A 57,671-nucleotide genomic window follows, 5' to 3' on the forward strand; every position below is an offset into this window, starting at 1 on the left:
ACTGCTTCGGCGCGCTGGCGCGCGATAGGGGCCAGAGCCTCGTGCCCTTGCCGCCGGCCATGATGACGGGAATGATCCTGGTGCTCAACTCACGATCTCCAATTCATTCGTTGCAAAGCATTACGATGCTTGGTGACGCGACCCTGTAGCGCACGGGTTACCAACTCGAATAATAAGCTCCCCGGCGGAATTTTGCGCTGCACAAAACAAAAGCAATCTTGTGAGGAAAAGGCAAGTAGCTAAAAAGCAAAAGAACCAGACGTTCCAGAAGAAACTGTCAGAAAATGCGACGTCGCCACGAACAGGCCGGCCGCGTTACCACAAACATGAGGTAAATTCCAGCAAGGCCGACAGATACGCCTGATGGTGTAGCTCCTTCATCAGAAAGGCGTACGTCGTCCGATATAATGTTTTCTATCACCCCTCGCGAGGTTACCTTCTTCCGAAGCCCGGCTTTGCGAAGAGAGGCGGGCAAGGGGGTTGCACCAGATGTGCGGACATCGACCGCCATGGCAGCCAGCGATGTCGAGCAAGCGCAATGAGGGGCGTTCCTGCAATGGGGCCGGTGCTGAAGAGGTGCGTGAAACTGCTGTCCGCGCCGGCGGCTCTGGCGCAGACTACGATCGCCTCCGTAGCCTTCGGTATCGTTACCTACCTGTATGATGGAAATGGATGGACGGCGCTCGTCTATACGCTCAGCTGCTTCCTCCTTCTGCAGGTCGGCTATTTCGCAGGCATCGTCTACATGGTCTGGGCAGAGCACAAGGATAGATCGAAATAGCTCGAACCGGTTTGCCGCCTTGGGGTAAAAACATAACCAAGAGGCCACAAACCTTGATGATCAGAGGATCGATCTAGCATGTCTTTTCTTGCGAATGCGAGATCCTGGTTGTCGGCCCTGTCGGAGAGCGATGCGCAAAATATCGCCCGGCGAATTGATGCCGAAGGATTTTTCTGCTTGCCATCTTTCTTGACGGAAGAAGACCTTCGCGGGCTGCGCAGCTTCGTGGCATCAGCTATTGCTTCCGCCGGACATCAAACCGTTTCGCTCAATCGCGATCAACTGACCGGGACCGGACTGGATGTGCTGGCCGACCTGGCCCAGTTCCGGGCGCCCCCGTCTCTGCTCCATCGGATTTGGCGGGCCGGCGCCCGAGGTTCGCTTCCATCAGGTCTTGCGTTGCCTGACGGGCGAAAGCGTCTCGAAGCATTCCTTGTCATTCCATTACGATTCCACGCCATCACCGCGCTCGTTCCGGTGGAGATCCCGGCTCACGGCCAGCGGGGTGACTTCCTGATCATTCCGAGTACGCGCGGGATCAGGGGGAACTATTTTTTCAACCTCGTCGACAAGGTCATTCTGGACAACTGGGCCACGCAGCGGCTCCTGCGCACGCGTTTCGTTGAGGAGAAGCGGATAAAGCGCGTGCCGATGGTACCCGACAATCTCTACCTGTTCTGGGGGTACCGCAGTATTCACACCAACGAACCGGTCGACGCGGGCGCGGTGCGTGCAACCGCGCTGTTCCATTACGCCGATCCGCATGCCGGATCGGTTATGAAGCGCCGGCTCGGCCGCGGCCAGCGGCCTCCGGTTAGAAGCGCCTGTCTTTCAGGACGCCACCGCGGTGGCTTTAGATCCCTTCGGAAGGGCGGAAAGATAGACCTCCACGGTCTCGCGAGCTACGCGATCGATCGCAAGATGTTCTATGCGCACCTGGCTGCGTTCCCGCCACATGCGAATTTGCTCGGAACTCGCCAGAAGATCGCAGAGAGCTCCGGCCAATGCCTGCGGGTCCCGGGGCGGAACCAGAATTCCGGCAGCGCCGAATTCCAGCAGTTGAGGAATGCCGTCGATATCGGTCCCGATGATCGCGCATCCCGCTTCGCGTGCCTCGGAAAGGACGAGTGGCGCTGGGTCGGCATGCGACGGCAGAACGAAAATGTCCGCTCCCGCCATCAGGGGAAAGGGGTCGTCGACGGCACCGACGAAAGTAATGGCCTCAGCACATCCTGTATCGGAGGCCAGTTGCCGGTAGGCGGCCTCGAAGGGGCCGCCGCCTGCGATATACAGACGCGCCTCAGGGTGTCGAGAATGTGCGAGACGGAAGGCCTCCAGGAGATCGGGCAGACCCTTGCGGGGGTGAAGCCCGCCGACGAAAAGGATGCCGGGATGCGAAAGGTCCGCGGGCGAACGGTCGCGCCCTTCGAACCGTGCCGATCCGATCGTCCCGTTGAGGACAATCCGCAGTTTGCTCTCCGCCACGCCGCGACGCCGCATGGAAGCCCCGACTGCCTCGCTGACGGCAATGACGCGCGTGCCAAGGCCCATCAGGCTAGCGCTTTTCTCGAATTCGTTGTGCACCGTCGTGACCAGGGGAATGGCGCCTACCTTGCATAGCGGAAAGGAGAGGACCGCACTCGTCATCATGTGCGCATGCACGACGTCCGGCTTCCAGCCGCGCATTTGACCAAGCAGCGCCGGCAGAGATTTCAGCAGGGGCACCGGCTTTCTCTGTTGATCCAGAAAGAATGTCTTGATCCTGTTCCTGTGAAGAAGCGCGTCGAAATCGCCGCCGCCGCTTACGACGCAAACCTCATGGCCCATCTTTGCCTGGGCGCATGCCAGATCGACGGCTGCGTGAACATTGCCGTTCAGGCGTTGGGTGTGGTTGAGAATATGCATTATCCGCATTGAGCTTCCCTATTGGTTCTGGCTGGCGATGAGAACCCGCCCGTGCGGCTGCATTTCCGAGCCGCAAGGGCGGTGGGGGCTACTGGGGTGTCCGTTTGAAGTCGAGCGCGGCCTCCGCATCCAGCGTGGTGGCGCGGGCGGTGGGCAGATAGTTGAAGCCGCCATGGCGCCCGAAGGATTCGATGCCAAACGCGCGAAGCGTCTTGATGGCGTCGGCTGCGTGCTGCGCGGCGCCTTGCCGATAGATGGGGTAGGCGTTGGTGAGGACCTGGCTACCCTCAAGTTTCAGATCGCCACGAAACAACCGGTTGGCGCGCACATGTTCGCGGAAATCGGTCTCCGCATTCGCGATCGAGCCGCCAACATGATCGGCGATGACCTCTGCCGCAAAATACTCCCTGCCATTCGCGCGCCCATAGAAGTCGGAGTAGACGGTAAGCCGTTTCCACGCCCCATCATGAGAAAAATTGTAGATGATGGATTGCCGGAAACCGCGCTCCCCGGAAAAGCTGAAGTAGAGGCTGATCAGCGTGATCGTTTCAAGACGGTGCTGCTGCTCCAGCGCGCATAGGCTTTGCGTTTGCTCGAGCGGTATCGTTGAGATCAGTTTGGGAGTTGCAAGAACGCGATCGCTCAGATGGAGATGGAACTGGCCATGAACCTTTTCGATGGACTTCATCTGCGCGCCCAATTCGAAATGGACCCCGCGCTGCTCCAGGTGCTCCCGTGCCGGATCGTAGAGACGGGCGAAGCCGGCCTTTGGGCGGGCCAGTTGTCTGTTCCGCACGCCTGAAGCCTTCGAAGGGAGGAGCCGGCGTACGAGATTGCCCAACGAGGCATGCTCGCTGATCCACTGCATGCGCTTCTTCGCCAGTTCGATATCGATCTTTTCCGGAGCGATCCCGTAAAATCGCTTCATGTAAGACTCCAGCCCCGAGTGCCAGAGCAGGTATCCACCGATCCAGTAACGCGAGAATTCCTTGGCGTTCCGCATCCGGCGTTGGAAGAGGCGGGCATAGAGCACGGAGGCCATGATGCGGATCATTCCCAGCCCGCCGGCGCGGATGATGTCGTCGCGAACGGAAATCGGATAGTTTGTGATCACTCCCTGAGGGTTCAGTCGCCCCCACTCGGGCTCTATCGGCACATACAATGGAAGAAGCTCAGGAAAATGCGCCAGCAGCGGTGAGTCATCCTGAAAAATGAGGCTGCCGACGTCGAAGGTATAGTCATCCGAGGACCAGTGGATATGGTTGCCGCCGATCCGGTCATATTCGTCCACCACCAGAATATGGCGATATCCCTGGTCGATGAGGACCGAGGCCGCGACCAGACCGCTCACGCCAGCTCCAAGTATAATGACGTCATATTCCATAACGGGACTGGTTTGATGCGGGGTCCGACGGCCTGAGTCATTCATGAAGACCTCCATCGTTAGAGCTAGTAAATTCAGAGTAGCGCTCTGTTTTTAAAAGTCGACACTTTCCATTTATTCTAAAAATTAGTCAGAACAGACTAGATGTGCTTATATTTTGTTCAATTATTATGACATTGTCAAAAAAATTTAACTTGATGGCCTTCGCGCCGCTTTGTTATATTTATGGGTGGCGTTGCTTTTGTTTGAAACGAAATTGGACGGGCGGCGTTCTCTCCCGATGGTAAGTTTACATCGACATCAGGGCGGCGACAAAGTGACGGTGCGAGGGAGTGTCTGATGCTGCGACGAAGCCTCGATGATCTCAAGCGGCCTCTCCCTCATGTCCATCTGATAACCACGGATGTGTTCGATACCTTGCTGCTGCGGCATGGGCGGTCTCTACGATCCCGGATTGTGGCCGGCGAGGAGCAATTCGCGCGCTTCCTGCAAAATGCAGGCTCTTTCATCCACCCGTATGAGCTTGTTCGCGCTAGGCTGCTTGCGGAACGGTTTGCCTATCGCGCGCTGAATGCGGGATGCGGGGCTGGCGAGGTGCGCCTCGCGGACGTCATCAGCCGACAGCTTGCAATTCTTGGCCTCCCGCAAGCTTTGATCGACCGGCGGCTGGAAATCGAAATCGCCATAGAAAAGCATGCGCTTTTTGCAAACGGCGATCTAGCCATGATGTTGAGGTGCCAACGGGAAGCGGGAGTGAAGGTGGTCGCGGTCAGCGATACCGGCCTTCCGGGCGGGAAGGTCGCCGAGCTGATCGACTATTTTCATGGTCCGGGGCTTATCGACAGGGTCTACTCCAGCGCTGATCTGCAGGCGAGCAAAAGACAGGGCAAGCTGTTTCTGAAGGTTCTGGAGGCCGAAGGCGTCTCCGCAGACCGGGTCCTGCATATCGGCGACGACCCGTCGGCCGATAGCCTCGTTCCTAACCGCATGGGAATTCAAGCGGTCCACCTGCCGAAAGCGGCTTTCAAACATCTTCTGTCGCGTGCGGACGGAGCTCTGACGGAAACCATACGGCAGGCGAAGCGCAGAGTTGCCCGGCGGAATTCGATCCCGCCCATCGGTGATCCGGTATCATTCGGCAGAAGCGTATTTGGCCCGATCGTTGCGGAGTTTTGCCTTCTTCTCTGGCTTTATTTCCAGCAGGCAGCCAGCGATCGCAACTCCGCAATCGTTTTCTGCGCCCGCGGCGGCATCGGGATTAGGGAAGCGTTCGAGCGATTTCAGGCTTCGTTCGGACTGTCGCTACCGATAAAGCGCGAAAACATCTTGATCTCGCGACTAATTGCGGCCCGGGCGGCAATCGGAATGAGAAGCTCGGTCGTGCTCGATGAGCTGGCGCGCGAGTTCGGCGGGGCAAGTTTTGCAGCGGTGGGAAATGCACTCGGCGGCGGGCGGTATGACTTTCCGGCGATCTGGCGGCAGAAATTCGAAGCGGGCCGCTTTTTCGCGCTGCTTGACACCGATGCCGGACGCGACGTCGATCAGGACATCCGCAGCCAAAATGACCTTCTCAAGATCCATCTACAGCAGATTGCCGATGAAGCGAAGCGGATCATTCTCTGCGATACGGGCCTTTATGGCAGTACCCAGAGGCTGTTGTCGGCCGGACTACCTGACCGTGACCTCGAAACGGTGCAGTTTGCGCGCTGCAATTACAAGGGGCTGAGCGAAGACCATTTTTCCAAGGTCGCAGGCTTGGTCGTGGAAGACCGGTTCTACAACCCGTTCAAGGTGAGAACGGTGGTCTTGCGATATTGGCAAATCATCGAAAGCCTGTTCGAACCCACGGTTCCCTCGGTCAATTATCTGAGCATGGCGGAGGATGGAACGGTTGTCGGAAACTGCGGTGAGATAGGTTACGGCAAGCTCGACCCAGCCAAGGGCAATCCGCTGTTGGCGGGCGCGCTGCAATATATCGACGAGCTGAGAAGCGGCGCGAACATCCTCCGGGAGGCCGATTGCGCCTGGTTGAGGCTGAAGCAAGCGATCATCAACCCGACCGAAGAGGACATGGTCGTCCTCGGAGTGGGCCCTCGATCCGTGGATTTCGGGCGCCCCGATCTGGTGCCGATCGTAGGCCAGGCGCAGCAAGCCAGCATCGGCCATCAGCTGATTGCGGTGAAGTCCCACCTGTGGCGCGAGGGAGCAATTGCACGGGACTTTCCTCGCTTGAAGCCGGCTCTGTTGCGCGCCGTGGAGATGGCACATGTTCTGCGCAGCGTTTCAGCGCGGATCAATCTTTGACGAACGGGGAGCACCTGCCGCTTGAGGAGAAACAGCAGGTGCGGAACTATCGGGGATTTTCACGGTGGTTGATGCATATGTGCCCTTTAGCCGCCATGGCATTCCGGACTTAGGATAAACAGCCGCAGACGTGGCTGTAAAAGGGATCGGTGTCTCCATGCTTGCTTGGGCAGCTCTCAAAGGTGCCGGTTGGCTTGTTTTTTCTCGCTTCGTCGGCCGCCTGATCGATTTTTTCACCTTATTGATACTCGCACGTCTTCTCCTGCCTGAGGAATTCGGGCTCGTGGCGCTCGCCATGGCGCTCGTCGTGGTGGTCGACACCGTATTGGAGGTTCCGGTCACCCAGGCACTCGTGCGGCTTGCTTCCGTCGACAAGACGCACCTGGATACAGGCTTTACTCTGGGCGTCTTGCGAAGCGCGGCGATCGGCCTGGTCCTTCTTGCCGCCATCTGGCCCTATTCCCTGATCAACGGCAATCCTTTGCTGGCGCCAGTGATTGCGGTCATGGCTGTTGCCCCCGTCGTCAAGGGTTTCATAAGTCCCGCGATCGTTTGCTTTGCCCGCGACCTCGATTTCCGCCCCACGTTTCTTATGGAAATTACGAGCAAGCTCTGCGCCTTTGCCGCCGCGGTCGCTACGGTGTTTTTCGGTGGCGCCTATTGGGCGCTCGTCACAAATTTCGTCACGAGTGCCGTCATGGCCACTCTGATCTCCTATGTCATCGCGCCTTACCGACCGAAGCTCTCGCTGAAGCGCCTGCCGGACTTCGCCGGTTTTGTGGGTTGGTTCAGCTCGGCGCAGCTGATCTCGGCGCTGAACTGGCAATTTGATCGTTTCCTGATCGGCGCGACCGGCAACAACGCGATGCTCGGGCGTTATGTGGTTGCCAACGACATGGCGGTAGTTCCCACTCAAAGCATCATCGGCCCGGCACTGCAGCCGGTCATGGCCGCCTTTTCCCAGATCAGCGCCGATGAACAGCGGATGAAGTTCGCCTTCCTCAAGGCGGCGCGCTTTGCCATGCTGATCTCGGTCCCAACGTCTTTGGGGATTGCCCTGACCGCCGATCTCGTCACCGAAATCCTGCTTGGGCCGCAGTGGCGGGATGCAGCCTTCTATTTGAGCCTGCTTGCTCTTTCCGTCATCCCCATTCCTTATTTCCAGACGCTTTATTCTGCCGGTCTTGCGCTGGATCGCCCGGAGATCGTCTTCAAACTGAACGCAATCGATCTTGGCATGCGGGTCCCTCTGATCTCGATCGGCTTCAGCCAATTTTCCGTCAGCGGCGCCTGCTTCGCCCGCATTCTGTTGTCGTTCGTGATGTTTGCGTTCTACCTCAGGGAGGCGCAGCAGATATTGGGATTGGGGATATGGCAGCAGCTCCAAAAGCTCTGGAAGATAGTCTTTTCCGCCTGCGTCATGACCATCGTCGTTATCTGGCTGCGGGAGGAATTGGCGGCATATGGCCTTCACGTGATGTTGGAGCTCGCCGTGGTGGCGGCGATCGGGGCGGCAAGCTATTTCGGTACGCTGTTTGCGCTTGGAATCCGGCTCGAGGCGGGACGAGGGCGGCTGGAGTTGATCGATCGGCGATAGTCTCAGATCAGTGCCTGAAGGAGACCGCGCATAGAACGCGTTCCCGGGCCCAGACGATAGGCCAGACCCCGGCGAGCGCGTTCGTTCGGAAGCAGGCAGGTGATGATGAAGAACGCCGTCATCGCAGTCTTCGTCTTGACGGGGTGATCATCGCCCCAGAGCCGCGCCAGCAATTGGCCGAGCCTGCCTGGTCCGACCGGTTCGTTTTCCACGACCGAAAGATAGAAGCGACGCTCCAGATAGAAATAGGACTTCTCCGCACGAACGAGGTCCGAGGCCTGCCCGGACCTGGTCAGGATTTGCCGCAGATGCTCCATTCGATCGACGAACCGATGGAGGTCACGCCGCAGCGACTGAGGGTTAAGCTGGTCCCCGAAACCGGAATCGTTGCTATCATGCACACGGTAAAGGCCGAGCTCCTCGGAAAGACTCACCACGTCTCCAAAGAAGGGGGCGGCGAACAAAATGACGCCGTCGACGGCTTTGTCGTAGTCGACCTCCTCGAGCAGGGAGCACACGTCGCGCCTGAATACGTTGCCCGATGTGGGTGGGGTGGCATAGGCGCCGGTCTGCAGAACGCGCCTTGCGAGCTGCCTTCCCCGAAATGCCTGAAGCTCAGGCACAGGCCCGCTGATAATTTGCCCGTCGCAGTTTATCCTCTTCAGAGGAAACTGGAGTTTTGCAACGCCTCCATCGAGCCTCGCAACGATGATCTCGAGAGACCCCGGCAGAAGTTCGTCATCGGCATCGAGGAATAGCACGAAAGGTGCTTCGGTCTGCTTGAGGCCGTAAAGGCAGGCCGCCCTTTGCCCGCCGTTTTCGATGCGATATGCCCGTGCGCCCGTCTCCGCGATGGCCTCCCAGGAACCGTCGGTGGAGCCGTCATCGATGACGACAAGCTCGCAGACCTCGCATTGTTGCGACTGGACGCTGCGGATCGCCCTCCCGACATACCGGGCGTAGTTGTAGCAAGAAACGATGACGGCCAGCTTGGGTGTGCCGCTTGTTCTCTTCGCACCCTCCCCACTTGCAGGCGCCGCATCAGCGGAAGCCCTGTTGAGCAACGCGGAAGGGTCGTGCCGCGGCTTCATGACCTCGCCCGGTTGATGACGGTGCCGATAACCGTTGCCCCGGCCCGGCGCAGTTGCTGATGCGCGTCCTTGACATCCTCGATGGCAGTTCGAGCGGCCCTGGCAATGACCAGTATGGCATCCGCGTGAAAAGCGAGAGCGAGTGCGTCCATCGAGGTGTCGAGGGCGGGCAGATCGAGAATGACATCTCCTTTGAGCCGGGCAGCTTCGATGATGCGCGAAATACGTGGATGTCGAAAATCGGCAAAGATGTTTGTCTGCAGATCTTTCGACTGGATCGGAAGAACCTCTATCCCGCCGATGTTGCCGAAGGATATCTGGTCGAGTTGCAGGTTCGCGACGGCGACGTCGGCTAGGGAGGCCGAGGGTGGATTTGGGCTATCGCCCGGCATTTCCACGGCGGATCGGAAGAGCGTTACGTGACGACCGCTTCGGCTCACTAACTGGGCAAGGCTGAGGCATAGGGTAGACGTGCCGGAACTGGTCCGCGCGCCGACGAGCCCGATGACGATATTGCGCTCGCGTCGTTGTGAAGCGCATGAGATGTCGATCGAGGTTCTGAGGTCGCGAATGGCGGCCGCGTATTGCCGGTGCGACTTGCTATCCATATGCAGGACGGGGCTGGTTCTGTCCCGGCTTTCGGGCACGGTGGCCAGGCACGATATGCCCGTTTCCTGCGTCAGCGTCTTTGCGCTGCGCACCTTGCGATCGAAAGCAACGCTCAGGGCAATGGTCGACATGCCGAAAATAAGCCCCAGAAGCCCTCCGAGCGCCGTGATGAGCGACGTGCGCGGGCTTGAAGGGCTGAGCGGCGGCAGTGCGGCACCGATGATGCGTCCATCCGCATCCGGGGTTGCCACGGCCGGCAGTGTGCCGTTCTTCATTGCTTCCTGAGCGGCCGCGACCTGTGCTGCAAGGGCATCGAGCCGCCCTTGCAGCGTCTCGCTGCCGGCGCGTGCCATCTGTTCCTTAAAAGCGACCGATTGGAGAATGTAGCCGGACACCGTCGCATTGGCGATTTTCGCCGGGCGCTCCGGGTTGGATGACGAGTAGTCGATCTCGACGACGTAGGATTGCCCGACGCGCCGCGCGCTGAGTCGTTTAACGAAGTTCGAGAAAGCGACACGGCGAGCATTTTCCCCGGCGCTGTTGAGGCTCTTGTCGGCGGTGTCTCTTGAGGTTTTGTCGAGCGTTGTCAGGTCGTCGTCCATCAGGCTCCGAACGAAATCCTGGAGAGGGGCGATGATGCGTTCCAGGAGGCTCAACCCCTGGGGGCCGAGTTCCGGATCATCCTGAAGGTTCAGACTGTCGAACACTGCCGAGAGGAGGCGCTCCGATCGAACGATCTGCAGCTCGCTCTCGGCACTGTTCAGGTCGAGGCTTTGCTGCATGGTCGCATCGTAGCCGATATAGGCGAGTTGTCGCGGTTCAAGCAGAAGGGTCGCCGTCGCGGTATAGGTGCGCGGAAGGGATTGCGCATAGAAGAAGGCCAGGAGCATGCCGGCTGTGGTGCATGTGATGAGCCGGATCTTGTTCCGCCAGGCCAGTGAACAGGCAATCCGAAGCAGGGCGAGGGGACCATCGGCGGCACTCTCTGGAGGCATTGGGCCCAGATGCCAAAGCCGGGAAGCGCGTTCGAGTGGACCAGGGCTGTTGAACGTCATATGGCTTTACCCTTGGCTGCTGTCGAAAAATCCTGTTTCGCAGTGAGTAAAGCCGCCCGTTCGGGCTCGAGGTGCCCGCGCAACACGTCAGCGATACCAATGAAATTGCCTTTCAACCGGCCGCGCCGGTCGATGAATGGTTCCGGCCAAAGCAGCCGTCCGAGGTTGCTGGCTGTGTTGCGAAGGACCTGATCCGCCACTTGGCGGCGCGTCATCGTGCCTTTGCGCAGCATGTAGAGGGGATTGACGATCTGTGAGTATCCGAGGCGTTCACCGCTGACGCGGCCGACCTTCGCTCCCATATGCACGCCGATTGCCTCCTGGGATCTCACGAACAGTCCCCCTTGCTTTGCCAGGGCTGCGGCGAAGTCGCGGTCTTCGAGCCAGCCGTAGAGAACCAAGCGCTCATCGAAACGTGCCTCGCCGATGGCGGAAACGCGAAAAGCCATGTTGCAGCCATACGGGCTGTAGGGGTGATGCCACGTTGAATCGGTCGCCGGCGCCCCGTCGATCAGCCGAACGGCATCGTGGAACTGTATTCCAGGTCCTTTGATCCCGTCGGCGATCACACGTCCGGTAAAGCCGACCAGGCGCACCTCGTCGGCAAATGCCGCTGCAGCCGCGCAAAGCCAAGCCGGGTGGGGGACAAAATCATCATCGAAGAAGACCACAATATCGGTGGCGGGAGGCAGACTTGCGAGCGCCTTGTTGCGCTGAGCGGTCAGCCCGGGTTTGCCAGTAACCACTTTCACGCGTGAATCCGAAGCAAGGCTGCCCGCATCCGCGATGTCGACACAGGAGACGATGACGGTGTGTGGCTTGAGGGTCTGGGTGTCGAGCAGATGGCGTACCGTCGCCGTCACGACATCGGGGCGACCGCGTGTGGCAATGACGACGGCAGTCCGGAGCGTGGCCAATCTCTTTGGCATCTTCGACGAAAGCTGTCTGGCGGGTTGTTCAAGCAGTTCCAGATAGCCGGCCGCAGTATGGGACCAGGAGAAGTTCCGGACCTGTTCGAGACCTTGCTCGCGCAATTCGCCGCCGAGTGTTGGCGATTGCTTCAGTGCCTTGATGTGCGCGATCCATTGATCGATCTCGACCGGAGATGCCATCAGTGCCGCTGGTCCGCATACTTCGGGCATGCTGGCGCAATTCGACGCCACGACTGGACAGCCGAGAGCCATCGCTTCGATGATCGGCAATCCGAAGCCTTCGGTGAAGGACGGAAATGCGAGGCAGAGAGCATTCTGGAGTAAATGGGCGAGGTCGTCGTCCGAAACGCGGCCGGGCAGATGCACGTTTGATCGCTGCTCCAGCAGATCGGCATTGAATATCCCGGCACCGCCGCCGGCAATGACGACATCTATTCCCAATCCGTCTAGCGCTTTGGCCGCCCTGATCAACAGCTCGAGGTTCTTGTGCTGGGCGCGGGAGCCCAGCGCCAGGACATACTGCCGTCCCCTTGCGTGGATAGCGTCGACAACGTCCGGTGCAAGCGTCGCAAGAGCCGGATTCCAGTCGAGAACGTGCTCGTGCCCGTTCGGCAGGATCGTGATATCGTCCAATCGGATCGGGAGATAGCGGGCGAGCTGCCGGGCGGAAGCATGGGAGACGGTCGCGATACGCCTCGACCGGCGAGCCAGAATCGGCTGCAGATGGGCATAGTAGGTACGAAAGGCGCGGCTATAGCTTTGGGGTGCCGCAAAGATGTTGGCGTCATGGATGCAGACGATCTGATCCGCTTTCAGGGCGGGCGCCGTATTGCAAAGGTTGAGCAACGGCCCTCGCCATTTCGCCGGCAAGGTGATCTGTTCCCAGGCGTGGCCTTGCAGAGGACCGCGTTGGATCACGGGTATTCGGGCGAGGGTCGGATTGGATGCCTCGGCTGGTGCGATGATCGGCAATCCCGTGTCGTGGGTCAAAGCACGATCGATCGCTTTGACGACATTGGCGGCATAGCGTTGCACCCCGGTCGTGGACTGAGTCAGGAACCGGCCATTGATCGCCCAATTCTCGGTAACCCTCATGCGCCTCCTTTCCTGCCCGCTCACCGTTACAGGGCTCGGAAGGCCGCGCCCCGGAACCCATTCGTTTCGCGCTGACGCTCCCGGCGCCCGGCTAACGTAAGATCGATCGAACCGTCAGTAGCTGCCGTGTGCCCGCAGGACGGCAGGAATGGTCTTGAACATGATGACGATGTCTCGCCAGAGGCTTCGTTCGCGAACGTAACGAACATCGAGTTCGATACGTTGGTTGTAACTGACATCGTTGCGGCCGCTGATTTGCCAAAGGCCGGTCAATCCGGGGCGAACCTGAATGTAATCGACAAAATAGGGACCGTAGAGTTCTGCTTCGCTGGGAACGATGGGGCGCGGCCCAACGATGCTCATGTGCCCCAGAAGGACATTGAGGAGTTGGGGGATTTCGTCGATGCTGCTTTTGCGAAGCAGTGCGCCGAAGGGTGTAATCCGGGGGTCGTTCTTCAGCTTCCGGCTTGCCGACCATTCAGCTCTCTCGGATGGATTGGCCGCAAGATGACGGCGCAGGACGTCTTCGGCGTCTGCCACCATCGTCCGGAACTTCAGGCACGGAAACATCACCCCATTTTTGCCGATACGCCGGTGGGCCACGAAAATCGGGCGTCCTTGCACGGCAAACAGCAGTGCGACGACCATGACGATCAGCGGGGCCAAAACAAGCAGGCCAATCAGGGCAATACTCGTGTCAATTGTATATCTGAAATATCGCGAAAGGCCCCTGGAGGCTTCGCTGCTGAGTTGTGCGAAATGCCTTGACGCTTCGTCGCTTCTGATTCCGCCCCCTTCAATTGCATTGAGATTACGACGGACATGAATGTCACTCATCTGCGTGCTCCCGTACTTAAAGAAAAGTTGAATGGATAGGGGCAGATAATTCATCGCAGCATGCAAAAACACGTTAGCAATTGGTAAATCGTTTGACAATAGTCTTATTGCGGCGCAGTATAAAGGAGAGCTGTACAACACGCTTGAGTATTGCCGGAAAAGGGCGGGACTTGGGGTACCTAAGTCGCGGATAGAACTTTATGATCTCTTCTTTGCGAAAGAAGAGAGGCGAATTTATTGCTTGATTGTAAGTCATCTCTCTGGTTGTCGAGTGTGCTGCATGCGCGTCGCGATTGTGCATTACTGGCTGGTGGGAATGCGAGGGGGCGAAAAAGTCCTCGAGGCCCTCTGCAACATCTATCCGAATGCGGACATCTACACGCACGTCTACGACCCGACAGCGGTCTCCGCGACGATCAAGAGACACCGCGTCCATACGACCTTCATCGACACGCTGCCTTACGCAAAGCGGCTCTATAAAAAGTATCTTCCACTGATGCCGATGGCGCTGGAGCAGCTCGATCTGAGCGCTTACGACCTGGTCATCAGCAGCGAATCCGGGCCCGCCAAAGGCGTTATCCCAGCCTCCCCGACGCCACATATCTGCTATTGCCATTCGCCGATGCGCTACATCTGGAACATGTACAACAAGTACTATGAGGCTTCCGGGATGTTTACGCGGCTGATGATGCCGCCGCTGGCGCACTACATGCGTACATGGGACGTCGGAACCGCGAGCAGGGTCGATGATTTTGTGGCAAACTCGGCGACGGTCGCCCACAGGATCAAGAGCTACTATCGCCGCGAGTCCGAGGTCATCCACCCGCCCGTGGACACGCAGGCATTCCGGCCCGTGCCGACCGGCGAGCTCGAAGACTACTATCTCATGGTTGGCGAACTGGTCGGCTACAAACGTCCCGATCTCGCGATCGAAGCCTTCAATCGCATGAAGGCAAAGCTGGTCGTGATCGGCGGCGGCGAGATGCTCGAGCGCATTCGCAGGATCGCCGGGCCGACGGTGACGATCAAGGGACCGCAGCCTTTTGAGGTTCTGAAGCATCACTATGCGCGGTGCAGGGCGCTGGTCTTCCCCGGTGAGGAGGACTTCGGCATTGTGCCCGTCGAGGCGATGGCGAGCGGCCGGCCGGTGGTTGCTTACGGGCGCGGCGGTGCGACCGAGACGGTGATCGGCGGCAAGACAGGGGTTTTCTTCCCTATCCAATCCGTCGAGGCCGTGATCGACTCCGTAGAGCGTCTCGAACGGATGGACTTCAATCCCGCCGATGCCGTGGCTCGGGCGTCGGAATTCAGAACGGGAGTCTTCGTCGAGAAGTTCAGGTCCTTCGCAAACCGTGTGGTTTTGCGAGAATCCGACTGGGATGAGACCAGGAACATTCAGATCGCCTGATACATCGACAGAACACAGCCGGGGAGTTAAGTCCATGTTGCCGAAGCGTTCTGGATGTAGGAGCTGGCTTGGGAGGGCGGCTACTGGAAGTCTTTTGCGGCGCTGGCACGGTGTCGTTAGAGTGTTGGCGGCTGCCGTGTTTGCCTTGTCGATCCTGTCGGATCCCGCGCGCGCAGACGAATACGTTCTGGGTGCCCAGGACGTGCTCAAGATTCGTGTCTTCGAGTGGCGTCCGAGCGCCGGCGTGGCATTCGAATGGGTTCCCTTGACCGGTGAATTCACGGTCTCGCCCGCCGGCACTCTGTCGCTTCCCATTATCGGAACGGTCCCGGTTGCCGGCAAGACTCTGGACGAGGTGTCGGGAATTATCGGCGAACAGCTTCAAAGGCAGGTCGGGCTTCAGAAACGCCCGACAGCCTCCGTCGAGATTTCGACATACCGGCCCTTCTTCGTCACCGGACTGGTGTCCAACCCGGGCAAGTACAATTATGTCCCTGGGCTCACGGTGATACAGGCTCTCAGCATGGCCGGGGGGCTCGGGGAATCCGATCAAAGCCTGATGGGGCTCCAGCGTGATGCGCTCGTCAACCGCGGCGATCTTCGCGAGCTCGAGATGGAGCGCCTGGGCCTTATGGCGCGGCAGGCGCGGGTCGATGCATTTTTGAACGGAGAGCAGAAAGTCACGTTTCCCGCGGATTTGACGTCCCGGAGCCGGGAGCCGGTCGTGGTGCGGATGATGCAGGACGAGCAGGCGCTTTTCGCGACGCGTGTCCGCTCCATGCAGACCGAAGTCGAATCCCTCGCGCAATCCAAGGTGCTTGCCACGAACCAGCTCGAGACGCTTAAGCTCAAGGAAGCCTCGCTGACCAAACAGATCGATCTGGCCACCAAGGACCTGGATTCGGTAAACAAGCTGGTCGCACAGGGGCTTACCCTCTCCTCCCGGCAATTGGGAGCCAACCAGAACGTCGCTGACCTCGAAAGCCGAAATCTCGATGTCTCGATGGCGATCGTCAAGACGCAGCAAGACCTTGCGAAACTTGATCAGGACATGACCGACGTTCGCGAAAAATACAGGCTTGAGGCGTTGACCGAAGCAGCCGACCTGCGGGATCGGCTGGCTGCCAATGTCGAAAAGGCAAAAACCGCACGTGGTCTTCTGGCGCATCTGGAAATGCGTGCCCCGGCCGCGCTTTCGGCGCTGGCGGTGGAAGACGAACCGGCTTTCGCCACCGTCATCACCCGAAATGTCGGCGGCGCCATCACGATGATGGTGGTGAGTGACAATGATGCGGTCGCTCCAGGGGATGTCATCAGCGTCGAAAGGCTCGAGAAGATCGTTCCGGCGCAGGCCACCGGAGGAAGTTCAGGAACGCAGTAGATAACTCTTCAACCTGAGCAAAATCACCAAGATTTTAACGAAACCAGCTTGCGGTGAACCTTTCACGCATGTTAGCGTTATTATTTACAAGCCAATTTTGGTGGCAGATACGGTCAAAGGGCGCTGATGACGTGGGCTTTGGTCATTTCCTTCATCATAGGCGCCTTCTGCGCGATACGTCTGCCTATTCTAATATTCACCCTGATCGTCATCCTAGTCGTTTTTGTTTTTGCTCTCACGGGCATTGGTCTTGGATATAGCCTGCCGACCATCGCGTTCTGGTCATTTTTACTTGTGGCATCGCTTGAAGCGGGGTGCGCAGCAACCCACGCTTTTTTTTACGTCATGTTTGTACGCAGGCAAGCGATTGAAAAGAAGCGTACAGCCATCAAGATAGCTCGAAACATCAGCGACAAAGGGCCGGTATAAGTATCGGGCACCCCCGAGGTGCTCCTAACAAAGCGTCTCCCGTTCCCTGAAAGAGAGAAAGGGAGCAGGCCCGGACCAGTTGAGGCCAGGCCCGAGCAAAGCCGCAACCTGAAGGCAATATCAATTTTCATCTGCCGCCGGGAAAAACTACGTTCAGCGGGGGCGGGATTCCTGCTAGTATTATTGATATGACCTTCCCTTATTTTCGCAGGTGCAGCAATTTTGTACTGGACAAATGTTGCGGTAGCGTGAAAATCTTTAGCTAAATCCAACTGAGCGGGTGGCCCATCATGAAGGAAATCTATGAGGGTGATCTGTATGCCGAGCGCAACCCGACTTGGCATGAAGAAGACTCCCCCTGGAAGGCCAAGCATATCGCCAATATAATCCGCAAGAATGGCTTGTCGTTCGAGACGATTTGCGAGATCGGCTGTGGAACGGGAGAGATATTGCTGAACTTGGAGAAGGCTTTTCCGGAATCCCGCTTGTCCGGATACGAGATCTCCCCCCATGCCTACGATCGCGCAAGCAGGAAGCAGCCTACCTCGGTGAGCTTTCACCTGAAGGATCTTCTGGAGGAGGATGCGGTCAGCTTCGATATCATCGTCATTGCCGACGTTATCGAGCATGTCGAGGACTACATCAAATTTCTGAAGGCTTTGAAGGACCGGGGGAAGTATAAGATCTTCCACATTCCTCTTGATCTGTCGGTCCAGTCGGTGCTGCGTGCCTGGCCCATAATGGGGCTGCGGGCCAATGTCGGCCATCTCCATTATTTCTTCAAGGATACGGCGTTGGCGACACTGACGAGCTGCGGCTACGAGATCATCGATTATCAATACACGGCAAGTCGGCTCGAGCTGCCGAACCAGGCTTTCAGCAGCCGGCTGATGAAGATGCCCCGGCGCGCGCTCTATTCGGTCAATGCCGATTTCGCCGTCCGCCTTTTGGGAGGCTATTCGCTTCTGGTTCTGGCCGAGTAGCCGCGTTGCTCGCCGGCCATCCTGAGACATTTGGGTGCAATCCGGCCTGCCGGTAGGCCCCTGCAAAGCTTATGGAAAGCTCCCCGGAAGGTCCGCCCGAGTTGGCGAGTAAGGCAGACACGGTTTCTATCTAAAAAAGGGAAAGGTTGCCTGCAAATGACAACAGTCCCAGCCGGCGTAGGCAGGCGCCATCGGCTCAAGCTTCTCTATATTCAGCCGGGAACGACCACGTTCGCCGGGATTGAGCGAGTTGTCGATACCATATGCTGCGGTCTTTCCGAGCGGTATCCGGACGAGTTCGAGGTGGATGTGCTTTATGTCTCGGTCCACAAGAACAGACCTGCAGGTGATCGCAAGTATACCGTGATTGACAGCGTCGCGTCCGGTCGCATCGGCTTGATGAGGAACCTGCGGCGGATCATCGGCAGCAAGGACTACGATCTCGTCGTGGTGCCGCAGATCGAGCCGGCGGTCATCTGCATGGCATCCTGCATCGGCATGCGCCGCAAATTTGCGGTTCATCTGCATGGCAATCCGCGTTTCGAGCGCAGCCACTTGAAGGCGAAGCTGCTCTTCCTGTTGATGAAGGCGTTCTTTCTGCCGCGGGTATCATCCGTGTTCGGTACTTCCCCGCGTCAGCTCGAGGACTTCAAGGCATTGTTCAACAGCACGAGGCCGCAATATTGGGTTCCGAACCCGGTTCGAAAGTTCGAGAATGGCGCTTCACACGCTGGCAGCGAAGCCGGCCGCGTCACCTTCGTCAACGTCGGACGCTTCTCGTTTCAGAAGGGACAGGACATCCTGCTCGCTGCCTTTGAACGGCTTTGCAGACAGCGCCCGAATGTCAGGCTGAAGATTGTCGGCCACGGCGAGGAGGAGGCGGCTCTGCGCGCGGAGATCGCGCGTCTTGGCCTTCAGGGTCTGGTTGATCTGGAGCATCACCCGGATAGCCCTCAACCTGTGCTCCTCGCCAGCGACGTATACGTATCGAGTTCCCGCTGGGAGGGGTGGTCGCTTGCCATCTGCGAGGCGCTGCGGTTTGGCTTGCCGGTGGTGGCAACCGATTGCGAATTCGGGCCAAGCGACATTCTCGTCGATGACCGCCTTGGCCGCCTCGTGCCTGCGAACAGCGTCGAAGGCCTTTCCGAGGGGATGCTTTACTACTGCGATCATCTGGCGGCGGAACGGGCGCATGCGGATTTTCGCAGGGATTTTATCGACCGCTACAGCGAGGAACGTGTTGTCGAGGTTCACGCACAGGCCTTGCGAAGTGCCGTGAACGCGTAGTCTGCCAAAGAATATAGGAGGTGCATCATGAGCTTCCGAATGACCCGTCGTGATCTCGTTTTCGGCTCGGCCATGGCCTATCTCGGGACCGGGCTCACACCTTCGTCAACGGAGGCCACCGAGCCCGAGGATCCGACAGTCGGCCGTGCCCTCGTCTTCGAAGACCGGTTCGAGACGCTCGATTGGTCGATCTGGAACGCCGGACCCAAGCCGACTGCCTCCGACACGGGCTTTTACGGACGTTCGGCCTTTGCAAGGAGTGTCGGGGAGGAGGGGGTCAATCCATACTCCATCGTCGATGATTCGGATGCGACCGGCGGCAAGGCTCTCCAGATCAGTGCGACATTTGTCGGCCGCGCCATGGACGTTCCGAGCTATTACGGCAACGTACACCCGGAATTTCAATGGATTTCGGGAAACATCCAGACCGCCAGACGTGACGGAACAATCATCACCGGCTGGCGGCGGGGTTATCTCGAAGCGAGAATGTTGTTTCCCAAGCACCCTCTCACCTGGCCGGCGTTCTGGTTAATGAATGGGCGCAGCATCCTGCAGCCGCAAACAAGCATCGAGATCGACGTCGTGGAGCATAAGGGCTGGGAACTCACCACCTATGGCACCTATCTGCATGAATGGGGTCAGCCGGGTGAGCACCATGAGGGGACGGGAGTGCAGACGCCTCTCGATGTGACGCAGGCTTATCACCGCTATGGGGTGCTGATCACCGATACGGATTGCACGCCCTATTTCGAGCGACGTCCGGTCATAGACACCAAGACCGGGATGCCCGCCAAGTGGACGATCACGCGCTCGGCCGAAATGAATGAAAACAAGGACGTCTTCTGGCCGCTTCTGACGCTGGCCTTGCGGACCGACGTTCCGTTTCCGCAACCACTTCGCGGCGAAGACGCCTCCACCCACATGCGGGTCGACTATTTTCAGGTCTATGCCTGATCTGACCCCATGCCATTCAAGTCGCCGCAAGAGAGGCATGTTGAGGCAGTGACCCGCGTACGTCCTCCGTTTCGGGCTGGGCGGCCACCACACCTGCCAGGATGAAAAACATCAAGCCGAGATCGACGGTCGGACCTGCGACCAGCGCGCCGATCATTAGGCTACCGCATGCATTGCGTGCTGCAAGCCGCACGTCCGACGTCATGCTGCGGGGAATTCCTCGCCGTTTGAAGAACGTGGTGAAAGCAAATAGCAGAAAGAAGACGGTCCCCGGCACGCCGACATTGGAAAGGAGGGCGATCACGAAACTCGAGGTACGCGACGTACCCAGGCCTACACCCCACCCGTAAGAATCCAGGAAGTTCTGGTATCCGTGGAAGTTCCATGCTCCGCGCTCAGCTGCAGACGATGACGTGGTCTTACTCAGCAGGAGGAGATCGATATAGTCGTAGATCCTCCGGTAGAGTTCATCGTTGAGCACGATGATCAGCAAGCCCAGGAGGAGGAGAGGGGGGACAAACAGCACGACACCGGAACTGCTCCAGGTTCCAGAGCGGCCGCCGGAGCGCATGACGGCTGTTACATACAGGATGAGGAAACATATCGGGAGCGCGAGCAGCCCCGTAGATGAGGTCGAACGCACCATCAGGATAAGCGAGAGCAGGAAGAGAGCGCCAGTCCATCGGTGATATCGGCCGCACAACCACATCGTTCCGCAAAAGCCGATTGCTCCGAGAGTCATCCCGGCGAAGGCCGATGCTTCCGGCCATGATCCGACGATGCGCTTGACGCCCGCCACGACGTCATCGTGGTGGAATGTGTATTGGGCGTTTCGAATGAACAGGAAGATATCCTGGGCGCCGGTGCCATACGTCACCAGATCGAGGATCCCGAACAGCGCATTGGCGAAGCTGAACGAGATGATCCCTATCGTGATCGCCTTGAACCCCGCCTTCGTAGAGCCGATGGCAATCATCAGAAGAAAGGTGAGGAGGTCAGCGGCGAGATAGACCGCCTGCGTGAAATTGCTGGAGACCGGCCCCAGGGGAACCGTGCTGCCGGTGGAAGGATATTCCGAGGCGCCGAGCGGGATGATCTCCGACATTCTTGCAAGCAGGCGGGGTGCGAAGAAACCCGATGCTATACCGTAGACCACGAGGCAGGCCAGCCAGAAGGCCGGCTGGGGAAAGTTGAGCGCTCTGATGGCGACCGAAAAATTCGTTCGAAAAGAGAAGGTGGCGACGGCCAGAAAGGCGAGAAACAGGTGGGCAGGCTGGATGTTCGCCGAGCCTGCCAGTATGGCCCCCGCGGCACCGAAGACGGTGAGGGTGATAAACGCGACGACGGTGGCATTACGACTTGCAAACAGACAATAAAGTCCGAGAACAAGGGTGAAAATCCCGATCGGTTCCAGGCTCATGCGCCACCCATTCGGCCGATTTAGTGGATCAGCATTCTTTCGGCAGTAATACTCGCGTCTTTTCGGTCGTTGCTTGTTCCAGACGAACAACAGCAGTTTCTTGATCGGGAGAATAAATGCAAGCGGCTTTCCGCGGTATGCACGTGCTGACAACAGACAGGATGCGGCTTGAGGTCCGAGGGATGCTCTATTCCGGCTGGGCGGCTGCAGCGATCGGCTTTACCCTCGGCAACGATCTCTTGATCGTCACGGGCGCGCTGGTCGGCTCCTCGGGTGCGATCCTGTCCTACATCATGTGCAAGGCCATGAACCGCTCCTTCGTTTCAGTCATCCTCGGCGGTTTCGGCCGGCACGACAGGTTCGGCCATGGAACTCGAGGGTGAGCAGGTCGCAATCGACGCTGAAGGTGTCGCGGCAGCGCTGAACGATGCCGACAGCGTCATCATTGTCCCGTGTTACGGCATGGCGGTGGCACAGGCGCAACAGGCCGTTTCCGAGCTGACGCGCAAGCTGCGTGCGGACGGCAAGACAGTGCGTTCGCCATCCATCCAGTCGCCGGTCGTCTGCCTGGCCATATGAACGTGTTGCTCGCCGAGGCGAAAGTGTCATACGACATCGTGCTTGAGATGCATGAGATCAACAGCGACTTCCCGAATACGGATGTCGTGATCGTCATCGGCTCGAACGACATCGTCAATCCGGCTGCCCCAGGAAGCCCCCAACTCGCCGGTCGCCGGCATGCCGATGCTCATGGTCTGCAAGGCCAAGCAGGTGTTCGTGTCCAAGCGCGGCCAGGGCACCGGCTATTTCGGCATCGAGAACCCGTTGTTCTACAAGGACAACACCCGCATGTTCTATGGTGATGCGAAGAAATCGATCTCAGATTTGCTACCAAAGATTGGCTGACCTGGCCGGATGAGACTCCATTCTCGCCGAAGCTTGCTCCGGCCGGTGTCGCTTCATTGTAAAGAACCGAATTTGCGCACTAGTGCGCCGCCTCGACGAATTGAAGTTCCATAATAGAGGCTTACGCCGCAGCCAACGCTTCGCTTAAATCAAGTCATCGGATTTTCAATCGCTTAGCGAATCTAAGGCGCGGGTCGGTGGTTCATTCCGCTCAAGAGCAGGGAGTTGCCTTCACCATTTACGGCAGCGTGAGAACAGCATTGGAACGTGTAGCCGGTTTGGTCACTTCCCTGAGGAATTTCAGCATGACCTTGATCGGCGGGAACAGGCTTAGGGACGCCGGTAAGCAGGGTGAGCCTCAACGGCCAGGATATTTCCAGGGATTGCCTGGCGGAGGACAAGATCAAGACCCGACCGTCCGGTGCGGCGGCGTGGGAGGTCGGGTTTGCGGCGGCAGCCGATGGCGGCGCTCGCTTCCGCCTGAAGTATGACGGACGGAAATTGCCTTTCCTGCAGACCTTGCGCAATGCTCACGAAGGGATAAACGTGTTCTGCATCGAACCTGCGACCCACGACCGCCTGCCGCGAAAGGAGTTGCGCGAGATGGAAGCCCTGGCATCAACGCCGCGTGGCGGCTCGCACATGTTCCATCTCGAATGCTTTTCGACAGCGGCAAGTAGCTCTTGTAAGCACAGTTCGCCGGAATGAAAAAGTTCGGAGATATAATGAGCGGATGCTGTTCGGCAATCAGCCGAAACAATGGAAGTGAAGGGGCGGAGAAAACTGCGAAGATTTCATCGCGGGGCAAAGCCGGCAAGGTGATCGCCGTCAAAGGCGGCGAAACCTTCGTCGGAACCAACGATCCGGCCCTTGCAACCGATGGCGAAGGCCCGGAACGCAAAGTTACCGTCAACGACTTCTTCCTTGAATCTGAAACTGTCACAGTCTCACGCTTCGCAGAGTTCGTCGAGGCTACGGGATACATCACGGAAGCGGAGAAGTTCGGCTATAGCGCAGTATTTGCCGGCCTTCTGCAGGACGAAATGCGCGTGGCGGAAAATGTCGCGGGCACGCCTTGGTGGGCGCGCGTTCACGGCGCGATCTGGAATGCGCCAGAGGGTCCTGGGAGTTCCATCGAGGATCGTATGGACCATCCAGTGACCCAGGTTTCATGGAATGACGCCATGGCGTTCGCCGCCTGGGTCGGAGGCCGACTTCCGACGGAGGCTGAATGGGAGCATGCGGCCAGAGGCGGCAACCGTCGCCGGCGCTATCCCTGGGGCGACGAAGAGCCCACGGACGAGAAGGTTTTCTGCAATATCTGGCAAGGTCGTTTCCCTCGCGAGAACACGCTGGTGGATGGCTTTTTCGGTACTGCGCCAGCGCGCAGCTTCAAGCCTACCGATGATGGTTTTTATAATCTATGCGGCAATGTGTGGGAATGGGCGAGCGAGCCATTCCGCGTGAGATCGCTGTCGCGCCAGGCGAAGATGCGAAACGAGCAGGCGAGGAAAAATAGCGACAGGGTGCTCAAGGGTGGCTCGTTCCTTTGCCACAAGAGCTATTGCTATCGATATCGGATTGCTGCCCGCATGGGCCTGTCGCCAGATAGTGCCTCCAGCAATACCGGCTTTCGTATCGCCTATGATGCCCGTCCCGATGCGAGCCGCAATTCCGGTATGTGACCGAGGATAGGGCGGAGGCAGGCTTGCATCGCCATCACCAGGGAAGAATCTGACCGTTGTAATTGTAGAATGTACCGGTCTGGTGAGGACCGGCTTCGGCAATGACTTCCCGCATGCGGGAGACGCTTGCGGAAACCGTCAGACCGACATCGCCTGCAACCGCAACATTTCCGGGATGAATGCCGAGTACGCAGATCTGTCGCGGCGCGAGATCGATCGCGAAGCTCTTCATGATCATGTTCAAGCCCGCCTTGCTTGATCGATATGCGTAGGAAATGCCGGTATTGTTGAGGCCGATCGAACCCATGCGGCTGGAAACGAAGGCGATTACCTTTAGATCACTCCACGCCACATGCTCGATGAACGCTCTGGAGACGACGAAGGCGCCGATAAGGTTCACCTCGAGCATCCGCCGCCAGAGATCAAGATCGGTATCGCAAAGGGAAAAATGAGGGCCCGGGATGCCGGCATTGTTGAGTAGGATGTCTATCCTCTCGGAGCGTAGGTCGTTCGCCAATTCCAAAACGCTGTCCGTATCGGTGACGTCGAGTTTCATCACCTCGACGTTCGAGCCGAAGTCATGCTTGGCAAGAAGCTCTTCAGGGTCAAGGCAGGTGGCGATCACGCGATCGCCTCTTGCTGCATATTGAAGGGCGAACTCTTCGCCCAGGCCGCGGTCGCAGCCGGTAATCAGGACGGTTGCCATGGGTTTTCCAGTTCAAGAACATTTTGGGATGCGCGTCTGAGCGCCGCCAAACGACGTGAATTTCCGATTTGCTCGGGCTTCGCGAGAAAGCAGATTAGTATCGTTTCCGAGAGAACGTCAAGATGCAATTTAAAATTTGACATTTCAGCAATTTACATCTCATCATCAGTTATGAAAACGCTACCATCTGTAACGTGAAGGGTGCATGAGAAAAGCCATATCCCGCCGTCCGAAAATGGCCGATGTCGCGCGCATGGCGGGCGTATCGGTCACCACCGTTTCGCGCTCATATAACGAGCCGGATGCCGTTTCCGAGAAGATCAGGCTGCGGATCGCGGAAGCGGCGCGATCGCTCGCCTATGTCCCGAACGTGATGGCGGGCAGCCTTGCGGCGGCCCGCAGCAAGACGGTGGCGGTGGTCGTGCCGACTCTCAACAACTCGGTTTTCGCCTTGATGCTGGAAGAGCTGGGTGGCGTCCTTAACCGCCGCGGCTATCAGATCATGGTGTCATCCAGCGATTACGTCCTCGAACGCGAGGAAGAACTCGTCAAATCGTTGCTCTCCTGGTCGCCTGCCGGCATTGTGCTGGTTGGCCGGCACCACTCCCGCGGCACGCTGCGCCTGCTGGTCGAGGACGGCCTGCCGGTGGTGGAAGTCGGTGAATATCTGGAAGGCGCGATCGACAGTAATATCGGTTTCTCGCACCGCGATGTGGGGCGTCGCATTGGGCGCCATTTCGCGGATCTCGATATCGGCCGTCTCGGGCTTGCATTGGTGGCATTGCCGGGCGACCACAGGGCGGCGGATCGCGCCGTGGGCTTTCGCGAGGCCGTGCACGAGGCGGGGCTTCACCTGGAGGAATTCGCTCTGTCCGAGCGGGCATCGTCGAAGGGAGGTGCTACGGCGTTCGCGGACTTGATGGGGCGACCGGAACGTCCGCAGGCCATCTTCTTTTCCAATGACATGCTTTGTTTGGGAGCGCTCTTCGAAGCTGGCCGGCTTGGTATTCGTGTCCCCGATGACGTGAAGCTCTGTGGTTATGGAGATTTCGACTTTGCGGCTACCTCATCACCTTCGCTGAGCTCTGTCCGCCCTCCGGATCGGGAGATCGGCAGGCGGGCGGGCGAGCTTCTGCTGGAGAGGTTTCAGGGTGAAGGAGCCCCCGTATCAATCAATCTTGGCTTCGAACATATCGTGCGTGCCTCCGGTTAATTGGATGTGGCGATGTTTGAAGCCTTAGGCGCGAGGAAATAGATGGCAAAACCCCAAAAACGCCCCAACATCATCTTCGTCATAACGGATCAGCAGCGTTTCGACACGATCGCTGCCGGTGGGTTCCCCTATATGAAGACGCCAACCTTCGACCGCATGGTCAGAGAAGGCACGTATTTTCGCAAGACCTACGTGACCTCGCCCTCCTGCGCGCCGTCGCGCGCGAGTCTCTTCACAGGCGTTTATCCGCATACCAATGGGGTTTTTCGCAATGACGAGCCCTGGGCGTTCAGCTGGGTGCAGCAGCTCGCCGAATCCGGTTACCGCTGCGTCAACGTCGGTAAGATGCATACATCTCCTTTCGAGGATTCCTTCGGCTTTCACGAACGGCATGTGGTGGAAAACAAGGATCGCGCGACGGCTCGCCTGCCGTTTTTTCTCGACCAGTGGGACAAGGCGATCTGGACACGCGGTTTAGAAAAGCCGAGCCGCGTCACCTATCGCCGGCGGGAGGATTACCGATCCTCGCTCGGTGCGTTCGTCTGGCCGCTCCCCGAAGATCTCCATTCGGACAATTTTGTGCCCCAGCTCGCTCGGATGTGGGTTGATTCCTATTCCGGCCAGGAACCGTTCTTCTTGCAGATCGGCATTCCGGGGCCGCATCCGCCTTACGACCCGACGCAGGAATATCTCGATCTGTACGCCGATGCCGATCTGCCTGAGCCGATCTTGAGCGAGGAAGATATAGCAGCGCAGCCGTCTGCGCTCCAGAAGCTGCGTGAGCAGCATCTGGCGGTCGATCACGACGCCGTCGTGCATCTTGCGCATCCGACCAAAGAACAGCTGCGGCGCCAGCGGCAGCATTATTTTGCGAATGTCTCAATGATCGATGCCCAAATGGCGAAGCTGATAGAGGCAGTCGAGCGGCGCGGCGTGCTCGAGGACACGATCTTCATCTTCACGTCCGATCATGGCGACAGTCTCAACGACCATGGCCAGAGTCAGAAATGGTCGATGTACGAGCAGAGCGTTCGGGTGCCTGCCATCGTCTGGTCTCCCGGCCGCGTGGTAGAGGGCAGGATGGTCGACGATCTGGTATCGCTCTTCGATTTCGCACCGACCATTCTGGAGCTTGCCGGCCTGCCGGTCCCGGTTTGGATGGAAGCGCGATCGCTGCTGCCTTACCTTAGTGGCGAGGAGTGCGAGCCGCGAAAGTTCGTGTTTTCGGAGCATGCCGGCGACCGGATTTTAAGCGGTACCGAATTCATGACGATGATCCGCAGCCATCGCTACAAGCTCGTGCATTTCGTCGACAGCGACGAAGGGCAATTATTCGACATGGACTGCGATCCGAGAGAGATCGACAACCTCTGGGACGATCCGGCGCATCAGGCGACCAGGCAAGAACTCATCTCGGAAATTTTGAAATGGCGGATCAGAAGCTCGCTCAAAACGCAGAGCTGGACGCTGGCGAGTGTCAAACTGGGCGCAAATTCGGGGCGCACGCCAGTCAGCAACGCCCGGCAGGGCGGCGAATGAGTTTATGAAGAGAGCTGCCAGGACAGGCCAGTACTGTCTTGTTGGCAAATGAAGAACGAATTGAAGCTCGGGAAGGGTCGCTCAGATGGCCTCACCCACCGCTTCGCGCCGCCGCCGATCCAGTTCCTCGCTATATCGTCTCAAGGTGTGAGCCTCGCTCAACTGGCCTATGACCCGGCGCTCGATAAGATTGTTGACGACTGCCAGCGCATCACTGCGTGTTTTGTCAAAGATTGCGGCGGCCTGCTTGGCATTCATCCGCGGCTGGAGGAACTCGTTGCGATAGCGAATGAACTTCTCAAGCGTCGCCTCCTGAACGGTGACTTCCGCGCCATATACTTCCGCAACGAGGACGATGCCGACATAACGATCATCGTCATCGACGATGATTGCTCTTTGGGTCGAGCCGAGGGGAAAAGCCTCGCGGAACTGCTGGAGCGAGAGATTCGCATTTGCCTTTTTGACATCCGGCCGCATCAGCTTGTCGACCGTCAGATTGCTTATCCAGCCGATGTCGTGCGCGCTGCGTATGCTTTCGCCGCGCAAGTGGAAGCGCCACGTGGCGAAGGAGTAGCCGAATGTGGTCCTTACCACGACCGAGGAGCTGATGGTCGCCGCAAGCACCAGCGCGGTAATGGGGAAGTCTCCGGTGATTTCCAGGGCAAGGAATGTCATTGTCAATGGCCCGCCGATCAGCGCAACCGCAAGCGAACTCATGCCGACGACGGCATAGACAGTCGGCGTCAGTGAACCGCTCATGATGGAATCGACGGGGAAAGCGAAGATTTTGCCAAGTAATGCGCCCATGAAAAGGGAGGCGAAAAAGAGACCGCCACGAAAGCCTGAACCGATCGACACGGCCGATGCCGTTGCTTTCAGCAGGAAAATCATCGCGAGCGCTATGAGGCTGTTTTGCGTGTCGAGATTCAGATGCAGCGCGCCATGGCCGGCTGACAGAACCTGCGGGGTGATCATTGCCAGCAGACCGACGACGATACCGCCAAGTGCCGGGCGTAGTGCTGGAGGGATGGAGCTCTTGCGCGCCAACTGCTCGGTGAAGGCTACCCCCTTCATGATAGCGATCCCTATCATTGCGCACAGGGCACCGAGCAGGATCGCCGGCAGGAAGTCGCCCGGCGCGACAAGGCCGATCTCGCCGACCTCGATCAGGAATGTATCACCGGAAAGTGCCCTGGCGACGAAGGTGGCTAAAATGGCAGCGACCACGACCGGCGCAAGCGCAACGGTGCTGTATGTGCCGATGATCAGTTCGAACGCATAAAAGGCACCGGTCAGCGGCGCATTGAAGGCGGCCGCGATGGCGCCGGCGGCGCCGCAGCCGACAAGGATACGAAGATCTTCCCTTCGGAAATTCAGCTTGCCGCCGATCTTCGATGCAATGCCCGAGGATAGCTGGGTATAGCCGGCTTCCAGGCCAACCGATGCGCCAAAACCGTTGGACACGAGATTCTGGACGGCAACGATAATACTGTCGGTCAGGGATATACGGCCACCGTAGAGCGCATTCGCCTCGATCGGGTCGACGATCGGCCGGTTACGCCTTCTTTGGAGCAGCAGGAAAACGATACCCATGATAATGCCGCCCGCGATCGGTGCGGCGAAAACCAGAAGCTGGTTGTCGATTGAGGCGGCACTCAGCCACTCGCCATCGGATATGCCGAAGATCAGGTGATGCAGAGCTTTCGAGATCCAGCTCATGCCGCTTACCACGCAGCCCGAAGCGACTCCGACCAGTGCGGCGCAGGCGATCAGCCCGATCTCGCTACCTCGCGCGAGAGCCTTCTTCTTGAAGAGCTTAAAGCGTACTCGAATGGCATGGAGGAATGTGGAAATCGTGGCGGAATGCATTTGTGCAGCACAATTGGATTGATGGTACCTGCGAAGGTTCAGCGGGGATCGCCGCCCCATTAGCAGGGGCTTCGGGAAACGATTATTTGCACATCGTATTCCCCTTTGATTTCGTCGGCGATGTCGAAAGGGGTACCGATGTGAAATACGGTCGACGTCGCGGAAGTCTAGGCATTCTTCTTATGAGTGCTTTCGCGGGCGACGAGTTCCCACTCGACGATGGTCGTACATGGTTCTGCCCCGTTGATGCGTGCCAGGATCGCCTCGGCGGTCAGCTTGCCGATACGTTCCCGGTCCGGACGTACAGTCGTCAGCGGCGGGGTAACGCAACCGGCTGCTTCGTTGTCGCCAAACGCAATCACGCCAATGTCGTCCGGCACACGCTTGCCGAGCGTCTTCAACGCACGCAGGGCGCCAAATGCCACGACATCGCTGTTGCAGGCAATCGCGTCTATTTCCGGATGGCCTTCGATCAGTTCGAACGCTAGTCGTTCCCCGAGTGCGGGGCTTCCGCCCTGTTGTGCCGTGTGCTTTACAACTTCGGGCAGGCCGGCTGCCGCAGCGGCGATTTCCAATCCGCTCAAACGTTTCTGGGCGCGCCTGTCGTTCTCGCGAACGCTGCCGATAAAAGCAATCCGCCGATAGCCCGCGGCGATCAGGTGGTCCGCCTGCGCGGCGCCGACGCGCGTATGATCGAAGCCGACAGCAGTGTCGATCACCTCGCCATCCGTGTCCCACATTTCGATGATCGGGATAGCTGAGGCCTTGAGGAGTTCGACGACTTTTGGAGGATGATCGACACCGATAATGGCAATTGCAGCTGGACGCCAACTCAGGATGGATCGCACAAGCTTCAATTCCTGATCGGCATTGTACCGGGTGTTCGCCAACATGACCTGCAGGTCGCGCTCTAGAAGCGCGGATTGCAGCGTATCGATGATGCTGGCGAATTCTGAATAATAGAGTGAAGTCACGACGACGCCGACAATATCCGATCTCGTGCCGGAGAGCCCACCGGCGAGCCGGTTGGGCACGTAATTCAACTCCTCCATGGCCGCGTTGATGCGCTGACGCAGCTCGGGGCGAACGGTGTGGGGTGCGCGCAGAGCCCGCGAGACGGTATTGACCGAAACGCCTACCCGCTCCGCGATCGAGGCGAGGGTAGGGACTGACCGCGCCCCCTTGTCGGTAATTTCCGTATCCATTTTGGGCCTATATTTTGGCAAAGTGATCGTTGCGTTACCGTTAACTTTGTGCCATCGTTTCGGATGTGAGGCAAGCGAAAGAGGCTGCAATACCGGTCTTTCGCCTGATGAGCGAGTCCGGAAAACTCGCGCCGCGGAGGAGCAGGACATATGGCTGAAAGGCCAAATATTATTTTGATCATGACTGATCAGCAGCGTTACGATTCGATTGCAGCGCTTGGATTTCCATATGCGGTGACACCCAATATCGACGCGCTTGTCGAGAAGGGCGTGGCGCTGACCAATTGCCATATCACGGCGCCAAGCTGCGTTCCCTCACGTGCCAGCCTGTTCACCGGCTATTACCCACACACAACCGGCGTTCTAGCCAATGGCCAGAAATGGCAGCGGACGTGGGTCGAGCAGCTTCGCGAAGCTGGTTATCGCTGTGTCAATGTCGGCAAGATGCACACGATCCCATACAATTCGGATTCTGGTTTTCATGAACGCTATGTCGTGGAAAACAAGGACCGATACATGGAGGGCCGCTGGTATTTCGACGAGTGGGACAAGGCGCTTGCTGCCAACGGTCTTGTCAAGCAGCAGCGCGAAACCTACCGCGAGCGCGATGATTACGCCAAGCGCCTCGGTGCTTTTGATTGGGAGTTGCCAGAGGATCTGCACTCCGATGCCTTCGTCGGCAATATGGCCAAGTGGTGGGTCAACACCTATCCGCCCACCGAGCCGCTATTCCTACAGGTGGGCTTCCCCGGGCCGCATCCGCCATTCGATCCGCCGGCCCGCTATTCCGAGCCTTATTTGAGGCGCAACGATCTGCCGCTGCCGCAGCCGACGAAGGAGGAACTGCAGTCGCTTCATCAGGAGCTGAAAGACAAGCGCAAGCACGATGTCGAGGTCGATCATGACTCCGTCGTATGGAGCCTTGATCCGACCCCCGAGCAGTTACAGCGGCTGTGGGCCCATTATCTCGGCAATGTCACGCTGATCGACGAGAAGATCGGCGAGTTGCTCGAGGCGCTTAAGGCGCGCGGCTACCTGGAAGATGCGATCATCATCTTCACGTCCGACCATGGTGAATGCCTTGGCGAGCACGGCCTGATCCAGAAGTGGTCCATGTATGACATCGTCACACGTGTGCCGACCGTCATCTGGTCGACCGCGGGACGATTCGAGGGCGGACGTTCCATCGACGGTCTTTGCCAGCTTTTTGATCTCGGTCCGACCATTCTCGAATATGCCGGTATCACGCCGCCGGGTTCGTTTGAGGCAAAAAGCCTAAAGCCGGCTTTGGAAGGGGGAGAATGGACACCACGCAGCCATGTTTTTTGCGAGCAGATCGGCGACGTGGCGATGGCTGGCGGCGTGGAGTTCATGACAGGGGTCAGAAGCGCCAGATGGAAGCTCGTGCATTTCAAGGGCTCGCAGGATGGTCAGCTGTTCGATCTGGGGAACGATCCCCAGGAGGTGAAAAATCTCTGGAGCGATCCGGCCCATGCCGAACAAAAGCGAGAACTTCTGGACGTCATGCGGGACTGGCTGATTGAATCGAACTTCAAGACGCGTGATGTCATGGCGGATGCGCGGTGAGCCATCGGGATCGAGAAACGGACAAGCTTTCGCGGGAGGCATGACCTTGTCAGTCGCAACAACCGAAGAAAAACCCTCGCCGGCGCAACAGGCTTCTATGCTGTCGCGACCGGTGGGTATGCTGGCGATCAATATCGCGGCCGTGGTTGTCGGAATCATGCTCTGGACTGGCGTAACGGTTCAGGGCGTGGTCGGCCTTCCCACGCCGTTGGCGGTGGCAAGGCAGGCTCTTGTGCAGGCCCAAAACGGACTTTTGTGGTCCGATGCACTGGCCAGCCTGGGGCGGGTGTTTGCCGGCTTTGCGCTTGGAATTGCCGTGGCGATACCGGTCGGTTTCCTGATGGGTTGGTATCGCATCGCTCGGGCGATTATCGAACCTTATGTGCAGTTCTTCCGCACGATCCCGCCGCTCGCCATCATTCCCCTGGCGATCGTCACAATGGGTATTGATGAAACGCCGAAGGTTTTCGTCATCTTCCTGGCGTCCTTTCTGTCCAGCGTCGTTGCGACCTACCAGGGGGTTGTCAACGTGGACAAGACGTTAATCAACGCTGCCCGTGTGCTCGGTGCCAATGACTTCACCATCTTCCGCAGGGTCATCGTTCCCGCGTCATTGCCCTATATCATGGTCGGCGTGCGTATCGGCCTTGGTTCGTCCTGGGCAACGGTTGTGGCGGCCGAACTGATCGCCGCGCAATCCGGCCTCGGTTTTCGCATGCAGCAGGCGCAGCTCTATTACGACCTTCCGACGATATTCGTCAGTCTCATCGCAATTGGCGTTCTCGGTCTCATCATGGATCGGATCGTCATGGCGATCGATAGCGTGCTGACCGCCTGGCAGGAAAAACTATGAGCACGAAAATCTCGTTTCAGAACGTTACCAAGACGTTTAATATTGCCGGATCTGCGTCCTTCAACGCGCTCCAGGGGCTCAATCTCGATATCGAGGAAGGCGAGTTCATCACTGTGGTCGGTCCGTCCGGGTGCGGCAAGTCCACCGCTATGAATATCGCCGCTGGACTTACAGGGCCGACTTCTGGAGAGGTTCTGGTCGACAACGTGCCCGTGCGCGGCCCAGGGCCTGAACGCGGCGTGATCTTTCAACAGTATGCGCTTTTCCCTTGGCTGACGGTCCGCCAGAATGTCGAGTTCGGTCTGCAGATATCAGGGCACCCGAAAGCGGCGCGCCGGAAGATCGCCGACCATTTCATCGAGCTCGTAGGCTTAAGCGACTTTGCGGATTCGCTGCCGAAAACGCTGTCCGGCGGGATGAAGCAGCGTTGCGCGATTGCCCGAGCTTATGCCGTCAACCCGAAGATCCTGCTGATGGACGAGCCATTTGGAGCGCTCGATGCTTTGACACGCGTCCAGTTACAGGATCAGCTTCTTGCGACATGGAGCAAAGAGCGTCGCACGGTGATGTTCATTACCCATGATGTTGATGAAGCCGTCTATCTGGCCAGCCGGGTCGTGGTCATGGCTGCTCGCCCGGGCAGGCTTCATAAAATCGTCCCGGTCGATCTGCCTTATCCGCGCACTGAAGAGATGCGTCTTTCACCGGAATTCACGACTTTGCGCAACGAGGTCTGGCGGTCGGTCTATCATCCCGCCGCGGCCTGACCCTTTGCTCCCTAACAGCTGTCAAAAGGAGGAATTGAACATGCTGACGAGACGAAATCTGCTGAGGACGACAGCGGCCGTGGCGACTGCCAGCGCCTTTTCAATCGGCGGAAAGGCAGTTGCCCAATCCGCCGACATGACGATTGGTTACATCGCCGATTTCCCCAATGCGAGCGTGCTGGCAATCGCTGAAGACCAGAAGCTGTGGGAAGCCGAAGGCATCACGCCATCAGTGAAAGTCTTTACCAACGGTCCAATCCAAATCCAGGCGATGGGTGCCGGCAGTCTGAATTTCGGCACCATCGGTCCCGGCGCCCTTTGGTTGCCGGCCAGCGGCCGCGCCAAGGTGATAGGGGTCAATGATATCGGCTTTTCTGATCGGGTGATCGCGCAGGGGGAAATCACCTCCATTCAGGATCTGAAGGGTAAAAAAGTTGGGGTTCCGCAGGGCACGTCCGGTGACATGATCTTGCGCATGGCGCTCACCAGGGCGGGCATGACGATCAATGACATCCAGATGGTTCCAATGGATCCGCCGACGGTTGTCTCCGCCTTCACCTCCAAACAGATCGACGGAGCGGGTATCTGGTACCCGTTGATTGACACGATCAAGCCACGTGTCCCGGATATGAAGGAACTGGCCTCCAACCAGGACTTCTTCCCGCAAACCTCGTTTATCAACACCTTTGTTGCGCGCAACGAAATCGTCGAGCAGAACCCGGAACTGGTGAAGATATTCCTGCGCATCATGAAAAAGGCGATGGACTATCGCGCGGCAAACCTTGATCGCTCCATCGAGATCACCACGGCCTTTCTCAACGCTCCCGCCGATGCGACCGAAAAGGTTGCTCGCAGCCGCAAGATGCTGACTGCTAAGGAACTGGATGCTTTCACGCAGGATGGTACCGTCAATAAGTGGTTGGCCGATTTCAACAAGATGTTCCAAGAGTTCGGCACCGTTCAGACCCCGCTGCCGCCCGAGCAGATCTATATGGGTGATCTCTTCGTGAACGCCTGACCATCAAACCGGCCGGCGGGAACCGGCCGGCCACCCGAAGAGGCAGCTTGCTTGGTAAACTTCTGCTGGCCTTCTTGTTGTGTTCGGCGGCAAGGGTGGACCGACATACAGAAGGCCCGCCTCGCAAACTCTGTTGCCGCAAAGTGAGCCTAGGGGTTAGAACATTTTCAGGCCATCGGTGATCGCCGAAAACAGCGTGTCGATTTCTGCCTCGGAGATGATAAGCGGCGGAGAAAGGACGATTGTATTGCGACCGGTCGTATCAATACGCCTTGCTCGAAACAGTAGTCATAGACCTTCTTGGCCATCGCCTTGCCGGTGGCGGCGTCCTCGCTCAGCTCGATGCCCGCGAGAAGGCCGAGGTTGCGTATGTCGACAATGCCGGGAAGGCCCTTGAGCGCGTGTGTCCGCTCCTGCCAGATCGGCTCGATCGATGCCGCATGCTCGAACACGCCCTCGCCGAGATAGACATCCAGCGCCTTGCCGTCGATGTCTTCGAAGACCGCGGAGTTGCCTTGCGGCCGTTGGAGCCTCGGTCTATTTCAAGAACTATCTCCTGTTTCGTCCCGACATGCAGAAGGCGAGCCTGGTACGGGCCTTCGTCGCGGCGCTGATGTACGCCAGGAATACGAGATAGACTGCTGCTCGTTCTTTGAACGCCATATCACCTCTGGCTTGTTATTTGTTTGTTTCATGCCATATGTAGGTAGTTACCTACATGGAGACGTGCTGTGAACATTGTGACCCTTTCCAGCCGAGAGCTGAACCATGACGTCAGCAGCGCCAAGAAGGCAGCAAAAAGCGGCCCGGTTATCATCACGGATCGCGGTAAGCCTTCCCATGTCCTAATGACCTATGATGAATATGAACGCTTGACCGGCAAGCACCGTAATCTTGTCGAAGCTCTCGTTATGCCTGGACTCTCAGAGATTGATCTCAAGCTGCACCGTCCTGAAATCAGACCGCGCGAAGTGGATCTGGATTGAATTATCTTTTGGATACCAACGTCATTTTCGAACTGCGCAAGATCGGTGACGGAAAAGCCGATGCCAACGTGGTAGCGTGGATCGGAAAAGAAGATGCAGCGCGCTTCTTCCTTTCGGTCATCACGATTCTTGAGTTGGAGCGGGGGGTACTTGGCTTGCAGCGTCGGGATTCCGCACAGGGCGCTCGGTTGCGGTCGTGGCTAGACAGCCGTGTACGCCCGGAATTCGCCGGCCGCATCCTACCGGTTGATGATGCGGTCGCTACCCGTTGTGCGCACCTTCACATTCCCGACCGGCGCAACGAGGCGGACGCACTGATTGCGGCGACTGCTCTGGTTCACGACATGACCGTAGCAACGCGCAATATTAGGGATTTCGAGGGTACTGGCGTCGTTCTGGTCGATCCTTGGCAAGGCTGACTACCTCACCTCTGCTTGGATACAGAAGGATCTGCCTGGTATATTTGCAAGCTCTGTTACCGCAAAGTGAGCCGAACGGTTAGAGCGTTTTCAGGCCATCGGTGATCGCCGAAAACAGCGTGTCGATTTCCGCCTCGGAGATGATAAGCGGCGGAGAAAGGACGATTGTATTGGCGACCGGTCGTATCAATACGCCTTGCTCGAAACAATAGTCGTAGACCTTTCTGGCCATCGCCTTGCCGGTGGCGGCGTCCTTGCTCAGCTCGATGCCCGCGAGAAGGCCGAGGTTGCGTATGTCGACAATGCCGGGAAGGCCCTTGAGCGCGTGTGTCCGCTCCTGCCAGATCGGCTCGATCGATGCCGCATGCTCGAACACGCCCTCGCCGAGATAGACATCCAGCGCCGCCAGCGCTGCGGCCGAGGCGAGGGGATGCCCCGAATAGGTATAGCCATGCGAAAACTCGACAGCGCCCTGCGCGGTGTTTTGCATGAGCGTCTCGTAAATCCCGTTTGATGCTAGCACGCCTCCCATAGGCACCGCGCCATTGGTCATGCCCTTGGCGATCGCGATGAGATCGGGCGTGACGGCGAAACGGTCGGCCGCGAACGGGCGGCCGAGGCGACCGAAACCAGTGACGACCTCGTCGAAGATCAGCAGGATGCCGTGCCGCGTGCAGATCTCTCTCAGCCGCTCGAGATAACCCACCGGAGGGATGAGCACGCCGGTGGAGCCAGCGACCGGCTCGACGATAACGGCCGCGACGGTTGACGGATCATAGGTTTGCAGCATGTGTTCCAGGGCGTCGGCGATCTCGACGCCATGACCCGGCTGGCCGCGGCTGAAGGCATTACGCACCGGATCATGGGTATGGGGCATGTGAGCGGCACCCGGTAGAAGCATGCCGAACTGCTTCTTGTGCGGCCCCATGCCGGCCGCCGAGAGGCCGCCGAAACCGACGCCGTGATAGCCGCGCTGGCGGCCGATGATGCGCTGGCGCTGGCCTTGCCCGCAGGCGTGGTGATAGGCGAGGGCGAGTTTCAACGCCGTATCTGTGGCCTCGGACCCGGAATTGGTGAAGAAGACGTGGTCGAGCCCTTCGGGCGCGATGGATGTCAGGCGATTGGCATATTCGAAGGCGCGAGGGTGGCCGATCCCGAAGGACGAGGCGAAATCCAGCTGAGCCGCCTGCTTCTGGATCGCTTCGACGATCTTCGGATGTCCGTGTCCGGCATTCACGCACCAGAGGCCGGCAATGCCATCGAGCAGTTTATGGCCATCGTTCGTGTGGTAGTACATGCCGGAGGCGCCGGTCACGATCTGGGGCTTCTTCTTGAAGTCGCGGTTGACCGTGAACGGCATCCAGTAGGATTCGAGCGAATTGGCATTGAGTTGCTGCTGCGTGTCCATGAGAAGCCTTGCCGTCTTTCAGGTGGTTGTCAGTTTCGATGCCGCAAGGTCGAGCCTGCGGCCTATGCGCCGGCCGTGATTGGTCTCGGAGGCATCACGTCGTCAGGGATTGGATTGACGAAGGGATTGCCGTCGAGGCGGTTTCTATGGTCGGCCTTGGCCGCCTCGATGAGCGCCGGATCGAGGAAGAGTTCTACCGCGGTTCCCGCCATGGCCTTCGCGGCATGAGCCATGCCCTTGTGAGCGGCCGGCAGCTTGCCCTGGGCAACGAGTTGCCACGAATGGCCAGGCGTGCCGATCGCGTAGGTCGCGCCGCGCATCTGCACGGTCGGCACGACCCAGCTCACGCTGCCGACATCGGTGGAACCGACCATCGATCCATCGCCGGCGTAAAGCGGCACGATGAGATCGCAGAGCGGTTCGTCCTTCTTCGGTTTGAGATGGAAGCGCGCATAGGACGAAGCGATGTCTTCGGGCGTTAAGGTCGCCTGGAATTTCCGGGCCGTCGCCTTGTCGTCCTCGCTGAAGATAGCGGGGCCGAGGCGCTCGAGCTGCGCGTGCATGCACGCCTCCAGCGGCTCGTTGCCCATCAGGTTGGCGTCGCCGGAAATGATTTCCTGGCGCATGGTCGTTTCGGTCATCCAGGCAGCACCCTCCGCAACACGCTTTACCCGGGCAACCAATGCGAGGAGTTCGGGAAGCGTTCGTGCACGGACGAGGTAACGCACCGTGGCATTGGCCTGCACGACATTGGGCGCCGATCCGCCGGTATCGGTAATCGCATAGTGAATGCGGGCGGTGGTCGGCATGTGTTCGCGTAGGAAGTTCACGCCGACATTCATCAGCTCGACAGCATCGAGCGCGCTTCGTCCAAGGTGCGGTGTTGCCGCAGCGTGCGAGGCGCGGCCGGAAAAGTGGAAGTTCATTTCGCTGCAGGCGAGCGAGATCGGGTTGTTGACCCCGCTGAAGGCGGCCGGATGCCAGGAGATCGCGATATCGACATCATCGAAGACGCCGGCGCGTACCATGAAGCCCTTCGAGGAGCCGCCTTCCTCCGCCGGGCATCCGTAATAGCGCACGCGTCCCTTCAGGCCGTTTTCGGCAAGATAATCCTTGACGGCCGCGGCTGCGAGCATCGAGCCCGAGCCCAGCAAGTTATGGCCGCATCCGTGGCCATGTCCGCCGGCAACGATCGGTCGTTGTTCGGCGACACCGGCTTCCTGGCTGAGGCCGGGCAAGGCGTCGTATTCACCCAAGATCGCGATCACCGGGCCGCCTTCACCGGCCTCTCCCATGATCGCAGTCGGAATGCGGGCGATATTGCGCTCGATGCGGAAACCCTCCGCCTCCAGGAGGCGCAGATGTTCGGCGCAGGAGCGGAATTCCTCGTAATTGATCTCCGGCATATCCCAGACGCGGTCGCTGAGTTCGAAGAAAGCCGGGCTCTTTTCGTCGACAATGGCCCAGACGGATTCGGAGTTCTTCATCATGCACTCGGTTTTCCAGATATTTGATCGCTAGGCGGCGATACCCAAGGTCGGTGTCGCCTCCAGGAGAGCCTGCGTGTAGGAATGTTTCGGGTGATCCAGCACCTGGCCGACGCTACCTTCCTCAACGATCAGCCCCTGCTCCATAACGACGATCCGATCGGCGATGCGCGAGACGGCGCCGAGGTCGTGCGATATGAACAGGCAGGCAAAACCGTGGGTTTCCTGTAGCTTGCGGAAGAGATCAAGGACCTGTTTCTGGATCGTCATGTCGAGCGCGGAGACCGGCTCGTCCGCGACGACGAAGGCGGGATTGCGGATGACGGCGCGGGCGATCGCCACGCGCTGCCTCTGGCCACCCGACAGGGCATGCGGATAGCGTCCGCCGAGCCCGGTCAGTCCGACCTCGTTCAGGATTTCCTTCACCCGCTCGGCCCTTTCGGCGCGGCCGAGCTTGGGGCCATGCGCCAGAGGCTCGCCCACGATCTCCTCGATCTTCTGGCGTGGATCGAGGGAGGAGTAGGGATCTTGAAACACGAGCTGGCACTGTAGGCGGTAGTCCCGCGCGGCAGCCTTGTCGGCGGAGGCCATCGATTGGTTGCGGAAAAGCACGTCGCCGCCAGAGAGCGGAAGCAGGCCAAGCATTGCGCGCCCAAGCGTCGTCTTGCCGGAACCGGAGCCCCCGACGACGGCGACCACCTCGCCGGGCTGCACGCTGAGCGAAACACCCCTGACGGCGAGTTTCTTCTGTGCCGTGCTGAACATGTTGCCGGCGCCGGAGAAGGTGACCTCGACATTACGCCCCTCGATGAGCGGCGCTGCGGCGATGGGAGGCTTGCGGTCGTGGTCGCGCTTCGGCAAAGCGTCGATCAGCGTGCGGGTATACTGCTCCTTCGGCCGATAGAGAACGTCTTCGACCGATCCGGCTTCGATCAGCTTGCCACGCTCGAGAACAATCACCTTTTTCGCATACTGTGCAACGAGGCCGAGATTGTGGGTGATCAGCAGGACCGCGGTGCCGAAGGTGCGTGTGAGGTCGACCATGACCTCCAGGACCTCGCGCTGGGTCAGCGTGTCGAGCGCGGTGGTCGGCTCGTCGGCGATCAGGAGTTTCGGCCTCAGCAGCATCACGGAGGCGAGCATGATGCGCTGGCGCATGCCGCCGGAGAACTGGTGTGGATAGGCGGAAAGACAAGCCTGAGGGTCCGGGATCTTCACCCGCTCGAGCATCTCGGTGGCGCGCGCGAGGCCTGCCTCGACGCTGAGCTTTTCGTGGAGCCGCAGCCCTTCGACAAGCTGCGCACCGATCGTCATCGCCGGATTGAGCGATACCATTGGTTCCTGGAAGACCATGCCGATCTCGGCGCCGCGAACCTTGCGGATTCCGCTTTCCGACATCTTCAGAACGTCGCGTCCTTCAAACAGGATCTCGCCCGAGATCGGCTTGATCGCCTTGGGCAGGAGCCGCATCGAGGCGCGGGCGGCAACTGTCTTGCCACTGCCGCTTTCCCCGACCAGCGCGACGATGCTGCCAGCTTCGACGTCGAAGGACACATCGTCCAGGATCGGCAGGCCGTTCAAGGTCGCGACGCGAAGACCGCGGACGCTCAGAAGCGGAGAGGAATTTTCAGCGCTCATCACCGTTGCTCCATTCTCGGGTCGAAGCGATCACGCAGCGCGTCGCCGAGCAGATTGATGCCGAGCAGCGTCATCGAGATGCAGATGCCGGGGGCAAGTCCGAGCCAGGGCGCCTTCTCGATATAAGTCCGGGCTGCCGACAGCATGTTGCCCCAGGTCGGCGCCGGTGGCGGCACTCCGAGACCGAGGAAGCTCAAGCCGCTTTCCGCCAGGACGACCCAACCGAACATCGAGGTCGCGAGCACCACGATCGGCGCAATGCAATTCGGCAGGACATGGAAAAACATCGTGGCGGCTTCGGAATTGCCGATGACGCGCGACGCCTCGACATACTCCCGTTCCCTGGCCGACAGGACGCTGGCGCGGACGACACGCAGGACGGATGGCGAATAGGCGATCCCGAGTGCCAGGATGATGCCGTATTTGTTCGGGCCGGAGATCACCATCAGGCCGAGAGCGAGCAGGGTGCCGGGAAAGGCCAGCAGCGCATCACTGAAGACCATCAATATCCTGTCGACCAGCCCGCGCGTATAGCCGGCGATGAGGCCGGTGATCGTCCCGACGGTGATCGCCAGGGCGACGGTCAGAACCGCGACGATCATGCTCTGCGACGCGCCTGCCATGAGGCGGGAAACGACGTCGCGACCGAATTCGTCCGTACCCAGCCAGTAGTCCGGCGATGGTGGCTTGAGACGGGCGACGAGCTTGATCGCCGCCGGGTCATAGGGCGTCCAGATGAGGGCGAGAAGCGCCATGCCGCCGATGAAGATCAGCAGGATGGAGCCGATGATCATGTTTGCCGGTTGCCTGATCATGAGGCGGTGACCCGCGGATCGAACAGGGGATAGCAGAGATCGACGATCAGATTGACAATCACGTAGATGACGGCCGTGAACAGCAGGCATCCCTGCACCACCGGATAGTCGCGCGCGAAGATCGCATCGACGAGAAGACGTCCGAGGCCGGGCAGGGTAAAGACGGTTTCCAGCACCGCGATGCCGCCGAGAAGACCGCCGAGAACGAGGCCGATCATCGTCCAGGTGGGCGCAAAGGCGTTGGGCAGCACATGGCGCAGCAGGACCTTGCGCTCCGATAGCCCTTTGGCGCGGGCATGCATGACATATTCCAGCCGCAGGATTTCGATGGCGCTGGCGCGCATCATGCGAGTAAGCACGCCGACCTCGATCAGCATAAGCGTCACGACGGGCAGGATGACATAGGTGATCGCGGTCCAGGGATTTTCGGTAAAGGGCACGAAGCCGACCACGGGCAGCCAGCCGAGCTTCAGCCCGAAGGCCAGCAGAAGGACGAGACCGAGCCAGAAGCTCGGGACCGACATTAAAAGCGTCGATACGGCGACGACGGCGATGTCGACATGATCGTTCTGCCGCCAGGCGGCAATCAGGCCGGCGGGGATGGCAATAAGGGTCGCGAGCCCCACGGCCACCAGGACGATGGTGGCGCTGACCTGAAAACGGTCCAGCATCAACGGCAGCACGGCGGCGCCATTGGAGATCGATTGGCCGAGATCACCTTGAATGACGTTGCCGAGCCAATAGACGAACTGGACCGGAACCGGCTGGTCGAGGCCGAGATCGGTGCGCAGGCTGGCGACTTCTTCCGGGCTTGCCCCATCGCCCAGGATGAGCTGAGCGGGGTCGCCGGGAATCATCCGGACCAGGAAGAACACCATCACGGCCACGATGAGCAGTGTCGGAAGCGTCCATAACAGACGCTTCGCGATATACTTCGAAAGGGCATGCATGGGCTCAGTTACCTGGAGCGAAGGACACGCCCCACATGCGCGCATAACCGACCGGCCAGGTCTTGTAGCCTTCCACATTGGAGCGCACAGCACCGATACGCGTGCCGGAATAAAGCGGGATCAGCGGTACGTCTTCGCGGATCATGCCCTCGAGCTTGTCGAAAATGGCCTGGCGCTGAGCCTGGTCGGTGATCGTCGTGCTTTCGGCGATCAGCTCGAGGCCTTCCGGATTGTCCCAGACCTTGTTGGGGCTCTTGTCCTTGTTGCCGCTGACCATGTCATAGGAGAGCGAAGGATCGAGGCGCGCGGAATAGGTAAACGACATCGCGCTGTAATTGCCGGTCGTATACCGGTCGAGCAGGGTCGCCCAGTCGAGCGTTTCCACCTCGATATTGATCCCGGCTTCCTGCGCCATGGCCTGGACGAGTACTGCGGCGTCAAAGAGCGACGGATAGTGCTTGGTCGTGAGCCATTTGATCGGCTGGCCGTTGTAGCCAGCGTCCGCGAGAAGCTTCTTGGCTTCTTCGACATTGCGCGCCGGCACCTCCTTTTGGGCTGCGCCGGAATAAGGGCTCGGCCCCGGAACGACGGAGGCGCTCGCCGGTGCCTGACCATTCGTCAGCGCCTCTGCGATCTGCGGAAGATCAAGCGACAGAAGCACGGCCTTGCGGATCCTGACGTCCTTCAGCAAAGGATCGCGGGTTTGAAACAGCAGGGCGGTCAGGCCCATGGCGGCCGTCTTGTCGACCTTTATCTGCTCGTTTCCGGTCAGTTCCTCGATATCGGCATTGTTGACGTCTGCAATGACGTCGATGTCGCCGGAATAGAGCGCGGCCTTGGCGGCAGCGTCGTCCGGAACGATCATGAAGCGCACGGCATCGATCTTCGGCGTCTTGTCGCCGACATAGCCGGTCCGCTCTCCGCCGGGGGAGATATAGTTGGGGTTGGCCGCGAGCTGCACATACTGGCCGCTGCGCCACTCCTGAAGCATGAAGGGGCCGGTTCCGATCGGCTTCACCCATTTGCCTTCGGCGTCGAGCGAGCTCTTGTGGTAGATGCCCGTGCCGCCGCAATCGGTGCGGGCGAGCGTCGCCAGGAAGAGAGCGGTCGGTTTTTCCAGGGTAAAGACCACGGTCGATGCATCGGGTGCTGCCACGTTCGTGACATTGGCGACGCCGGAGCCGGTCACGTCTTTCAGGCAGCGCCATGCCGTCTTCGGATCGGTGTAGCGTTGCCAGGAGCTCAGCACGTCCGCCGATGTCAGCGGCTCGCCGTTGCTGAACTTCAGCCCGTCGCGCAGCTTGAACGTATAGGTCTTGCCGTCGGCCGACATGTCGATCGATTTCGCCAGCAGGGGAGCGACCGATGCGTCGTCGCGATACCCGACGAGGCCTTCGACCATATGTAGGACGACCGCGTCGCTGTTGGCGTCTCGGTTGACGCCCGGATCCGTCGAGCGGATGTCCGCATTGATGCGCACGCGCATCGTCGACGTTTCCTGCGCGACCGAGGTCTCCGCCGCTGCCGTAGCAAGCAGCGCTGTCGTTGCCGTCATTCTCAGCAGATTAGCGTATTTCATCAGAAGCTCCCGTTTTTGTTCCCTTATTGGTTCTTCGTCAGGCCGCGTCAGGTTGTGCGGCCACCGCCTGATCGATCGGCTTGACCTGCATATCGAGATCGTAGCTCCAGAAGTGGGCCCCAAGTGCTGGCAGCAGGGCAACCTCAAGGCGGCCTTCGCCAGGAACCATGACGATCATCGCGACGGTTGCGGACTGGTTGTTGGAAAGCGACCTGCGCGGAGGACGGCACACCGACCACGGCGTTTCGAATGTATCCGAAAGTGCGTTCTTGACCGTCTCTACCGTGACCTGGCCGATATGCGGCTCGATCAGCTGGCGCACGCGCAGGTCGCGGTAAAGGCTGTCCGGCATGTTCACCACGCCCTTGTCGAGGAGCTTCGACAGCGCGACCTGGCTTTGGAAATGATTGGCATGGACGAGGACGCCGTTTGTTGGATGGATCAGGAAAGTCTCGTCAGGGGCGCATTCGAAATCGATCGCAATCCCATGGGCGTGGCCCACCATCATGTTGTTCGATGCGGATTTCCGCGTCCCATAAACGGCCTGCATCGACATTGCGAGATGCGGCTGCTCCAGCACTTTGCGGCGGATGATGGCAAGCGGCACGCCGAGTTCGCGGTAATCCCGGTCTGTTTCGAGATAGTTGCCGCTGATCGAAATTCCGGCGGAATTGAAGCCGGTGCGGGCAAGGCCGCCGGCCTCGGTGAAGGTGATGATGTCGGGGCCATCGTCGCGCTTGATCTTGAGCACGACCGCGGTTTCAGCGCACTCGGTCTTCCAGTCCCAGTTCTGCGCGTGGATGAACACGTTGTCGCGGCTGACGGACGGCATGACGAAGACGCCGGTGCAGCCGTCCGACTGGATGAAGTCCTGCTGGCCTTTTTCCCGGCGGCGGGCAAGCTTGAGGATTTCCGTTCTCGCATTGAGCAGAAGCACCGCGGAGAGATCCTTGTTCACCGCGCGGGCGATGCCCTGCATTTCCTCGATATACTGGCTGCCGTAGTCTGCGATCGCTCCGGCGAAGCGGTCGATGATCGTCGCAAGGTCATCGTCCTTCAGTCCGGACGTTTGCAGCTGGTCCTTGTAGTGGCCGATGCCCTTGAGAATGCGCTGAGCCGCCTGCTCGCCATATTGTTGACCCCGCTCGAATGGCGTACCAGAAACCTCGATAAGCGGGCAGGAAAGGGGCGCGATCATGACAGTCTGTTCCAGCTAACGAATGATGGGCGAGGCCGGTTGATTTGACTTCGCCAAAAAAGTATTTTGCAAAACAAAAACCAAAACTGATCGGAAGGCAAGCGGAAAATGTCCGACATGGGCACGCCTCTTCAGCAGGATTTGATGCGTCGCATCGTCGACGTCATTCACGAGGATGGCCTCAAGCCGGGAGCCAGGCTTCGCCAGAGCCAGCTTGCCGACCGATTGCGCGTCTCCCGAACGCCGGTGCGGATCGCATTGGAGCGTTTGGAGGAAGAGGGCTTCGTTCAGCACGAGCCCAATCGGGGGATGATGCTTGCGGCCATTCCTCCTCGTATCGAGGCAGTGGAAGCGCCGCCAGCGGGCGAGGAGCTGCTGATCGCGATCGCCAAGCTGCGGCGGGAAGGCAAGCTGGCGGAGCAATTTGCCGAACTCGAGCTGATGCGCCTGACGGGGCGCGAGCGCACACCCGTTCGCCAGGCGCTGATCAAGCTCGAAGGGCTCGGCGTCATACAGCGCAGGAAGGGCTATGGCTGGCAGTTTTTCGATCCGGTGCGCGACATGCGCGCCAGGGAAGAGAGCTATAATTTTCGTCTGCTGATCGAGTGCGCGGCGATCCTGTCGCCCGAGTTTTCGCTTTCCACAGATTGGGTGAACTCGATGAGGAAACGGCACGAAGCCATGCTCGCGAACCCATGGACGGAGACCTCGAGCGTTACGCTGTTCGAGATGAATGCGGAATTTCACCTGGGGATCAGCGCGGCTTCAAAAAATCGCTATATCGAAGAGGCGATGCACCGCCAGAACCAGCTCCGGCGTCTGTCGAACTATAATTGGCAGCATGGGTCCGACCGGGTGGCTGTCACTTGCAGGGAGCATCTGGAAATCCTCGATCGGCTGGAATGTGGCGACAACGAGGTCGCAGCCGCCCTGATGCGAAAGCATCTGACGGGCGCGAGGGAGACGGTGAAAGTTGCATTTTGAATTTTGTAAAATGAAATGCTTATGATTGATCGTTAATGATGGCGCGGAAAGCGCCACTCTCACAGGCCTTGCTCACCAGGCGCGATTAGGTCGGCGTGGCGCTTCGCGGCACGAGCCAGACGGGCGCCGGGCACGGGTGGCTCGATCAGCGCCTTGGCAAGGCGCACCTGATCCTCGCCGGCCAGTTGCAATACGCCCGCCTCCTCGACGGCGCGGAGTGCCTCAAGGCGAGCGGCTTCTGCCTCATTTGCGGGTCTAGGTATGATTGGTCTCCTTGGCTCGATTAAATACGGCCTAATGCCGAAATTATAAGAATCGAATGACATCTCCTTTCGGATTGCCGAGGGCGGGTGAATCCTTGTCGAAGAAGACTTCCGCTTGCGTCAGTTGTTGGGCGAATGAGAAGCGCGAGCCGAGCGCAGGCGCAATGGCGGCGGCGCAAGTCACACACTGTCGTGCCATAACGATGGTTACGCCGCCAAGCCCAGTCGTTGATTCCAATTGCTGATGGCGGGATCGACGGCGGCAATCCTCGTCAGCGGATGACGCGTAGCAAGGCGGGTTCGCCGCTCGATGCCGCACGAAGGGGCGCAGGTGCCACGTCCTTCCCACGCCTTTCCGCCAGGTGCAGATCATCTATTAATCACGCATCTTGGATCAATATGTTATTTTTTTATAAAGCAAAACCCATGAATTCCTGTAGTAGACGGCGAATCGCCTTTGCCCTATCGATGGGATATGAAATCGAGCCTCGAACATCTGCCCGAGAAGAAGCAGCGGGAGCTTGCCCGCGTCGTCGAGATCATCCACGAGGAGTTTGCCGATACACTCGCGGGAAGCTCGGCCACGTTCAAGACGCGCGGGCGCATCCTGAAGATCATCCTGTTCGGCTCCTATGCCCGCGGCACCTTTGTCGACGAGCCGCATACGATGAAGGGCTACCGCTCCGATTACGATATCCTCGTCATCGTCAGCTCCAAGAAACTGGCCGAGCCGCAAATATGGGACAAGGCAACCGATCGGCTGCTATGGGACAAGGGTGTCTCGACGCCGGTCGGGCTGATCGTGCATGGCGCCCGCGAGGTGAACAACTTCCTGGCTGACGGGCAGTATTTCTTCGTCGACATCCTGCGCGAGGGCATCGTGCTCTACGAGCTCGACGACCGGCCGCTGGCCGAACCGAAGCGGCTTTCTCCTGCCGATGCGCTCAGGGTGGCGAAGGAGCATTTCGACAAAAAATATTCAGCGGCGGCCAGCTTTCTCGATACATCACAGTATCTGTTCAAGAAGGGTCAGCTCAATCATTCAGCATTCGAATTGCACCAGTCAATCGAGATAGCCTACTCCTGCCTACTCCTGACCCTCACCAATTACAGCCCGCCATCGCACAATCTCAAATTTCTGCGTGGGCTTGCCGAGGATCACGACCGCCGGCTCATCGACGCCTGGCCACGCGACCAGCACCGCTTCACCGCTTGGTACAACATCCTAAACGAGGCCTATGTGAAGGCCCGCTATTCAAAGCACTTCGAGATCACCGAGGAAGCACTCGCCTGGCTTCTCGAGCGGACGGAGCATCTTCACCGCCTTGTCGAAACGATCTGCAAGGAGCGGTTGGCGGAGTTGGAGCAGGCGAGCTCCGGTCCTTAGACAGGATCAGGACAAGGAGATTGAACCACGGCTGGTATAAGGGGATGCAGTAGAACATGCCCGCTTATACCCCGGGGGAGAAGACTCGGTCGGCGCCTTCAGCATTCAGAAACAGCACATCGCCTTCTATACTGGCCCGACCGCCCTCACTCGCTTCGAACATCGTTGAACGGCCTCAACCATGGCAAAGGCTGCGTCCGATACCGTTGGCCGGAGCAGATGGATTTCGCGGTGATCAGCGACATGCTCGACGACATCCAGGCTCGCGGTGGACTGATGTGCTGAAGCCTGAGCTTCAGCCACGCGGCGCTGCCCGCAGCGATAACAGTCGCGCAACTCACAACTTCAGGCTCGGGCTTTTTTTGATCGTATATTTTTCGCCACCGTCGGTTGGATTCCGCGTTGCAAAAACAGCACTAAATTAGCCGTTTCCTGAAAAGCATGCCGAAATATATCCAGAAACCTACGGATCCTGCAAAACACCTACGTATCCTGAAAGACAGTTTTTTTGATTTCTGCGCTCCTCGGCTTGATTTCGGTCAAGTCCGATTCGCAGCACGGGGTGACATCAGTACGCTGTGAAAAGGCTCGATCGAAGACCTGACTTCGAGGGAGCCTTGCATGCGGAAACCAGTTTCGCTGCGCGATGTCGCGCGTCTTGTCGAACCAGTCCGCGAGGATGCTGAAAAGCACGCCACTCGCCTTGCCGTCGATCCACGGGAGAATGCGAGGCCCCGGAAGGCAAGGTTACAGGTGTCGCGCTCCGAGCGCTTTTTCGGTCTAGCGTCGGCGACCTTGCTTGCGAACGTGGCGCTTTCCGCGACGGCGCTGGCGGCTCCAGGAACGCCTGGTGTGCCACAGGCTCCCATCAACATTTACACGGATAATTTCCAGAATCGCCCCGGCCCAAACCCGATCGTAAAGCTGAACGCCTATACCGGCACAACTGGCCAGACCTATTCTGCCAATCCAGCATGGTTGACGAGCTGCAACGGCTGGATCGCGTCAGCTAATCAGTCGGTCACCGCTGCAGCTCCAGTGGCGGAATGTACGACCCAAAATATCTGGAATATGACGCAGCGCCTGTCGTGGGCACTCGGCCTGCACACGGGACAGAGCCAAGCTGTCGCACAGGGAAATTATGCGGTCTCGGCATTTACATCGGGCAATCCTGGCGCGGGCCTTGTGGAGTTCCAGACAGCCACGAACATTGCGTTTCCCACAAGCAACCGCTTCCTGTCATTCAGCGTCGATGTCGCCGCCGTCAATTGTAACGTGTCCGCACCATTGCTGCAGTTCTCGTTGGTGAACGACAGTGGTGTCGCCACGGCTGCCGGATCGCAGATCAATGCTTGCACCGGGGGAACAGCACGGAACGTGCCCGCTCTCGGGGTCGCTGCCGCGGGGGCGATCAACACCGGCACATATACTTCGAACGGCGCCGTATTGATCAGTGGTTCTTCGTTCGGCGTGCGAATGGTGAACAACAATGGCAGCGGAACCGGCAACGATCACGCCTTCGACAACGTCAGGGTCCTCGATACAACGCCACAGTTGGACAAATCATTCTCTCCGACCAGTGTTGCCGTTGGTCAGACTTCCACATTGACGTTCACGATTACGAATACAAGTGAGCTCGGCGCCAAAAATGGGTGGTCCTTCACTGATGTACTTCCAACGGGTCTGACGGTTGCACCGGGCACTGTAAGCACGACGTGCCCGTCGGGTGTGATTGAAGCACCGGCAGGCGGGGGAGCGATCAGCGTTTCGGGGAATCTAACTGCTGGCTTGGCTTCTTGTACCGCAACCGTGCCCGTATCGGCGGCTACTGGGGGGGCTTATACCAACGGTGCATCAAACATATCGTCCTCCGTCGGAATAAGCCCGCCGGGCAACGCGACCCTGACTGTCGATACGCAGCCGAGCTTCGGTGCCTGCACCTCGAGCATGTACCTGACGCAGAATAGCCCTACGGGGCTTTACCGTCTGGACGCGTCGTCGAACCCATTCGCTGTCCAGTCGATCGGAGCAGCCACCACGGATTACAACGCCACGGCTTACAATCCGGGCGACAACTATCTCTACGCAATTGTCGTTGGGACGAACAGGCTGCTGCGTATTGGTAGCGACGGCAGCACTGCAGATCTCGGGGCTGTGGCAAACTTGCCGACCGGAGTCACCTATAATGCCGGTGAGATTGGGGCTGACGGCACCTTTTATGCCTACAGCAGCTCGAGCAACACCAACACGCTATATCGCATTGATGTTGATACCCGGACAGCGGCTCCACTTTCCTTGACGGCCGCTCCCGGAGGCTTTGACCTGGCCTGGCATAATGGGCTTCTCTACACGCAGGACGCCGTCAGCGGTCAATTCTACTCGATCAATCCTGGTTCGGGCAGTGTCACGGCGATCGGTGCACCACAGGCAACGCGCGTCTTCGGCGCGATGTTCGGCGCCTCTAATGGCGTCTTCGGGGGCAACAATAGCGGCGGTTTCTACAGGTTTGATGTCTCAAGTGGCGCTGTCACACTGATCTCTGATTTGCCTGGTTCGGGTAGCAATGATGGTGCCAAGTGCGCGATCTCCCCGATGGAGTTCGGTGCCGATCTGTCGATCACCAAGGATGACGGCGCCACCACGTATACGCCGGGGCTTGATGCGTCCTACACTATCGTAGTCACCAATGATGGCCCGTTCGGCGTTCAAGGTGCGCGGATCAGCGATCCGCTGCCGTCCGGCATCACCACCGCGAGCTGGACCTGCGGCAACGCGACGGGCGGCGCCCAATGCGGTGTGGCGAGTGGCACGGGGGCGATCGACACGACCGCCGACCTGCCGGCGGGCAGCTCCGTCACCTATACGCTCAGCATGGGCATCCCGACCGAGCAGACGGGAAGCCTGACGAACACGGCGACCGTCACTCCACCTGATGGAACAAGCGACCCGGACACCAGCAACAACACGGCAAGCGACACCAATACTGCGGCGCCGCCACCGACCTCCGGAGTTTGTTCGCCGGTTCGCGTCCTCGGCAACACCACCTTCAACGGTACGCCGCTACCCGTTTCCGGGTCGGTGCAGAAGTCAGGTGCGCCGAATGGTTGGAACGCCACCTCTCCATGGAGCACGCTCGGCGGCAACTACACCTTCCGCTGGACGTTCTCACAGCCGGTACCGGCCAACTGGATCCAGTTCATCGTCAGCGATGTCGGTGCCACCAGCTATCAGAGCACGCCGGCCAGGTTCACCATCAGCCTTGGCGCGGGGAGCACGGCAAACCTGTCCGACTTCTCCTTCGTTCCCGGCTGGCACCCCACCTTCACCAACCTGAACTACAGCGGCGGCGTGCTGAGCTACAATCCTTCGGGGGACGTCAAGCAGGCTGGCGCGCTGCAAGGCAATTCGGCCGACACCGTCACCTCCATCACCATCACCACCAGCAACGTCGATAACGCCGACTATATCGTCAACCTGCTCTACGTCCGTCCTGCCTGCTTGACCTTGCAGAAGGTGAGCGAGGAAGGAACGGGCAGCTTCAACTTCAACATGAGCAATGTGATGCAGGCGAACGGCACGGCCGTGCCCTCGACCGCGTTGACCACGACGACGGCCGGCACGGCGGTTTCCTCGCCTGCCTACAATTCCATTCCGGGTACCGAGCTTGTCCTGAGCGAGGTGGTTCCGGCCGGCTGGAACGCCAGCGGGGCGGTGTGCACCGACCAGAATGCGGGCAATACCGGCAATCCGACGGTGATCGGCAGCTTTGCCACGCCCACGCTCACGATACCGGCCGCCAATGTGCGACCTCAATCGGCTATTCAATGCCTGTTCACCAATGAGATCGCCAATCCGGCGCTGACCACCGACAAGACCGGCACACTGAACGATCTGGACGGTGACGGGCTGATCGATGTCGGAGAGACGATCACTTATTCCTTCCTGGTGACGAATACGGGTGGGGTGACGCTGACCGACGTCACGCCGAACGACCCGCTGCTGACCAATGCCGGGATCTCGGTGACGCCCGGCCCGCAGACGCTGGCGCCCGGTGGTACCGCCACCTTCACGGCGACCTATACGCCGACGCAGGCTGAAATCGATGCCGGCCGGGTGGAGAACACCGCGACCTCCACCGGCACGCCGCCGTCGGGCCCGCCGATCGAAAGCCCACCCGATACGGTCACTGTGCCCCCGGATCAGGGAACCGGGCTCAGGACCGAGAAGACCGGTGTCCTGAACGATCTTGACGGCGACGACCTTCTCGATGCGGGCGAGACGATCACCTATTCCTTCGTGGTCACCAATACCGGTGCGGTGACGCTGACTGATGTCACGCCGAACGACCCGCTGCTGACCAATGCCGGGATCTCGGTGACGCCCGGACCGCAGACGCTGGCGCCTGGCGGCAGCGCGACGTTCACGGCGACCTATACCCCGACGCAAGCTGAGATCGATGCGGGCGAGGTCGTGAACACCGCGACTTCCACCGGCACGCCGCCATCGGGCCCGCCGATCGAGAGCCCGCCGGACACGGTCAACGTGCCGCCTGACCAGACGCCCGGTCTGAGGACCGACAAGACCGGCAGGCTCAACGATCTCGACGGTGACGGGCTTATCGATATCGGCGAGACGATCACCTATTCATTCGTGGTGGCCAATACGGGCGGGGTGACGCTGACGGATGTCAGCCCCAATGACCCGCTGCTTGCGAATGCCGGGATCTCGGTGACGCCGGGACCGCAGACGCTGGCGCCCGGTGGTACAGCGACGTTCACCGCGACCTATACGCCGACGCAGGCTGAGATCGATGCCGGCCGGGTGGAGAACACCGCGACCTCCACCGGCACGCCGCCCTCCGGTCCACCGATCGAGAGCCCTCCGGACACCGTCGTAATACCGCCCGATCAGGCGCCGGGGCTTAGGACCGACAAGACCGGTGTGCTGAACGATCTTGATGGCGATGGTCTTCTCGATGCGGGCGAGACGATCACCTACACCTTCGTGGTGGCCAACACCGGCGGCGTGACGATGACTGATGTCACGCCGAACGATCCGCTGCTTTCCAATGCCGGGATCTCGGTGACCCCCGGACCGCAGACGTTGGCGCCGCGGGGCAGCGCGACGTTTACGGCGACCTATGCGCCGACCCAGGCCGAAATTGACGCGGGCCGCGTGGAAAACACCGCGACCTCCACCGGCACGCCGCCGTCGGGGCCGCCGATCGAAAGCCCGCCGGATACTGTCATCGTGCCGCCGGACCAGGCAACGGGTCTCAGGACCGACAAGACCGGCACGCTCAATGACCTCGACGGTGACGGGCTCATCGATGCCGGCGAGACGATCACCTACACGTTCGTGGTCACCAATACTGGCGCGGTGACGCTTACTGATGTCACGCCGAACGATCCGCTGCTGACCAATGCCGGGATCTCGGTCACGCCAGGTCCCCAAACGCTCGCCCCAGGTGCAAACGCCACCTTCACGGCAACCTACACGCCGACCCAGGCTGAGATTGATGCGGGTCGCGTGGAGAACACCGCGACCTCCACCGGCACGCCGCCGTCGGGCCCGCCGATCGAAAGCCCGCCGGATACGGTCGTGGTGCCGCCGGACCAGACGCCTGGACTTACAACCGATAAGACGGGCAGGCTCAACGACAGTGATGGCGACGGGCTCCTCGATCCCGGCGAGACGATCACCTACTCGTTCCTGGTCAGGAACACCGGTGCGGTGACGCTGACCAATGTCACCCCCAACGACTCGCTGCTGACCAATGCCGGGATCTCGGTGACGCCGGGCCCGCAGACGCTGGCACCAGGCGGGAGCGTCACCTTCACGGCGACCTATACGCCGACCCAGGCTGAGATCGATGCAGGCCGGGTGGAGAACACCGCGACCTCCACCGGTACGCCGCCGTCCGGCCCGCCGATCGAAAGCCCGCCGGATACGGTGGTGGTGCCGCCGGATCAGGTGCCAGGGCTCAGGACCGACAAGACCGGCACGCTCAACGACCTCGATGGCGACGGGCTGCTCGATGCGGGCGAGACCATCACCTATTCCTTCGTGGTGACCAATACCGGTGCGGTGACGTTGACCAATGTCACCCCCAACGACCCGTTGCTGCAGGAGGCAGGCATCTCGGTTACGCCCGGTCCGCAGACCTTGGCGCCCGGTGCAAACGCCACCTTCACGGCAACCTATACGCCGACGCAGGCTGAGGTCGATACCGGCCGGGTGGTCAACACCGCGACCTCCACCGGCACACCGCCATCGGGACCGCCGACGGAAAGCCCGCCGGATACGGTCGTGGTGCCGCCGGATCAGACGTCCGGTCTCACGACCGACAAGACTGGCGTGCTGAACGACCTCGATGGTGACGGGTTGCTCGATGCGGGCGAGACGATCAGCTACACATTCGTCGTGCGCAACACCGGCGCGGTGACGCTGACCAATGTCACGCCGAACGATCCGCTGCTGACCAATGCCGGCATCTCGGTGACGCCAGGTCCGCAGACACTGGCGCCCGGCGGTACGGCGACGTTCACGGCGACCTATATGCCGACCCAGGCTGAGATCGATGCGGGTCGTGTCGAGAATACCGCGACCTCCACCGGCACGCCGCCGTCGGGCCCGCCGATCGAAAGCCCACCGGATACGGTGGTGGTGCCGCCGGATCAGGCAACTGGTCTCAGGATCGAAAAAACGGCCACGCTCAATGACGGCGACGGCGACGATCTTTTGGATCTCGGCGAGACGATTACCTATTCGTTCCTGGTGACCAACTCCGGTGCGGTGACGCTGACCAATGTTACCCCCAATGATCCGCTGCTCGCCAGGGCGGGGGTCTCGGTGGATCAGGGTCCGCAGACATTGGCTCCTGGCGCCTCCTTCACCTTCACGGCGACCTATGCGCCGAGCCAGGCCGATATCGATACGGGCAGGGTGGAGAACACCGCCACCGCAACCGGGACCAATCCGGGTGGCGATCCGATCGAAAGCCCGCCGGATACGGTCGTGACCTTGCCGCAGCCTGCAAGCCTGCGGCTGCAGAAGACCGGCCTCTTCAACGACGTCGACGGCAATGGGCATGCAAGCCTGGGCGATACGCTGACCTACACCTTCACCATCACCAATGATGGCGGACAGACGGTCACGAATGTCTGGCCGGTGGATGTCGGGCCGACCTTTAATGAGAAGCCTGCTGCAGGCTCGCTTTCGAGGTTTACGCCAGAGCCTGTCACTCTCGCGCCGAGCCAGGTCCAAGAGTTCACAGCGACCTACACGCTGACGCAGCAGGATATCGATAATGCGGCCGGTGCTTCGGACGGCGTTGCGAACTCCGCGACAGCAACCGGAACAGCAGGCGGCGGTGAGATCACCTCGGATGAATCGACATCGGTGATCACGATGCCGGCGGCGGCGCCGACCGACATCACCGTCAGCAAGGTGGCCAATCTTCGGTTCATCCGCCGCGGCGAGCAGGCGCCCTTCACGATCCGCGTCACCAACAATACCGGGGCTCGGGCATCCGGACTGACGGTGATCGACACCATGCCGGCTGGCTTCCGCTTCGTGGAGGACACGGCGACGGTCGATGGAGTCAAGGTGACGCCGGAGATCGCGGGGCGTCAGATCCGCTTCCCCGATGTCGCCGTTGACGGCCGTTCCGAGATCGAGATCAGGCTCAGGCTGCTTGCGCTCAGCACGGCCGGACCTGGCGAGCATGTCAACTTCGCGCATGCGGAGGACCAATCTGGCCGGCGGATCACCGGCCAGGCCCGCGCGGTGGTCGAGATCATCGTCGAGCCGGTCTTCGACTGCGGCGATATCGTCGGCAAGGTCTTCGACGACAAGAACCGTAATGGCTATCAGGACAAAGGCGAGCCGGGCCTGCCTGGCGTTCGGATGGCGACCGTCAAGGGTTGGCTGATCACCACCGACAAATACGGCCGCTTCCACGTTGCCTGCGCCGATCTGCCGGATGCGCGCATCGGGACGAACTTCATCATGAAGCTCGATACCCGCACCCTGCCGACGGGCTATCGCCTGACGACGGAAAACCCGCGTGTCGTGCGGCTCACCGCCGGCAAGATGACGGAGCTGAACTTCGGCGCCTCGATCGGACGTGTGGTTCGCCTCGACCTTGCCGATGAAGCCTTCGTGCCGGGCGAAGTGGAGCTCGATGAGCGCTGGGCAGAAGGCGTCGGCCAGCTCGTCGACGTGCTGGCCCAGGAGCAGTCGGTGCTGAGGCTCACCTATCTCGACACGGGCAGCGATCCGGATCTGGCCGAGGCGCGTGTCAAACGCATCAAGGAGCTGATCGCGGAGAGGTGGCGACAACGCAAACGATCCTACCCCCTGGAAATTGAGACGCGTGTGGAGGCGGGACAATGAAGAGCGTTGTAACGAGCACGGAGCGCGGCCGGAAGTCCAACCTGCGTCTGATACTGCTGGCGAGCACGGCATTCATGGGACTTGCGGCAGCACTGCCAGCGGCAGCCCAGGAAGCAGGCCAGCAAGCAGCAGGCAAGGGCGGCAGGATAGCCGCCGACAGCGCGGTGCGTCCGCTGCCGATCGGTGCCAATACCGAAGCGGAGACACCGGCCGACCAGCCGGCCATCCCCTTCATGATCAGCGTCGATGGGGAGACGGTCGACAAGAGCGCCGAGCTGGAGGAGGGCAATAGCTCGGCTACCAGGGCCGGCCAGCCGGCGCTCAAGGCTGACCGGGTTGGCGCGGCAAAGCCGGCCATTCGCCCGGTCGACCAGCAGCGGCAGACGGATATCGATCTTTCCGCCGTCGACATCCAGGTGAAGTTCGACGGCCTGGAAGCCGGCACGCTGCTGAATGTCTCGACCGTTCCGATCAAGCGCACCTATAAGGCCGGCGAGGAAGTCCGCTTCCTGGCCACCTCCAACTATCCCGCCTTCATCGAGCGGTCCGAGATCCTGATATTCGATCGCAAGGGCGGCCGGGACAGGAACAGGCCTGTCGGGGTCGTGCCGGTCGCCATCAACGGCGAAGCGGGCTGGGTCATGCCGGCGGCCGAGGAGGCCGATTTTGCCTATGTGCTGCGCGTCTACGATGGCAACGGCCGTTTCGATGAGACGGCGCCACTGACGATCGCCCGCACCAATCGCGATTTGCGGCCCGATCCGCAAGGGGAGAAGGCCGTGGCGCCCGGCATGGGCGAGGATCGCACCGCGATCAAGAATATCCCCGTCAGTGGCGGGGCGGTGACCGTCTATGGACGCAACGTGCCGCCCGGCCATAATGTCCAGGTGTTCGGGGAAGCCATTCCGACCGACCCCAACCAGGCCTTCGTGGTGCAGCGCATCCTGCCGCCCGGCGACCATTCGGTCGATGTCGCGGTCAAGGGTGAACCGAAGACCGGCGGGCTTTCCTTCAGCCGCGACGTCAACATTCCCGATAATGACTGGTTCTACGTGGCGCTTGCCGATCTGACCATCGGCAAGCGCACCGGTGACGCCCGGATCGAAGAGGTGCGCCCCGGCGAATATGACGACGTCTATACCAAGGGACGGCTTGCCTTTTACCTGAAGGGCAAGATCAAGGGCCAGTATCTGCTGACCGCTGCCGCCGACACCGGCGAAGACGACATCAATGAGCTGTTCAGCAATCTCGACGGTCAGGACCCGCGCCAGATCCTGCGCCGGCTTGATCCGGACGACTACTATCCCGTCTATGGCGACGATTCCACCTTCGTGGAGGATGCCCCCACCAAGGGTAAGTT

At 59.7% G+C, this 57,671-nt stretch carries 44 protein-coding genes and 1 pseudogene (1 of these 45 running past the window's edge); 24 read left to right on the forward strand and 21 right to left on the reverse strand.

Annotation, left to right across the window (positions count from 1 at the left end; translation table 11 throughout):
• Positions 1–88 (reverse strand): sugar phosphate nucleotidyltransferase (locus tag YH62_RS29800; protein WP_156177008.1); only part of this gene is annotated, 88 nt, incomplete at its 3' end.
• Positions 89–580: 492 nt separating this feature from the next.
• Here YH62_RS29800 and YH62_RS27175 point away from each other — a divergent pair.
• On the forward strand, positions 581–781 hold the full coding sequence (locus tag YH62_RS27175) for an exopolysaccharide production repressor protein (protein ID WP_170986343.1): 201 nt from the start codon (positions 581–583) through the stop codon (positions 779–781).
• An 831-nt stretch (positions 782–1,612) separates the two neighbouring features.
• On the opposite strand, the gene YH62_RS27185 is transcribed toward YH62_RS27175, so the two are convergent.
• Both YH62_RS27185 and YH62_RS27190 read right to left on the reverse strand, forming a co-directional pair.
• Entirely contained in the window at positions 1,613–2,695 is a 1,083-nt protein-coding gene (locus YH62_RS27185) for a glycosyltransferase family 4 protein (protein ID WP_046797460.1), read from the reverse strand.
• Positions 2,696–2,774: 79 nt separating this feature from the next.
• A complete protein-coding gene (locus tag YH62_RS27190; protein WP_046797461.1) occupies positions 2,775–4,115 on the reverse strand; it encodes an NAD(P)-binding protein in 1,341 nt (446 codons plus the stop codon).
• A 294-nt stretch (positions 4,116–4,409) separates the two neighbouring features.
• Here YH62_RS27190 and YH62_RS27195 point away from each other — a divergent pair, with 294 nt between their 5' ends.
• Positions 4,410–6,374, forward strand: coding sequence for a hydrolase (locus tag YH62_RS27195; protein WP_046797462.1), 1,965 nt, complete (start codon positions 4,410–4,412; stop codon positions 6,372–6,374).
• Between the two features lie 157 nt (positions 6,375–6,531).
• Positions 6,532–7,971 carry an oligosaccharide flippase family protein gene (locus tag YH62_RS27200; RefSeq protein ID WP_046797463.1) on the forward strand — a complete coding sequence of 480 codons (1,440 nt, stop codon included), beginning with the start codon at positions 6,532–6,534 and terminating at the stop codon, positions 7,969–7,971.
• 2 nt (positions 7,972–7,973) lie between these two features.
• On the opposite strand, the gene YH62_RS27205 is transcribed toward YH62_RS27200, so the two are convergent.
• The 4 genes from YH62_RS27205 to YH62_RS27220 form a co-directional block, all read right to left on the reverse strand.
• Positions 7,974–9,062 (reverse strand): glycosyltransferase, encoded by a 1,089-nt coding sequence (locus YH62_RS27205; RefSeq protein WP_082118543.1) that lies wholly within the window; start codon positions 9,060–9,062, stop codon positions 7,974–7,976.
• A complete protein-coding gene (locus YH62_RS27210) occupies positions 9,059–10,666 on the reverse strand; it encodes a Wzz/FepE/Etk N-terminal domain-containing protein (RefSeq protein ID WP_245282221.1) in 1,608 nt (535 codons plus the stop codon). The genes YH62_RS27205 and YH62_RS27210 overlap by 4 nt, the downstream gene beginning before the upstream one ends.
• Before the next feature lie 56 nt (positions 10,667–10,722).
• Complete coding sequence (locus YH62_RS27215; RefSeq protein WP_046797465.1) at positions 10,723–12,753, reverse strand: glycosyltransferase; 2,031 nt, start codon at positions 12,751–12,753, stop codon at positions 10,723–10,725.
• 114 nt (positions 12,754–12,867) lie between these two features.
• The gene (locus tag YH62_RS27220; protein WP_137326801.1) at positions 12,868–13,590 is read right to left on the reverse strand and encodes a sugar transferase; all 723 of its coding nucleotides are present in this window, start codon (positions 13,588–13,590) and stop codon (positions 12,868–12,870) included.
• A gap of 280 nt (positions 13,591–13,870) precedes the next feature.
• On the opposite strand from YH62_RS27220, the gene YH62_RS27225 reads away from it, so the two are divergent.
• The 6 genes from YH62_RS27225 to YH62_RS27250 all read left to right on the forward strand — a co-directional run bounded on the left by YH62_RS27225 (position 13,871) and on the right by YH62_RS27250 (position 20,032).
• Complete coding sequence (locus YH62_RS27225) at positions 13,871–14,998, forward strand: glycosyltransferase (protein WP_245282222.1); 1,128 nt, start codon at positions 13,871–13,873, stop codon at positions 14,996–14,998.
• A gap of 136 nt (positions 14,999–15,134) precedes the next feature.
• On the forward strand, positions 15,135–16,379 hold the full coding sequence (locus tag YH62_RS27230) for a polysaccharide biosynthesis/export family protein (protein ID WP_348625794.1): 1,245 nt from the start codon (positions 15,135–15,137) through the stop codon (positions 16,377–16,379).
• A gap of 126 nt (positions 16,380–16,505) precedes the next feature.
• The gene (locus YH62_RS27235) at positions 16,506–16,808 is read left to right on the forward strand and encodes a hypothetical protein (protein ID WP_046797467.1); all 303 of its coding nucleotides are present in this window, start codon (positions 16,506–16,508) and stop codon (positions 16,806–16,808) included.
• A 290-nt stretch (positions 16,809–17,098) separates the two neighbouring features.
• Positions 17,099–17,791 (forward strand): class I SAM-dependent methyltransferase, encoded by a 693-nt coding sequence (locus YH62_RS27240; protein ID WP_046797468.1) that lies wholly within the window; start codon positions 17,099–17,101, stop codon positions 17,789–17,791.
• Between the two features lie 156 nt (positions 17,792–17,947).
• Positions 17,948–19,078, forward strand: coding sequence for a glycosyltransferase (locus YH62_RS27245; RefSeq protein ID WP_137326802.1), 1,131 nt, complete (start codon positions 17,948–17,950; stop codon positions 19,076–19,078).
• A gap of 27 nt (positions 19,079–19,105) precedes the next feature.
• On the forward strand, positions 19,106–20,032 hold the full coding sequence (locus tag YH62_RS27250) for a family 16 glycosylhydrolase (RefSeq protein ID WP_046797469.1): 927 nt from the start codon (positions 19,106–19,108) through the stop codon (positions 20,030–20,032).
• 16 nt (positions 20,033–20,048) lie between these two features.
• Here the strand turns inward: YH62_RS27250 and YH62_RS27255 are convergent, their stop codons facing one another.
• Positions 20,049–21,542, reverse strand: coding sequence for a hypothetical protein (locus YH62_RS27255; protein WP_245282223.1), 1,494 nt, complete (start codon positions 21,540–21,542; stop codon positions 20,049–20,051).
• Positions 21,543–21,640: 98 nt separating this feature from the next.
• Here YH62_RS27255 and YH62_RS27260 point away from each other — a divergent pair.
• The 3 genes and pseudogenes from YH62_RS27260 to YH62_RS27270 all read left to right on the forward strand — a co-directional run.
• Positions 21,641–22,358 (forward strand): annotated as a pseudogene (locus tag YH62_RS27260) (NAD(P)(+) transhydrogenase (Re/Si-specific) subunit beta); the annotation flags it as partial.
• A 351-nt stretch (positions 22,359–22,709) separates the two neighbouring features.
• Positions 22,710–23,066: a hypothetical protein gene (locus YH62_RS27265; RefSeq protein ID WP_046797471.1), complete on the forward strand. Its 357-nt coding sequence runs from the start codon at positions 22,710–22,712 to the stop codon at positions 23,064–23,066.
• 17 nt (positions 23,067–23,083) lie between these two features.
• The gene (locus YH62_RS27270) at positions 23,084–24,043 is read left to right on the forward strand and encodes a formylglycine-generating enzyme family protein (RefSeq protein WP_046797472.1); all 960 of its coding nucleotides are present in this window, start codon (positions 23,084–23,086) and stop codon (positions 24,041–24,043) included.
• A gap of 34 nt (positions 24,044–24,077) precedes the next feature.
• Here YH62_RS27270 and YH62_RS27275 read toward each other — a convergent pair whose 3' ends face one another.
• Complete coding sequence (locus YH62_RS27275) at positions 24,078–24,749, reverse strand: SDR family oxidoreductase (RefSeq protein WP_046797473.1); 672 nt, start codon at positions 24,747–24,749, stop codon at positions 24,078–24,080.
• A gap of 205 nt (positions 24,750–24,954) precedes the next feature.
• Between YH62_RS27275 and YH62_RS27280 the strand changes: the two genes are divergently transcribed.
• Both YH62_RS27280 and YH62_RS27285 read left to right on the forward strand, forming a co-directional pair.
• Entirely contained in the window at positions 24,955–25,962 is a 1,008-nt protein-coding gene (locus tag YH62_RS27280) for a LacI family DNA-binding transcriptional regulator (protein WP_245282224.1), read from the forward strand.
• A gap of 42 nt (positions 25,963–26,004) precedes the next feature.
• Positions 26,005–27,501, forward strand: a complete 1,497-nt coding sequence (locus tag YH62_RS27285) for a sulfatase-like hydrolase/transferase (RefSeq protein WP_046797475.1) — start codon at positions 26,005–26,007, stop codon at positions 27,499–27,501.
• A gap of 81 nt (positions 27,502–27,582) precedes the next feature.
• Here YH62_RS27285 and YH62_RS27290 read toward each other — a convergent pair whose 3' ends face one another.
• Positions 27,583–29,370: a chloride channel protein gene (locus YH62_RS27290; protein WP_046797476.1), complete on the reverse strand. Its 1,788-nt coding sequence runs from the start codon at positions 29,368–29,370 to the stop codon at positions 27,583–27,585.
• Between the two features lie 167 nt (positions 29,371–29,537).
• Positions 29,538–30,665, reverse strand: coding sequence for a LacI family DNA-binding transcriptional regulator (locus tag YH62_RS27295; protein WP_245282225.1), 1,128 nt, complete (start codon positions 30,663–30,665; stop codon positions 29,538–29,540).
• A 60-nt stretch (positions 30,666–30,725) separates the two neighbouring features.
• Between YH62_RS27295 and YH62_RS27300 the strand changes: the two genes are divergently transcribed.
• From YH62_RS27300 to YH62_RS27315, 4 genes are all read left to right on the forward strand, one after another.
• Positions 30,726–32,162, forward strand: a complete 1,437-nt coding sequence (locus YH62_RS27300) for a sulfatase-like hydrolase/transferase (protein WP_046797478.1) — start codon at positions 30,726–30,728, stop codon at positions 32,160–32,162.
• A 97-nt stretch (positions 32,163–32,259) separates the two neighbouring features.
• Positions 32,260–33,015 (forward strand): ABC transporter permease, encoded by a 756-nt coding sequence (locus tag YH62_RS27305; protein ID WP_046797479.1) that lies wholly within the window; start codon positions 32,260–32,262, stop codon positions 33,013–33,015.
• On the forward strand, positions 33,012–33,782 hold the full coding sequence (locus YH62_RS27310; protein WP_046797480.1) for an ABC transporter ATP-binding protein: 771 nt from the start codon (positions 33,012–33,014) through the stop codon (positions 33,780–33,782). The genes YH62_RS27305 and YH62_RS27310 overlap by 4 nt, the downstream gene beginning before the upstream one ends.
• Positions 33,783–33,822: 40 nt before the next feature.
• On the forward strand, positions 33,823–34,800 hold the full coding sequence (locus YH62_RS27315) for an aliphatic sulfonate ABC transporter substrate-binding protein (protein ID WP_046797481.1): 978 nt from the start codon (positions 33,823–33,825) through the stop codon (positions 34,798–34,800).
• A 167-nt stretch (positions 34,801–34,967) separates the two neighbouring features.
• On the opposite strand, the gene YH62_RS30355 is transcribed toward YH62_RS27315, so the two are convergent.
• A complete protein-coding gene (locus YH62_RS30355) occupies positions 34,968–35,252 on the reverse strand; it encodes a hypothetical protein (RefSeq protein ID WP_046797482.1) in 285 nt (94 codons plus the stop codon).
• A 279-nt stretch (positions 35,253–35,531) separates the two neighbouring features.
• Between YH62_RS30355 and YH62_RS27325 the strand changes: the two genes are divergently transcribed.
• Both YH62_RS27325 and YH62_RS27330 read left to right on the forward strand, forming a co-directional pair.
• A complete protein-coding gene (locus tag YH62_RS27325; RefSeq protein ID WP_046797483.1) occupies positions 35,532–35,786 on the forward strand; it encodes a type II toxin-antitoxin system Phd/YefM family antitoxin in 255 nt (84 codons plus the stop codon).
• Positions 35,783–36,205 (forward strand): type II toxin-antitoxin system VapC family toxin, encoded by a 423-nt coding sequence (locus tag YH62_RS27330; RefSeq protein WP_046797484.1) that lies wholly within the window; start codon positions 35,783–35,785, stop codon positions 36,203–36,205. The genes YH62_RS27325 and YH62_RS27330 overlap by 4 nt, the downstream gene beginning before the upstream one ends.
• Positions 36,206–36,284: 79 nt before the next feature.
• Here the strand turns inward: YH62_RS27330 and YH62_RS27335 are convergent, their stop codons facing one another.
• The 7 genes from YH62_RS27335 to YH62_RS27365 all read right to left on the reverse strand — a co-directional run bounded on the left by YH62_RS27335 (position 36,285) and on the right by YH62_RS27365 (position 45,280).
• Positions 36,285–37,613: an aminotransferase class III-fold pyridoxal phosphate-dependent enzyme gene (locus tag YH62_RS27335; protein WP_046797485.1), complete on the reverse strand. Its 1,329-nt coding sequence runs from the start codon at positions 37,611–37,613 to the stop codon at positions 36,285–36,287.
• Positions 37,614–37,675: 62 nt separating this feature from the next.
• A complete protein-coding gene (locus YH62_RS27340) occupies positions 37,676–39,100 on the reverse strand; it encodes a M20 family metallopeptidase (RefSeq protein WP_046797502.1) in 1,425 nt (474 codons plus the stop codon).
• A 30-nt stretch (positions 39,101–39,130) separates the two neighbouring features.
• Positions 39,131–40,738 (reverse strand): ABC transporter ATP-binding protein, encoded by a 1,608-nt coding sequence (locus YH62_RS27345; RefSeq protein WP_046797486.1) that lies wholly within the window; start codon positions 40,736–40,738, stop codon positions 39,131–39,133.
• The gene (locus YH62_RS27350; RefSeq protein ID WP_137326803.1) at positions 40,738–41,553 is read right to left on the reverse strand and encodes an ABC transporter permease; all 816 of its coding nucleotides are present in this window, start codon (positions 41,551–41,553) and stop codon (positions 40,738–40,740) included. The genes YH62_RS27345 and YH62_RS27350 overlap by 1 nt, the downstream gene beginning before the upstream one ends.
• The gene (locus tag YH62_RS27355) at positions 41,550–42,503 is read right to left on the reverse strand and encodes an ABC transporter permease (protein ID WP_046797487.1); all 954 of its coding nucleotides are present in this window, start codon (positions 42,501–42,503) and stop codon (positions 41,550–41,552) included. The genes YH62_RS27350 and YH62_RS27355 overlap by 4 nt, the downstream gene beginning before the upstream one ends.
• Before the next feature lie 4 nt (positions 42,504–42,507).
• Entirely contained in the window at positions 42,508–44,082 is a 1,575-nt protein-coding gene (locus YH62_RS27360) for an ABC transporter substrate-binding protein (RefSeq protein ID WP_046797488.1), read from the reverse strand.
• Between the two features lie 37 nt (positions 44,083–44,119).
• Entirely contained in the window at positions 44,120–45,280 is a 1,161-nt protein-coding gene (locus YH62_RS27365) for a C45 family peptidase (RefSeq protein WP_046797489.1), read from the reverse strand.
• Between the two features lie 117 nt (positions 45,281–45,397).
• Here YH62_RS27365 and YH62_RS27370 point away from each other — a divergent pair, with 117 nt between their 5' ends.
• Positions 45,398–46,264 (forward strand): GntR family transcriptional regulator, encoded by an 867-nt coding sequence (locus YH62_RS27370; RefSeq protein WP_046797490.1) that lies wholly within the window; start codon positions 45,398–45,400, stop codon positions 46,262–46,264.
• A 59-nt stretch (positions 46,265–46,323) separates the two neighbouring features.
• On the opposite strand, the gene YH62_RS31085 is transcribed toward YH62_RS27370, so the two are convergent.
• A complete protein-coding gene (locus YH62_RS31085) occupies positions 46,324–46,590 on the reverse strand; it encodes a DUF1778 domain-containing protein (RefSeq protein WP_046797491.1) in 267 nt (88 codons plus the stop codon).
• 412 nt (positions 46,591–47,002) lie between these two features.
• Here YH62_RS31085 and YH62_RS27380 point away from each other — a divergent pair, with 412 nt between their 5' ends.
• Positions 47,003–47,914, forward strand: coding sequence for a nucleotidyltransferase and HEPN domain-containing protein (locus tag YH62_RS27380; RefSeq protein WP_046797492.1), 912 nt, complete (start codon positions 47,003–47,005; stop codon positions 47,912–47,914).
• Positions 47,915–49,053: 1,139 nt separating this feature from the next.
• Here YH62_RS27380 and YH62_RS30935 read toward each other — a convergent pair.
• Positions 49,054–49,422, reverse strand: coding sequence for a hypothetical protein (locus tag YH62_RS30935; RefSeq protein WP_245282227.1), 369 nt, complete (start codon positions 49,420–49,422; stop codon positions 49,054–49,056).
• 439 nt (positions 49,423–49,861) lie between these two features.
• Between YH62_RS30935 and YH62_RS29210 the strand changes: the two genes are divergently transcribed.
• Entirely contained in the window at positions 49,862–56,311 is a 6,450-nt protein-coding gene (locus YH62_RS29210) for a DUF11 domain-containing protein (protein ID WP_052760539.1), read from the forward strand.
• On the forward strand, positions 56,308–57,671 hold the 5' portion of the coding sequence (locus tag YH62_RS27395) for an autotransporter outer membrane beta-barrel domain-containing protein (RefSeq protein WP_046797494.1). 2,437 nt of this gene lie beyond the right edge of the window; the window shows 1,364 of its 3,801 coding nt (coding positions 1–1,364); its start codon is at positions 56,308–56,310; its stop codon lies beyond the right edge, outside the window. The genes YH62_RS29210 and YH62_RS27395 overlap by 4 nt, the downstream gene beginning before the upstream one ends.

It is taken from the genome of Rhizobium sp. LC145, assembly GCF_001005825.1.
In the GTDB taxonomy this organism is placed as follows: domain Bacteria; phylum Pseudomonadota; class Alphaproteobacteria; order Rhizobiales; family Rhizobiaceae; genus Neorhizobium.

Bases quoted from the DNA above. Each gene is read 5' to 3' on its own strand.
- YH62_RS27310 (WP_046797480.1), top strand. From the start codon at position 33,012: ATGAGCACGAAAATCTCGTTTCAGAACGTTACCAAGACGTTTAATATT.
- YH62_RS27350 (WP_137326803.1), bottom strand. From the start codon at position 41,553: ATGATCAGGCAACCGGCAAACATGATCATCGGCTCCATCCTGCTGATC.
- YH62_RS27275 (WP_046797473.1), bottom strand. From the start codon at position 24,749: ATGGCAACCGTCCTGATTACCGGCTGCGACCGCGGCCTGGGCGAAGAG.
- YH62_RS27270 (WP_046797472.1), top strand. From the start codon at position 23,084: ATGAGCGGATGCTGTTCGGCAATCAGCCGAAACAATGGAAGTGAAGGG.
- YH62_RS27240 (WP_046797468.1), top strand. From the start codon at position 17,099: ATGAAGGAAATCTATGAGGGTGATCTGTATGCCGAGCGCAACCCGACT.
- YH62_RS27335 (WP_046797485.1), bottom strand. From the start codon at position 37,613: ATGGACACGCAGCAGCAACTCAATGCCAATTCGCTCGAATCCTACTGG.
- YH62_RS27370 (WP_046797490.1), top strand. From the start codon at position 45,398: ATGGGCACGCCTCTTCAGCAGGATTTGATGCGTCGCATCGTCGACGTC.
- YH62_RS27300 (WP_046797478.1), top strand. From the start codon at position 30,726: ATGGCTGAAAGGCCAAATATTATTTTGATCATGACTGATCAGCAGCGT.
- YH62_RS27365 (WP_046797489.1), bottom strand. From the start codon at position 45,280: ATGATCGCGCCCCTTTCCTGCCCGCTTATCGAGGTTTCTGGTACGCCA.
- YH62_RS27290 (WP_046797476.1), bottom strand. From the start codon at position 29,370: ATGCATTCCGCCACGATTTCCACATTCCTCCATGCCATTCGAGTACGC.
- YH62_RS27215 (WP_046797465.1), bottom strand. From the start codon at position 12,753: ATGAGGGTTACCGAGAATTGGGCGATCAATGGCCGGTTCCTGACTCAG.
- YH62_RS27250 (WP_046797469.1), top strand. From the start codon at position 19,106: ATGAGCTTCCGAATGACCCGTCGTGATCTCGTTTTCGGCTCGGCCATG.
- YH62_RS27235 (WP_046797467.1), top strand. From the start codon at position 16,506: ATGACGTGGGCTTTGGTCATTTCCTTCATCATAGGCGCCTTCTGCGCG.
- YH62_RS27195 (WP_046797462.1), top strand. From the start codon at position 4,410: ATGCTGCGACGAAGCCTCGATGATCTCAAGCGGCCTCTCCCTCATGTC.
- YH62_RS27190 (WP_046797461.1), bottom strand. From the start codon at position 4,115: ATGAATGACTCAGGCCGTCGGACCCCGCATCAAACCAGTCCCGTTATG.
- YH62_RS27380 (WP_046797492.1), top strand. From the start codon at position 47,003: ATGAAATCGAGCCTCGAACATCTGCCCGAGAAGAAGCAGCGGGAGCTT.
- YH62_RS27305 (WP_046797479.1), top strand. From the start codon at position 32,260: ATGCTGTCGCGACCGGTGGGTATGCTGGCGATCAATATCGCGGCCGTG.
- YH62_RS29210 (WP_052760539.1), top strand. From the start codon at position 49,862: ATGTACCTGACGCAGAATAGCCCTACGGGGCTTTACCGTCTGGACGCG.
- YH62_RS27280 (WP_245282224.1), top strand. From the start codon at position 24,955: ATGAGAAAAGCCATATCCCGCCGTCCGAAAATGGCCGATGTCGCGCGC.
- YH62_RS31085 (WP_046797491.1), bottom strand. From the start codon at position 46,590: ATGTCATTCGATTCTTATAATTTCGGCATTAGGCCGTATTTAATCGAG.
- YH62_RS27220 (WP_137326801.1), bottom strand. From the start codon at position 13,590: ATGAGTGACATTCATGTCCGTCGTAATCTCAATGCAATTGAAGGGGGC.
- YH62_RS27205 (WP_082118543.1), bottom strand. From the start codon at position 9,062: ATGAAGCCGCGGCACGACCCTTCCGCGTTGCTCAACAGGGCTTCCGCT.
- YH62_RS27245 (WP_137326802.1), top strand. From the start codon at position 17,948: ATGACAACAGTCCCAGCCGGCGTAGGCAGGCGCCATCGGCTCAAGCTT.
- YH62_RS27345 (WP_046797486.1), bottom strand. From the start codon at position 40,738: ATGAGCGCTGAAAATTCCTCTCCGCTTCTGAGCGTCCGCGGTCTTCGC.
- YH62_RS27200 (WP_046797463.1), top strand. From the start codon at position 6,532: ATGCTTGCTTGGGCAGCTCTCAAAGGTGCCGGTTGGCTTGTTTTTTCT.
- YH62_RS27185 (WP_046797460.1), bottom strand. From the start codon at position 2,695: ATGCGGATAATGCATATTCTCAACCACACCCAACGCCTGAACGGCAAT.
- YH62_RS27225 (WP_245282222.1), top strand. From the start codon at position 13,871: ATGCGCGTCGCGATTGTGCATTACTGGCTGGTGGGAATGCGAGGGGGC.
- YH62_RS27340 (WP_046797502.1), bottom strand. From the start codon at position 39,100: ATGAAGAACTCCGAATCCGTCTGGGCCATTGTCGACGAAAAGAGCCCG.
- YH62_RS27315 (WP_046797481.1), top strand. From the start codon at position 33,823: ATGCTGACGAGACGAAATCTGCTGAGGACGACAGCGGCCGTGGCGACT.
- YH62_RS27355 (WP_046797487.1), bottom strand. From the start codon at position 42,503: ATGCATGCCCTTTCGAAGTATATCGCGAAGCGTCTGTTATGGACGCTT.
- YH62_RS27360 (WP_046797488.1), bottom strand. From the start codon at position 44,082: ATGAAATACGCTAATCTGCTGAGAATGACGGCAACGACAGCGCTGCTT.
- YH62_RS27285 (WP_046797475.1), top strand. From the start codon at position 26,005: ATGGCAAAACCCCAAAAACGCCCCAACATCATCTTCGTCATAACGGAT.
- YH62_RS27210 (WP_245282221.1), bottom strand. From the start codon at position 10,666: ATGCCTCCAGAGAGTGCCGCCGATGGTCCCCTCGCCCTGCTTCGGATT.